A 55,053-nucleotide genomic window follows, 5' to 3' on the forward strand; every position below is an offset into this window, starting at 1 on the left:
TTAATCTCTGATTCAGTCTTTATCAAGCGTAACTTTTCAATTGTGTCAGAAACAGGGACAAGTTCAGCGTTAACAGCTTTTTCATAGGCTTTATAGGAAGAAAAAGTTACATGATTCTCTTCAAAGCCTAGCTTTTTGATCCCAAGCTGTTCGGCCTGTTTAGCAACTTCTTCTGGAATTGCACCTGTATGTTTTACAATTTCATATCCTTCACACTGTTTAGCTGCCTGTTCGGTGTAGCGGAAATCGGTTATGAAGAGTGCATTATCCGCACTGATTAATACCACGCCGGCTGAACCGGTAAAACCAGTCATATAACGGCGATTGTAACTGCTGGTAATCAGCATTCCATCTATCCCAGATTCTGTAAAGCGCTCGCGTAATTTTTGTATTTTCCCCATCTTATCCTCTCCCCTTTTGAAAATCCAATAATGCATGAAAAGCAAGTTCATATCCTTTAAAACCCAGACCAACTATTTGCCCTATTGCAGCAGGTGCAATGACAGAAGTATGCCTAAATTCTTCTCTGGCATGAACATTTGAAATATGTACTTCGATCAAAGGTACCTGGATTCCTGCAACAGCATCTCTGATCGCATAACTATAATGGGTAAATGCCCCGGGATTGAAAATAATACCCTGTGTGCCATCTTCATTGGCGAGGTGAAGCTTGTCAATGAGTTCCCCTTCATGATTTGACTGAAAGCAGGTCACTTCTGTCTCAAATGAAGCACCCAATGCTTTCATATTTTGCTCCAGCTGATCAAGCGTCTCTTTTCCATAAACACCTGGTTCCCTTTTGCCGAGCAGATTTAAATTCGGCCCATTTAAAAGGAGTATTTTCCCCATGTTCAACCCCCTTTAACATAGTTGCTGACGGGCCTCTCTTTCTATTCAAGTCATTCTCCTGACAATATCGAAAAAGAATGCCCACTTAAGAACATTCTATCATAAAGCAAAATTTCATACAGTTCTGATGTATAGCGCTTTTCGCATAATTTTTCATTAGTTTTCTGCAATCATGTACAAAGATTTAACATTCGTGATTATTCTTTGTTCCTCAAGTTAAATCCGGATCTGTGCGGGCCTTTTTTTCATCTTCAGTCTTGCCTCTGATTTCTTGAGCTTCATATGAAATGGAATACCCTACGAAAACGCCAAATAATATATAGAAACAGATCGATGTAATAATTGTATTCCGCTCAAGATCCCAAAACGGGCTGATTCCAGGGAAGATTGGGTTGAGTATAAAAAATACGAGTAAAAAAAGGGCAACCCCATAGCCAGCCCCCACGAAAATACTTTGAAATTTCCGCAGCGCTGCATAATAAATTAAGGCCGCTACAATTGATATTGCCCCAATAAGGAGAATTGAGATCAGAGTTCCCAGCCAGCCCTCTTTCCAGGCCCCAATCGTCCAAGGTTCGAGAATGACATTAGGGCGAATTTCGGTAAAATTAAACACGTAAGCCAGATAGGCCAGGCCGCTCCAAAGAATGCCTCCAACCAATCCGGTAATAACCACCATTGCCATAAAAGACATTGGTTTTTCCCTTTGATCCTGTTCCAAGCGCTCCTTTTCTTCTGCCACTTTGCGCCACCTCCTTTTCCTATTATGTCCCCACGCATTTATTCCATTGCATCAGATTTAAAATAAATGCAGATTGGATTGACCCTCCTGCAAAGTTCGTTCATATTTTTTATATAATTTCCTATTGTATAGAGGTTTTATGAGATTTTAGGTCGAATAAAATAATTAATGATGCAGTCCTTTGATTTTGTGCTTATTTGAGGTAATCTGTGTTCCGGGACTTGTTTGCATAGCATAAATTTAAGTATAGGCAGCATGCAGGATACTTTATGGTAAAACATGCAGCTATTCCTGATACTTATTAAAAGTTATATTCTGCTGTTTAAATTGTAAAGAAATAGGAAAAGAAAAATATGAAGACAACTTTCATTAATTATTTCGATAAACTTTAGCTTATATAGTTTAAAAGCTTATAAAATTGCTCATCATGCTTTTAGGGAGGTGGCTTTCTTGAAAAAACCATTTACATTTTATATTGTCTCCGGGCTCATTTTGCTAGCTGTTATCGGAGTTGCCGTCAGCCTGATTTCAAATCCTGCCGGTTTTTTGCAGAGAATAGCTGTCATTGTCATCATTGGTGCTGTCGTATACTTTCTTTTTCAGCGCTTTAACAGATTTAATCCCTCAAAGCGGGAACAGCGGGCTTTTATAAAGGCAGCCAAAAAATCAAAAAGGCGCTTTAACAATAAAGAAACGGGCTCAGCCAATGGAAGAAAGGCTTCTGTAGGTTCCCTTACTTCAATTAAAAAGGCTAAGAAAAAATCTTCTCCTCACTTGACAGTCATAGAAGGCAAAAAAGGCAAAAAGAAAAATCGAGCCTCCCTTTAATTCGGGCTCGATTTTTTATTTATATATGAAAGAAAAGTCGAATTCCGCGGGAACCTTCAAGAATCGCGTTCCTGGCTTTTTTCATTAATAGCTCCATGATGAAAAAAATTGCTCCGCACATTGCCTGCCGTGCTCCAGAAGATCTTTTTTCTTCTGCTCGTTTATATTAAATTCCGCAGTCAGCACGCCATCCGTTGGAATGAAAATAATGTTCTGTGCATGTTTTCTTGAGATGTATCTGGCATCATGCGCATCCTTCATCGTTTCAAAAAGCGCAGCATACATTTGGATGGCGTTGTCAATTTTATTCGGCGGCCGTTCGCTTAAATTATGGCTTAACTTTATCCCGAGGACAGGCCTTATCTTTTTCACGTTTTCCTTATCAAAGAGCCACATGGGAAAATTGCTTAGAACCCCTCCATCCACAATGACACTGAAACTGCTGGATGTGTTGAGCTTAACCGGCTCAAAAAAATACGGGAGACTGCAGCTCATCCTTATCGCCTTTGCTACCGAAAACGAAGCGGGGTCAACCCCATAATTTACAAGATCATCAGGCAGTACGACCAGTCTTCCGTTTGTCAGGTCAGACGCTATGACTCTCAGCGATTGCGGAGGAAGATCTGAAAAGGTTCTAATCCCCCTGTCAGCCAGCTTTTGAGCAATCCAGGTTTCCAGTTCGGATCCTTTATATAATCCCAGCCGCCAATAAAGGTTAAGCCATTTTCCGACTGCGAAGGGAATAAAGGTTTTTCTTTCATCAAGAAGCTTTTTTACATCAAACTCATCGACGAGCCGATATATTTCATCACTTGTATAATTGGCAGCTATTAAAGCAGCAACGATGGAACCTGCACTTGTTCCCGCAACCCGCTTAAATCGAAAACCTCTTTTGTGAACTTCTTCATATGCACCGATTAACGCAAATCCCTTGATGCCTCCTCCTGAAAAAACCCCATCTATATACATGTAAGCCACTCCTGTCGATGTACTTGCCCATAGAGGAACTCTTACTTATACATCTTTAATCAGGAGCTTTTTAAAATAGTACGGCTGACAAGCAAAAACTCAGATTTAGGTGAAATATTGCACTTCTGCTTCTGGAAAATAAGAGTGAATATACCCCCTAATTGTATTTTCAAGATCCTTTGCTTCATCAGTCGGATAAACATACTTGCCTATTCCATATCTTCCCCACTTATATTTACGTTTTTCTTCATCCATTTCCAGCTTTGTTTTCGGGTAGCGTTTTTCAATTACCTTTTTGGCTGGTTTTGTAAATCTGTGCTGGATTAACTCGAAAGTTAATCCTTCCAGATTGATGCCTTCGAGCGATTTGCTTAACCTTTGAAAAAGTTCATGATAGCCTTCACGCCAATCATCATGCATGTAAATAGGCGCTACGATAAAGCCAAGCGGGTAGCCGGCATTAGCTACTTTGCGGGCAGCTTCAAGCCGATCATCGAAAGAGGAAGTGCCCGGTTCAAAGTTTTTTATTACAAACCGCGAATTAACACTAAATCGAAATCGGGTTTTCCCATTATGTTTAGCATCAAGCAGATGGTCGACATGATGATACTTAGTGACAAACCGGAGCTGGCCATACTCCGTCTGGCCAATAAATTCAATTGTTTTTTTCAGGGAATGGGTCAAATGATCAATCCCTACGATATCGGATGTACATGCAGCCTCAAATCGCGTAAGCTCCGGCTTTCTCTCCTCCATATATTTAGAGGCCTGCTCAAAGATTTCTTCAAGGTTTACATACGTGCGAATATATGGCTTGCTGCCAAGTGTGGTTTGCAGATAGCAATAATGGCAGTGGCCCATGCAGCCTGTAGCCAGCGGAATGGCATATTCTGCCGAAGGCTTGGATTTATCAAATTTCAGAGTCCGCCTGATGCCTACCACCAAAGTGGATTTCGCATTGCGGTACTTCTGCAATTCGTTATCCCCGGGAATATTTCTCACCTGGTTATGTGATGTTGTTTCCCTAATTTCTAAATTCATTTTTTCAAATTTTTCCTTTAGCTCTCTTCCTACTGGATATTCTAGAGCCTGAGGTTCTATATAAACTAGCTGAGGGATAAATGGCTTCATTAGGCATACCTCACTTTATCAATTTGTCCTGCCAGCGAAAATTGTCTGCAGAACCCTATGACTGTAGTATGAACCAAATGATCCAACAGCAAAAAAAGAAGATGGAACAATTATTTCCATCTTCTTGGTTTCTTTAAGTTATTTTTATAAACCGCATTTCAACTGAGCATTACAGTTTGTGCAAGTATTGCAGCCGCCGATTTCTTTGACTTTTCCTTTACGGCATACTGGGCATGTGTTGCCGACTTCCGAACCGATTGTTACATCGGTTGAACGCAGGTCGCTGATTGTATCAACCAGAACTACATGCTGCTTTGATTTTTCTTTTTTGACTGTATCTGTATCTTCAAAGCTATTCTCTTCAGCCTTCAGCGTCAATACTTGAGAATCGCGTGATCCGTCTACATAGACTGTGCCACCCTTTGCACCGCCGCGGTATAAGCGTTCATAAACTTGCTCAACCTGTTCAACACTGTAGCCCTTCGGTGCGTTTACTGTTTTACTGATCGAGCTGTCGATCCAGCGCTGTATCACACACTGAACATCTGCGTGGGCTTCAGGAGCCAGATCCATCGCAGCCACAAACCATTCAGGCAGGTTATTAGGATCTGCATCCGGATTGCGATCTAAATATTCCTGAACAATATCTGCCTTCACTTCAATGAACTTGCCTAAGCGGCCGCTTCTAAAGTATGAGAAGGAGAAATATGGTTCAAGACCTGTAGATACTCCAACCATGGTACCTGTGGATCCAGTAGGAGCAACAGTCAGCAGATGTGAATTACGAATTCCGCTTTGTAAAATGGATTCACGGATATCCTCAGGCATTTTCTGCATGAAGCCTGTTTCTGTAAAAGCTTTGCGCAGGCGATTTGTTTCTTCTTGATTTTCACCTGTTAAAAATGGGAAGCTCCCTTTTTCCTCCGCAAGCTCTACAGAAGCTTTGTAAGCAGTTGCTGCAATGGTTTCGAAGACTTTGTCAATCAGCACATTGCCTTCTTCAGAACCATATTCTGTTTCACAATAGATCAGCAGATCATGAAGTCCCATAACGCCTAGACCAACACGGCGCTCTCCTAATGCCTGCTTTTTGTTTTCTTCAAGGAAGTATGGTGTAGCATCTATTACATTGTCCTGCATACGTACTCCTACCTCAACAGTACGCTTCAGCTTTTCAAAGTTAACGGTCTTATTTTCCTTATCTGCCATTTCTGCAAGGTTCACTGCTGCAAGGTTGCAGACAGAATATGGCGCGAGAGGCTGTTCGCCACACGGATTTGTTGCTACAACCTTTTGTCCGTAAGCCTGTGCATTGGTCATGTCGTTGGCATTATCAATAAAGAAAATACCTGGCTCTGCTGAGTATGTTGCACAGATATTAATCAGGTTCCAAAGTTCTTTCGCTTTGATTTTGCGGTGAACTCGGACTTTATAGCCAAGTTTTTCCCACTCTCTGACGTCACCGACTTTATGCCATTCTTCGTTGTAGGTTTTCATGGTATCAGCATCATATGATTCAACATCCGGGAACCGAAGCTCATAGTCTGCATCATTTTCAACTGCATCCATAAATTCTTTTGTCAGGCAGACTGAAATGTTTGCCCCGGTCAGAAATTCAGAATTATGAACACTGTAAGTACCGCCAGTCTCCAATTTTTCTTCGGCATCCTTTATGATTTTATCGCTGAATCCGCCATAGCCGGGAATGCTCTTGTAATTAATAATACCCTGGTACATGGCAATTTCCTGTTCAGTAAATGGAGTGAATTTTAATTTTTCTTTTGCATATTTTTTTATTGTTTCATCATTTGTATTTTCAAGAAGGAATCGTAAAATTCTTGGGTTTTGCATTTTCGAGATGATGAATTCGATGATGTCCGGATGCCAGTCGGCCAGCATAATCATCTGAGCACCTCTGCGGGAACCTCCCTGCTCCACAAGGTGTGTAAGCTTCGCAATATCATCAAGCCAGGATACTGAACCCGATGACTTGCCGTTTACTCCTTTAGCCAGAGTGTTGCGCGGCCTTAGGGTTGAACCGTTTGTCCCAACTCCTCCGCCTCGGCTCATGATTTCCATTACCTGCTTGCGGTGTTCGGAAATTCCTTCACGGGAGTCCTGTACGAATGGCATTACGTAGCAGTTGAAGTACGTAACATCTGTGTCGGCACCCGCTCCATACAATACGCGGCCAGCCGGAATGAAATTCAAGTTTTTCAATTCCTGATAGAATTTTTCAAACCATTCTTTTCTCTTTTCTTCGGTCTTCTCAACAGATGCCAGGCCTGTTGCGTTACGCTTGGCGATTTGCTCATAGTAGATTTCAAGGGGTTTCTCGATTACATCAAGAGGCTTTGTAATAATGCCTGTTCTCGATTCTTCCGGATCATCCAGCACTCCTCTGTAATCTTCCTCTACTAATACCTTGGCTGTCTTGTTTTCCCAGTCAATATCCTGGATGAACCCTAAGCCGCGTGCCGGAAATTTTGGATCTTCCTTGATTGTGAGGACGACGAAGTCACCGTTTGTGAGTGTCACTTTCTCGGTGTCTTTGAAGGTGTAACGATCTAGCATAACTAAGCGGGAAACACCTTTGTGGGTCATTTTCATATCTGGGGTTACAGGGTGAACCTGAGGAAAAAGACGGATATCCTTGTTTAAACGATCAATGTTCAATTTCATTTTTTGTCCTAGAGCAACAGACATTGTTACAACTCCTTCTAAATTCAATTATCAATTAATGTGTAAGCATTCTGGCAGATAGGGTAAATCTATCTGTTTTAAAAGAGTACCCTAAAGTTACCATACCTCAAACCCCAAAATCAATATATAGTGTCCTAAATATTTTCGACACCACTACATATTGTGTTAAATTCAGCTAAAAGTAATTTTGTCAAACTTAAAATATACCAAAATTTAAAGAAAAACAGAGTTAATAGCCGATTTCCGACAAATAACGATAAATTTTAACATATTTTGAAGCTTGCACTTTTACAGGGTAACAATTGGAAAATTATTCATTAAAAAAAGAGAAAAAGCGACTTTGCCGCTTTTATCTCTTATAGTTCCAGTCATCACTTTCATATCGCTCTTTTGCGATTTTTTGTACATATGCCATTTCTTCATCTGTAAGCCTGTAAGGTTCAAGTTCAATATTCAAGCCTTCTTCAAATCCCTTTTTGAAAGCTGTTTTTGCTTGATCCAGAGTAATTTTTTCAGCTGTCAGCTCATTTATGGCAACAGCTTTATTCTTAAAGGCTTTTTGCATTCTCTCTTTGACTCTGTCATTCGGATACTTGAACAAGCTGAACAGCTTGTCTTCATCCAAATCAAGCAAAATGGAACCATGCTGAAGGATTACCCCTTTTTGCCTTGTTTGTGCGCTCCCCGCCACTTTACGGCCTTCTACAACAAGTTCATACCAGCTGGGGGCATCAAAACAAACAGCAGATCTTGGATTTTTCAGAGAGTCCCTTTCATCAGCTGTCTTCGGCACTGCAAAATAAGCTTCCATCCCAAGTCCGTGAAAACCTTTTAAAATCCCTTCAGAAATAACTCTGTATGCCTCAGTTACTGTATTCGGCATATCGGGGTGGGATTCAGGTACAATCACACTGTAAGTGAGTTCATGTTCATGAAGCACGCCTCTTCCGCCTGTAGGCCTGCGGACAAATCCCAATCCATGCTGCTTCACAGCTTCCATATCTATTTCTTTTTCAACCTTTTGGAAATAACCGATTGAAAGAGTTGCCGGATTCCAGCCGTAAAAACGGATTACAGGAGGCATTTTGCCTTCACTGTTCCAGTCAAGCAATGCTTCATCCAAAGCCATATTAAAAGAAGGTGATCCCTCTTTCGAATCGATAAACCGCCAAACTTCCTTAGTCATATGTAGCCCTCATTTTCAGATTCTTTAACTAGTCATTTGCGGTTAATAGTCTACCAAAATTCCAGTGAAATTTAAAGCAAGTTGAATTTCCATAACAAATTTAACAGATTTCCTTTACTCCTATTAGGAAAGGCTTATATAATATTAGTTGGCTTACCTATGTGTGAAAGGAGAAAGACATATTGGAAACACTTTATTTCATTCTTATCATTTTGGGTGCAATCATTACCTATTCCGTGATAACCTGGTTTTATCAGCGCCGAATTGTTAAAACGCTTTCGGAAGACCAGTTCAGAGAAGGCTACAGAAAAGCCCAATTAATTGATGTACGTGAACCAAATGAATTTGAAAACGGCCATATTTTAGGTGCCCGCAATATACCGCTTTCACAAATGAAAATGCGCATGAAGGAATTGCGTCCGGACAAGCCAGTCTACTTATATTGCCAAAGCGGCATGAGAAGTGCGAGAGCTGCCCAGTTTTTGCATCGTAAAGGATACAAAGACCTTTCACACCTGCAGGGCGGATTTAAAAAATGGACAGGAAAAGTGAAAGCGAAAAAATAATAGCATTATTTGAAAAGACCCCGTTATCTTAACGGGGTCTCTTGATTGGAAAAACCCCTCTGCAGGTTCAATCATAATTCATTCCGAAAAACCGCTGTTTTTTCCTCATTTAGCTTGATTCTTTTCCCCGGAATCGCTGCATTACTCACGAATTTCCTTATTCCTTCACAGAGTTCAGATAATAGTCAATATACCGAAAAAAAGAGTGCCCTCTTAAGGACACCCATTTTCGTTTTATTGTTTTTGATAGCGAAGAACCGGCTTTCTTGCAGCCATTGTTTCATCCAGACGGCCAATTACTGTTGTGTGAGGTGCTTCCTGAACAATCTCAGGGTTTTCCTCAGCTTCTTTAGCTATTTGAATCATGGCGTCGACAAAAGCGTCCAGCGTTTCTTTTGATTCTGTTTCTGTCGGCTCAATCATTATGCACTCTTCCACGTTAAGCGGGAAGTAGATGGTTGGGGGATGGTAGCCAAAGTCAAGAAGGCGCTTGGCAATATCCAATGTACGCACGCCAAGTTTCTTTTGGCGCTTTCCGCTTAAAACGAATTCATGCTTGCAATGTCTGTCAAATGGCAGGTCAAAGAATGGCGCAAGCCTTCTCATCATATAGTTTGCGTTTAATACCGCATTTTCCGTAACTGCCTTCAGTCCATCTGGCCCCATAGTACGGATATAAGTATAAGCCCGGACATTGATTCCGAAGTTTCCGTAATATGGCTTTACTCGGCCGATTGATTGCGGACGGTCATAATCAAATTCATATTGGTCACCGTTCTTAACCAAAACAGGCTTCGGAAGGTAAGGAATCAGATCCTCTTTTACGCCTACTGGCCCTGATCCCGGTCCGCCGCCGCCATGCGGTCCTGTAAAGGTTTTATGCAGGTTAAGGTGAACAACGTCAAACCCCATATCTCCCGGACGTGCTTTTGAAAGTACAGCATTCAGGTTAGCTCCATCATAGTACAGCTTCCCGCCGGCGCCGTGAACAATCTCAGCCATTTCAAGAATGTTTTCTTCAAACAAACCTAAAGTATTCGGGTTAGTCAGCATAAGGGCAGCAGTGTCCTCGCCAACCACTCGTCTTAAATCCTCTAAATCCACCAGCCCATTTTCATTAGATTTAACAGTTACTGTTTCAAAGCCTGCGACTGTCGCGGATGCAGGATTTGTTCCGTGGGCAGAGTCAGGAACGACTACTTTTGTACGCTTTGTATCGCCATTCGCCTCATGATAAGCACGGATCATCATTAATCCAGTCCATTCTCCATGTGCTCCTGCAGCTGGCTGAAGCGTAACCTCATCCATTCCCGTAATTTCAATCAGATGCTCCTGCAGATCATACATCAGTTCCAGAGCCCCTTGAACAGAGCTTTCATCCTGCAGCGGGTGCAAGTGGGCAAAACCATTGAAGCGCGCTACATTCTCATTGATTTTAGGGTTGTATTTCATTGTGCAGGAACCCAGTGGATAAAACCCTGAATCAACGCCATGATTGCGTTTGGAAAGTGCAGTATAATGACGCATGATATCAAGTTCAGACACTTCCGGCAGCTCAGGCTCTTCCTCTCGCAGGTAGCCTTCGGGAAGAAGTTCGCCCAGGTCAATTTCTGGAATATCCATTTCAGGCAGGCTATAGCCGATACGGCCTTCTGTGCTTAATTCAAAGATGAGTGGCTGATCTTCCTTATGCATGGTAATCCCCCATTTCTTTAACGAATGCATCGATTTCATCCTTCGTTCTCAATTCCGTTACAGCAACAAGCATATGATTTTTCAGGTCAGAATAATCTCTGCCCAAATCGTAGCCGCCAATAATGCCCTTTTCCAGAAGCTTTTGATTTACTTCTTTAACAGGCTTATTCAACTTGATGACAAATTCATTAAATGAAGAGCCCTCAAATGGAACTTCAAAGCCGGCAGCCTTAAATTGCTGTTTTGCATAATGGGCCTTTTGCATGTTGGCAGCAGCCATTTCCTTTACGCCCTTCTTGCCAAGAGCTGTCATCGCTACAGATGCGGCAAGTGCGTTTAGAGCCTGATTGGAACAAATATTTGAGGTTGCCTTATCGCGTCGGATATGCTGTTCACGTGCCTGAAGAGTAAGCACGAATCCGCGGCGCCCCTGATCGTCTAGCGTTTGTCCGACAAGACGTCCCGGCACTTTCCTCATTAGCTTGGATGTTACGGCAAAATATCCGCAATGGGGGCCTCCGAAAGCTGTAGGAATTCCGAAAACCTGGGCATCTCCTGCTACAATGTCTGCTCCGAATTTACCCGGAGGTGTCAGTGCGCCAAGTGCAAGCGGGTTGCTTGAAACAACAAACATGGATTTATGGGCATGGATAATCTCCTCAAGCTCTTTTAAAGGCTCGACTCTGCCAAAAAAGTTAGGATACTGTACAATGACAGCTGCGATATCATCGCCTATCATTCCATTTAGAGCTTCAAGATCTGTGATGCCGTCTTTATGAGGGATTTCAATCACTTCAATATATTGGCCCTTTGCGTATGTCTTGACTACTTCTTTAGATTCAGGGTGAACCGCGCTGGAGATAAGAACTTTCTTGCGGCGTGTGCTGCCTGCGCTAAGCATGGCTGCTTCAGCAAGGGCTGTTCCGCCATCATACATAGATGAGTTGGCAACATCCATTCCTGTTAACTCACAGATCATTGTCTGGAATTCAAATATTGCCTGAAGCTCTCCCTGGGAGATTTCCGGCTGGTAAGGAGTATAGGCCGTATAAAACTCTGAACGTGATAGCACATGATCAACAATGATTGGCATGTAATGATCATAAACACCTGCACCAAGGAAAGATGTATTTGTACGAAGATCAGCATTTTTCTGAGCCATTTTAGTAAGCTCTTTCAGTAAGGCTGTCTCTGATTTTGCCGGCTTGATTTTATATTCACCCTTAAACCTTACACTTTCGGGAATATCACTGAATAGTTCTTCCACAGAACTGACGCCGATTTTTTCAAGCATTGCTTTCTGGTCAGACTCTGTCATCGGTAAATAGCGATGTTTCATCATTTTCTCCCCCCGGTTAGTTCTTTTCTCTTTTATAAAAAGGTGTTGCTGCAATCTTAGCCTTCAGTCGTTTGCCGCGGATTTCCACTTCCAATTCCGTTCCCGGCTCCGCATGCTCTTTCTTGATAAGAACAAGGCCAATATTCTTTTTTAATGTCGGAGATTGAGTGCCTGTTGTCACTTCCCCGATCAGTTCTTCCCCTTTATATACAGGATAGCCATGGCGCGGAATGCCGCGGTCAATCATTTCAATTCCAGCCAGCTTGCGCGGAACCCCATTTTCTTTTTGATTCTTAAGCACTTCTTTGCCGATAAAATCAGCTTCTTTATTGACTTTTACAGCAAAGCCGATTCCTGCCTCAAGCGGTGTGATTTCAGGTGAGAGCTCCTGGCCATAGAGTGCCAGATTGGCTTCAAAGCGAAGAGTATCCCTTGCGCCAAGCCCGCATGGGAGAACGCCTTCTTCTTTGCCTGCTTCAAGGATTTCATTCCATAACGCGACTGCATCCTTGGCGTCACAATAAACTTCAAATCCGTCTTCTCCTGTATATCCTGTTCTGGAGACTAGCGCTTTCTTTCCATTCAGATCTACATCCTGCTGGAATTTGAAAAATCCGATATCCGACAGGTTCGTGCCAGCAAGCTTTTGGAGCACTTTTTCTGCAAGCGGTCCCTGAATCGCAAGCTGTGCCATATCTTCAGAAAGGTTTTTCAATTCCACATTCCCTTCAGCATGGTCCTGTAGCCAGTTAAAGTCCTTTTCAATATTGGAAGCATTTACAACCAGCAAATAGTGGTCATCCTCTATTTTATAGACAAGTAAATCATCAACAGTTCCGCCATTCTCATAACACATGGCTGTATATTGAGCACCTGAGTTCTTTAATTTGGAAATATCGTTCGTCATCATTTTTTGAAGGTATTTAAGGCTATCCGTCCCCTTTACTTCGATTTCACCCATATGGGATACATCAAAAAGTCCGGCTTTTGTACGGACTGCTTCATGTTCTTCTTTAATGCTTGAAAATTGAACAGGAAGGTCCCAGCCCCCAAAGTCAATGGTTTTTCCTCCGTAATCTTTGTACACCTCGGATAAAGGCGTGCGTTTTAACTGTGACATTTACTCGTCCCCCTTAAATCTTTTGAAGTTTGTTTAGGAACATAAAAAAGGACAGAGTATCCCCTCAAATATGAGAAGATCTCTGTCCTTGCACCTGAAAGTTTACCGAAATCGGCTTTCCCCTTGGGTGGCTTATTAAAAAGCACTCTCCAGAGCTGCGTCAAACAAGAGTTCTTTTGCCTGAGAGATTCACAGATTTTGCTTGCTCCTTCGGCGCTACAAATGTAGTCTCTCCCCTTGTTGTCATTCGCATTTATAAAATTTTCCAAGTTGGTCATACTTATACCAAACAGAAAAAATAAAGAATCCATTATTTCGGTTAACTAAATGTAATGTGTTAACTTTCAAAACTTTCAAAGCTATTAACATCGTACCACCTTAACGAGGTTTGGGCAATATCTTTATATAGATAAAAGGAGCTGTTTTTATGACAGTGCAAATTGGCTTTGATTCTGCCTGGCAGGATGAATTCTTAAAAAGAATTGATGACGACGGCCCATGGGGAAATTGGGAGCTTTATAAACTGGCTGTTGAGGTTGAAAACCACACGACTATTCCTGATTTTGAAGGCCTGCAGGCTCCAAAGCATCTGCCGAACCTTACTCCCCTTCCCCATCAGCTGGAAGTAGCCAAGCAGGTAGTTGAAAGCATGAACGGCAAAGCGATTCTTGCTGATGAGGTCGGTCTCGGTAAAACGATTGAAGCTGGTCTGATATTAAAGGAATATATGATCAGGGGACTCGTAAAAAAAGTCCTTATACTCGTTCCTGCTTCCCTCGTTTCACAATGGGCCATGGAGCTCAACAGCAAATTTTTCATTCCGGCTGCGGCACAGCGGAAAAGCTATGTATGGGAACAATGCGACGTAGTGGTATCATCCATTGATACAGCCAAACGCAATCCCCATCGGGACATTATCTACAGCCTTGATTATGATCTGATCATTATAGACGAAGCTCACAAGCTTAAAAATAATAAAACCAAAAACTATGAGTTTGTGCAAAACCTGAAAAAGAAATTTTGCCTTCTTTTAACAGCAACACCCATTCAGAATCGCATCAGTGAGATATTCAACCTTGTGTCTTTGCTCAAACCGGGCCATCTTGGCAATGAATCAGCTTTTTATGAGAATTATAAAAAGGACTCGCGTTCTTTAAACGATGATGCACATCTAAAAGAACTCGTAAATAAAGTAATGATCCGCAACCGCAGGGCAGATACTGGAATTGAATGGACCAAAAGACATGTGGAAACAATACCGATTGAATTTTCGCAGGCTGAGCGCGAGCTTTATGATGCTGTAACAGAGCTGCGGGGTGAAGGTGACTGGGTCAGTTCGAGCCAATTTTCAGTGATGACCCTGCAAAGAGAGGCGTGCAGCAGCAGAGAAGCTGTCTATTTCACCCTTCAGAATATGCTAAAAAGGCAGGAACAGCCCTCAATAGCTTTTCAGGAAAAAATACAGTACCTTATTAAAAAAGTAGAAGCTGTCCAGCAAAATTCCAAAGCTCAAAAAGCTCTGGAATTAATACAAACCATCAATGACAAGGTCATAATCTTTACTGAATACAGAGCAACACAAATGTATCTTCAGTGGTTTTTAAAACAATACGGGATTACATCTGTGCCGTTCAGGGGAGGATTTAAAAGAGGCAAAAAGGACTGGATGAGGGAGCTTTTCCAAAAGAATGCTCAAGTCCTGATAGCAACAGAAGCAGGAGGAGAAGGGATAAACCTGCAATTCTGCAATCATATCATTAATTTTGATCTCCCCTGGAATCCAATGCGTCTCGAACAAAGGATAGGACGTATCCATCGTCTCGGCCAGGAAAAGGATGTCATGATTTATAATTTTGCCACGAAAGATACAGTCGAAGAACATGTAATGAAGCTTTTATATGAGAAAATACATCTTTTTGAAAAAGTCATAGGTGATTTGGATGATATTTTATCAAAACTTGAATTTGGAAGTATTGACGATCACCTTGTAGACATTTTCGGAAGATCAGCCTCAGAAGGTGAAATGAGAATCAAAATGGAGAACCTGACGAGCATGATTCAATTTGCTGAAGATATGAAAGAAGGTGGACTGAATGCAGCAACAGGAAATTCATAAATTCCTTGAAAGGTATTTTCACGCAAATGGATGCGAAATAATTGATAAAGGCCCGGGTTATATGACCGTACAGCTGACGATTGACTTGGATAAGGAATTAATGAATCGCCCCTTTTACTGGCATTATCTCGAAAAAACAGGCGGGGTTCCTAACCCAATGCAGCTTACACTTATTACAAACCAGCAGCTCGCCCCTGCGCATATTAAGGGGGAAGTCATTCATTTTGGGTCCCCAAGACTTCACCAGATTTTTCATTCTGCCCGAAACCTGGCAGGCTATATACGATTATATGAAAACCACCGGCAGGCACCAGGCATGCAGGTTCCCTTAAGGCCATGGCTGGGAATGAATGTCCGCGTATCTTATCAATGCGACCGAAAAAGAGATGTCTTTAAATCCATCGGCCTCCAATTAATAAATGGACAAATGGTCGAAAGCTTTCATGACAGATTGCTTGACATGAGCCTTACACCAAAGATTCCCGACTACTCTTTCACTCTGTCTCCGCTCATTATGCCGGGGAGCGGTGTGTTCAGGGTAGCTAATTTCATAAAGTCCGAAATTGAACAAGAAGAACATTTATGGGCCGAAGAAGCCCGTAAGCGCTGGCAAAAAGATCTCAGCCTTCTTGAACATTTTTATGAAGATGCAGAAGAAAAGGGGGAAAGCTATGAAAACGAGAAAGCAGCCCTTCAAGAGCAATATGAGCCAAAGATTAATATCTCTATAATAAATGGAGGCCTCTTTTATCTGACAGACAGCGCAGTATGAAATCACACAAAAAACCGGCAGACATTGCCGGTTTTTTGCATGAAATCTATTTATGTTTTTTTCTTTTCATGCCCAAATAGAAAAGATATGAAAACATGCCAAACCACCTGAATAAAAACGGCTCTTTCATGTCCTTTTTCTCTATTTTATGCCGTTTTCGCTCATCTTTGGGCTGATCTATATATTTTACTACTGTCTGTGTAAGATACTTTACATAATCGTTGGATTTCATTTGTCATACCTGCCTTTTTCTGCACATATTGCAATTAAAGCTTGCATTTTATCATTTACAAGTATGTCCAACTAGTTTTCACCCTAAACAATCTGTTATTTCCTGAATTATTTCTGCTTTATCTTTATTAGTGGTATCAATGACTACATGAGCGGTTTCTTTATATAGTGGCATCCTTTTTTCATAAAGTTCCTGAATCAGCCTTTTTTTATCGCCTTTCAGCAGGGGTCTGGAATGATCGTTTTCAATCCGCTTAAATATTTCTTCCGGCGATGCATAAAGGAAGAAAACGATTCCTTTTTCATTCAGCTTTTTTCTGTTTTCAGGTTTAACTACAATTCCCCCGCCAGTAGTAACAATTCCCGCTCTATTATCAAATTCATCTAATATAAGAGTTTCAAGGTTTCTGAAGTATTCCTCTCCATGCTCTTCAAAAATATCATTAATATTTTTCTTCTCCCGCATAACTATTTCTTCATCTGTATCGATTACTTCTTGGTTTAAGCAGGATGCAAGCTCTTTTCCAATTGTTGTTTTGCCGGCACCCATGAATCCGATTAAGTAAATTGGCTTCATCTTTATCCCCACTTAGTTTTTTTCAATCCATTTTATCATTTTTTGCAGATCCGTGTCATAGTAAGCATATCCGAAAATTTCCTTATCAGACCCAATTTTCGTTTTGAAGGTAATTTGAATTAAGCTTGTTGCCACTGGTGAGACTTCATATGAAACAGATCCATTTTTAAACGAAAAAATCCCTGACTCATCCGGGTCTATATTTTCGCTTAGCATTTTTTCAGTTTTTTTTAAGGAACACAGTAAGTAATACTCCTGCATCATGACGGTTTCCGCCTGATTCACTATCCTTTTCTCAGAAATAAAATGATCTAATTGAATCGTAAGGAGAAAGAGTGCAGCCAGAATGATTGTTAAAGTAAGTGGATAAGAAAATCCATCCTGATTACGGTACATCAATATCCTCCATATTCATAAGGTAATATAGACGGGCCGAATGCTCCTGATCAAAACTATCCGATACATTTATTTCAACTCCGCTTTTAATGGAACTGAATGTTATTCTATCAAGTTTCTGCAGGACAATTTCATGGCCTTTCATATCCACTCTCCTCCTCAAATTAGAACCATATTTTTCATAAATCACATTTTTCCCGTCTATCGTTAATACAATGGAAACTGGTGATATTTCTGCAGCATCAGCAAGCCTGATCTCTTTTTTCAGCTGATTGATAAATACATACCACTCAAGCCTTTGCGTCCTGGCTTCCATTTTCCAGTCCTGAAAGAGGAAATGAATGCTGACAGGCAAAAAGGAAGAGATCATTAAAAATATTGCAAACGCAAACAGCATTTCCAGCATGGTAAATCCTTTATTGTTGGAATACTTCACACTTTTCTTCCGGTCTATCCCGTACGTTTTCATATCTTATGCAAACCTCCATAAATCCTTGGTTTTCGATAGGGAATATTTCATAGACGGTTTGATTTTCTATTATAGTCTTCCCCTCAGGATAATGCCCTTCCGAGGCGGCCTGCTGAAGACTCTCATAAAGCAGCTGTGTGCTTTTGTAATCCTGTTTTACCTCTTCAGAGTGCTCAATAGCCTTAATAACAAGAGGAAACATTATGCCCGCTGCAAGCAGAATCCCTGATAAAGACAGAAGGAGCTCAGCCAAAAAGAATCCTTCATTCCTTCTCCACATAAAATCTCCCTCTTCCAATTAAAAAGGTAATTTTGTATTGGTCATTTCCTGCTTTGACATAGAAAGTACCGAATTTATTTGTAATACCTCCAGGTCCATATTGAAAAAACAATGGCATGGTACCCTCCTTAATCTCAATTATTCCAGGATATTCTCTGCTGATGATAGGATCAGCTGCAAACTTTGCCTGGGCGTAATACCTTTTCTTCTCGGGAACAATTTGAATAGCTACATCTGTCTGATGGGTGATGGCATAGCTCTGGGCATAAAGCAGGTCAGACTTTAATTGGGAAAAGAACATTCTCTTTTCAAGATTGAGGAATTGCGGTTTAAGAAGAATAGCTGTAATCGTGGCAATCATAAGGAAAATACTGAAAACGAAAAGAGTTTCTATTAATGTAAAGCCTTCTTTGTTCTTTATCATGACCCTGAAGATTCAACCTTCCCTTCTGCAGAAATCTTAATGGCATCTCCATTTGGACAAGTCGTGGTTTCAGCATTGAGGTATTCGGAATCCACTAAATCCTGTATACCTGAAGGAAGCTCTTTATTGTCAATTTCATATGCCTGAACCTGGGCCTGCACCATTTTAACAAACGCATCGCATCCCTTGCTGTTTATTTTTGAATTGTGTTTCGTTACATTCGGAATGGTGATGATTAAGAGCACGGAAATCACCAATAAAACAATCATCATTTCAATGAGCGTGAACCCTTTGTCATTATTTACTGTGCGCCATTTCATTAAAATCCCTCCAATAGATGAAACATAGGCAGCAGAACCGCCAAATACATTGAGACTATTAAAAAACCGATAAACATATATAAAATAGGCTGAATCACTTTAAGAAGTTTTTCTGTCTTTTCCTCCAGTTTATTTAAACAATGCCTGCTGAAAAAAGATAATTCCTGGTCCAGCCTCCCATTTTTTTGACCATGTCTGATAATATTGGCCAGTTCCCTTTCAAAAAAAGGATAACTAATTAGTATATCCTCAAGTTTATTCCCCTCACGGAGTTTGATTTTCACGGCTTCACCGAGGGCACTGTAAAAAGGCTGCTTATCATTTTTCTCAAAAAGACTAAGCGCCTCATATATGGATAGGCCGCCATTTAAGAGGTGACTGAGCTGTACAGCAAAGAAATGGGTATAGTAAAGGCGAAGAAAATGGCCTCCCGCAGGAATTTTTACCATGACCTTCTTTTGCTGGATAGGGGAAAGCTTTCTGAATCTAAAAAAATAGTATATAAGCAAAGTGACTAAACCGAAGAGTACAGTCAGAATGAATAATGGGAGAAGGTCCCCAAACAAATAAACGGCTTTCGTGAAGAAATTAGGCTTAAGATGCATGGAAACGAATAAGGAGGAGAAACGGGGAAGCAGGACTTTATCAACGAAGACAAATAGGAATGCGGTAATGAACATCAGAAAAATAGGATAGGCCATCAGTTTTTGCAATTTTTCAATGTCCTTTCCTTTTCTCAGCACCATTTCACTTCCTTCAAGAAATGCTGAAGCAAGGCCGCCATGCTGTTCAGCAAAAAATACATAGCCGATCAGATTATTATTAAAGTTCATGTTTGCAAGGATTTGATAAAATGGAAATCCTTCTTTCAATTGAGAGAGGCACTGGCTGATTTCATGTTTTCGTTTTGGCGGCAGCTGATGCATCAGTGATTCCAGTGCCTCAGATAAGGGGTACCCTCTGGACAGCAGTTCACCAGTATTTTTCAGAAACAAGCCCTGTTCTTGAATGGTCCATTTATATTTCTGCATTGTCTTGCACCCACCTGCTGTACTCAGTGTCCTTTATATATCCCAGAGCAATCCCTTTAGTTATTACCTCTTTAAGCGTGCGATACTTAACAAGACTTCCTTCACCTCTCGCCTTCTTGATGGAGGCATTAAGCGCTCTTCCTGCAAGAAGTTCAAACACACTTGCCCTTTTCCACCTGCCGTATCCATAGCAGAATGGAGAACATTCCCCTTCACAATAAGGGCAATTCAATTCGACAAGGCGCTGAGCCGTGACAGCTACTAGTGTCTGCTCAATTTCCATCATATTCACCCCAAACTCAGCTAAACGATATACAGCCCCCTGAGCATCCCGAGTATGCATCGTGCTTAAGACAAGGTGACCTGTAAGCGCTGCTCTAACAGCAATCTTCGCAGTTTCCGCATCCCTGATTTCACCCACCATAATGATATCGGGGTCATGGCGAAGGATTGCTTTCAAGCCTGCGGAATAAGATACGCCTGCTTTTTCATTAACTTGAACTTGAAGGACCAAGTCATTTTCTTTTTCAATCGGATCTTCCAGGGTGATCACATTGCGATGGAACATATGAGAGGTTTCATTCAGCAGAGAATACAATGTGGTGGTTTTTCCGCTTCCAGTTGATAAAGTTACATAAATACACCTAAACTTTAATTTATTAATAAATTGGAATACGCATTCCATTTTTTATAAAAAATTGCTAAACTATTAAATGTAAAAAAAAGAAGGGGGAAATAAGTATGAAAAATTTGTTTATATTTGGTGTTGTCGCTTTAATTATTGGATTGCTAACGGCTTGTGGAGGAGTTGAACAAGTAGAAAAGAAAGAACCGGTTAAAGAAGAAACAAAAAAAGAAGATCAGAATCCTGTTCCTAATAAGGAAGAAAATGAGGATGTACAAAAAACCGAAGCAGGAACTTTTACAGCAGTTCATACTTTTGAAAAAGAAACGAAAATAGATACTGAATCACCATTTGAGCTAACAATAAAAAAAGTTAAAGCTTTTAGTGGTGAACTATCTGAAACAGGTAAAGAGCTTATCCCAGAAGCTAACGGTGACATGGTTATTATTACTATGTCTGTAGAAAATACTAGCGATGAAACATTGTCGTTTTATCCAGATCAATCGACTATTACCACAAGTACAGGAGAACAATTAGAATCAGAAGTGTTCTTTTCAGATGATGTAGGCGGGGATTTCATCGGGCAAGTAAAAAAAGAAGGAACAGTTAGATTTTTACTAAAAAGTACAAAAGCAGAAGATATCGAATGGGTCCGTATTTTAATTGATGCACCACATAATGAGAATCTTGATAATATTGGCAAGTCAGTAGATCATACATTTACATTTTGATATAAAGTAAAAACAGCCCCTCTCAAATTTATGAGAAGGGCGTTTTAAATTTATTCCTGAACAATGTAAGTTTGATATCCTTTTTTCTTCAATTCAGCAGCAAGATTATCGGCATTACCCTTATCTGAGAATGCACCAACTTGGACTTTATATAATTTTTCACTATTTGATGAGGTTGGTTTTGATTCAGGTTTCTTCTTTAGGCCGAGGAATTCGGCGACCCCTTCGACATGGCCTGCAGCAATTAGAATTAATTTAGATCTGCTTTTTAAAATGGCAGCATCTGTTTTATTATCAATAAACCCATTTTCAGTTAGCATTGCTGCCATTTTTGATTCTCTTAGAACATGGAAATTAGCCCGCTTCTTCCCTCGGTCTTTGGTGAATACCTTTTTACCGATGATCTTTGAATGAACTGCGTTTTGGAAAGCTTGTGTCTTCGCTCCTGCGCCAGGGTAGATATATGATTCAAACCCGATTCCCCCGCCTGCGTTTATATGAATGGAAAGGTAAAGATCCGCACCCCAGACATTCGCTTCATTTGTGCGCTGCTCTAAAGAGAAATTCTTATCTCCCAATCTGGAAAATTTAATTTCCACATTTTCATATTCGCCTAACATATCTTTAATATATTTACCTATTTCCAAAACTACATTACATTCTTTCAGTCCGTTCCCGACTGCCCCCGGGTCCATTCCTTTTAAGTCACCTTCATGTCCAAGATCAATATATACTTTCTTTTTAGCCATTGTTTTCTTCTCCCTTCATAAGAAGAGCCACCCGGAAGGGCAGCTTATTTCTTCTTTTTAAACCAACCGGTGTATGTGTTCTTCCACACTGCATATAGATTTACAGTTAGGGCGATGGCTGCTGAAACCAACACAACAAAAGCGTTTATACTTTCTTCATTAAACCATTCAAATGCGATTCCCACTGTGGACAAGAAAAAAAGAAGGGCCGTAAGGAACCCTCCTAAAAGTGTTGCGATATCTTTATTCATTTTTAGCTTCCTCCTTTGAATACTGTAAACACAATCGCTATACTGCCGCCAATGACTCCTGTGCAGACTGCTGTGATTAAAGCTGCTGTAATCGTCCTCTTAATCCATGTAGTATTTTCATTAATGCTATCCAAAGTTTTATTAATTGCTTTAATTTGTTCATCATGTCGATCAGTTTTTCTTTCCAATTTATCAATCCTGGAATCCATGGACTTGATTTCACCTTTAATTTCTGTAATTTCATTTCCATAAACAATAGGCGCTGTCGTCTCCTGTGTCACTCACAATCCCCCTTTTTGACAAAATAAAAAAGCCCTATTTGGCTTCTGTTTCACAATGTCTGATTTAATTTATCTTCCAATTCTTTTACTTTCGCTTCAAGTTCAATAACTCTATCTTTAAGATTATCTGTTTCTTCAACCGGTTCAGGCTTTCGAATTATCGGGGTAAGCTTCATTATTTCCGCTCTCCTCTATGATTAATTCCTCAATAAAAACAAAATCACCTTTATACGTTCCATCTTTAGCAGTTTCAACTGTCATTAACCTGTGGAATATTTCGCCTTCTCCTTCAAAAACTGCAGGAGTTCTTCCATCATCATAAGTGACAATTAATCTATAATCATAAGAATTGTTTATTTTTACAATATATAAATCATGAATGACGTTTATTTCTTGATCAAAAATCAAATCAAATTCAACTGCTTCGATATCTTTTGAATCTAATTTGCCATGACCAATACTTATTGTTGTCTCTGTTTCGGTTAATTCAAATCCAGTCATGAAACGTCTATTATTGATTGTTTTTATTTCAATCATATAAACACCTCTTATCTGATAGTTTCATATAAGATTAACAATCTTATAGTTATGGTTAAAGAAGAACCTAAAGTGCCCGGTATATATCGCATCCACACTCTAAATCCTGTGGAAGACTGATTATATACAGCTACATTGAAATTAACCGCATTAGAATTATACGGAACTGCTATTACATGGAATATATTTTCTGCTCCGCTAAAATTATAATCATTAAAAGTTTGACTTTGACCAGCATCCATTGTAATTGTGAATTGGTCTATATAACCGATAATTGAAGAATGCTGCACACCATGTATATTTTGGATATTTTGAGATACTAGATTCATTGAAGGCCAAAAATAATTATTATTTCCTGCTCTCATTCGTGTTTGTGGAAGGTATGCTAAATCTGTATAAATGCCTGCATATGTCCCTGAAGAATCAGTGTCTAATTTCATCATCTGCTTTGAAGAACCATCACCAGTTCCGCGATATTGCCACACTTCAAATCCGAAACGTTCGTCAGTTCCACCTGGAGGATTATTATCCCTTCCTGTATCGATTATTACTCCGCTCCATCTTGTTGGAGGAGTTGCAGTATCTGTAAAATTTCTTAAATGAATTTTGGGGATCCTTCCTGCAGCTGTACCTCCAGACCTTGTGCTCCTTAAAATTAATTCTCCATTATCAAGCTCCTCTGTAGAACCATCAATTTCTCCTATACGTGTGTTTCTATCAAAATATGCTACACGTTTTGAAGTTTGACCAGTTGTACCGAATCCAAGTGCTAAGAAGTTTTTATAAGAGTTTAATGCAAACCCTGGATCATTAGATGGAACTGTAACTTCATCACGAATCGAACCAACTAAAGAACCGTCTATTTCGCTATAAACTTGAAATCCAAATTCATTTACAGAAGCGATTTTATTATTTGATCTGTATGCATCCAATGTTCCATCTTTTATTTGAACAATATTCCCGTTTCCGTCATCTGAAACAATTTCAATACCTGTTAATATACCGGTTGTGATATTCGTTGCATTAATATCTATTACATTCACTTTTCCTGCATCTAATGTACCGGTTGTGATTTTATCAGCACTAACACCTTGCGCAATTAATTGATTAGTAATTGTTAATGGTTGAATATCATTATTACCATTGATTTTTACTGTCTGTGTATTAGCTTCTGAACTAAATGCACTTGTATGTCCGTGCGTATTAACACCACGTACTCTGTAATACCACTGCTGGTCAGTTTCAATACTGTGGACGAATCCAGAGGTTTTACCTCTAAATAATAAATTAGATGAGTCTGGTATAAAATTAGGAGTCTGAGAACCATACAATTCATAATCAGATACAAACATGTCATATTGGAAAGACCATCTTATTAATACGGTCTCGAATAATCCAAATGCTTCTAATGTTGGTACATCTGGAAGAATATCCGGTAAATTATCTCCATTGATCTCAGGGTTTTCAGCTTTATCCCAAATACCCTCTTTATCATTTATTTTTGATACGACATCCCCTAATAATCTGTCTGAATCATATAAATCAATGAAATCACCAAATTGTATTTTCCCAACATCATCAGGATTAGCAACATCGTATTCATAAACAATTACCCTTGCTTCCACTTCAATCGGCTTTGAAAAATTACGGTCAATAACAAAATTAGTGTCTCCTAACCTTGATTTCTCGAATTCATAGCCTTCCACACTATCAAGAAGGAAACCATCTAATGAATAATTTACAATCTGTTTTTTAGCTTGCTGCAAAGCTAACCAAGTATTCATCAATAATGTTTCTGGGTCGTCATCTTCCCCGCTTTCATAAATTCCGAATCTATGTCTGAATCCTCCGCCTGATTGTCCGTATCCGTATTTTTCTAATGCTTCAGGATCTCCAACCCATTCTTGCCCAGCTGGTTTATCCACTGGATCTCCATTTGCTTTACTCCAGACAACATCCCTAAAAGTTGTTTTCCTGGTAAATCCTCCGTCTTCTGTTTCAATGCTCTTTCCACGTCCATATAGAGCTGTCTTTGGATAAGATTGAACGGTTCGTTGTAACGACAATATATCTTTATCTATTTCCCACCGTTTCCCTGTATCAGATCCACGCCTGGTTAAAATATCAATATATCTTCCAGTAATTTTATTACCATCAATCTCTATTCTGTCTACAAACTCACCGCCATAAGTGTTTAGAATTTCTTCTAATGCATCTTTGACAGTGATGTAATAAAAATTGACTGTATTTAATCCTAATGAAGCAACTGTTCCGACACTCCATCGTGTATTCTCTAAAGCGCTTGTCAAAGCTTCCTGAGCACTCTTTCCGATAATCCGCTTGTCTTCTATCGCTTCATCATAAAGTTCCATCATAGCAGGTTCACAGACAGCAGTAATCGTTGCTTTCCCATCCGATTCATCGCTAAATGTTTCTCTTATAAAAAAAAGACGAAAATTGGCGTCTTTGTCCATAAAGGCAGCAGAATTTTCGTCCGTTACATATTTGGCATCCACATGATTGGCAGGCACTGTGAACTCTAAAGCAGATCCCTTATTCAATTCTTCTTTAAACATTGCATTCCAGAATGGGCAAGGTGTATTCTCAACTGATCCATTCGTTTCATTCGATAAGATAGCAAGCATATTATCATAATGGTCAAAGATATATAAATCTGCCATTAGTACCACCTCGGTCTATAGCTATAATTAACAGTTGCAACACCATCTGGTAAGACATGAATATAATTCTTTCCAGGCGTTAATTTAAACCAGGTAGAGTCAAAAGTTAAAATGTTCATATTCACTATCCCATTTAACGTTATTTTTCTTTTTGACATATCAATTTCTACTTTATCTCCAGGAGTGAAATCATATATTAATCTCACAAATCCGAATGTACCACCATGCATTATTTGAAATTCTGAAGCATTTGCAGTGAATTCGACATTAAATATTGGTAATGAAGGACCATTTCCGTCTATTTCAATGGAATTTAAATCAATTTCGACTTCTAAATCCACATAATCCGTTTCGATTGTGGAAGGTGAAATTCCGTTTGACGGTTCGGCATATGCAATAAGATAAAAGAATCCATCTGAATTTACATATAAACTTACATTTTGAGAAGTGTGTGTTAGTTTCGATATGGTATCTGTTGTTTGACTGAATACTGTGGTGTTCCAAGCGTTCGCATCACTTCTCCAAGCAGAAATAGTTGACCTGTTTTCCCCCGCCTTCAATTCGACTTCCAACTCTACATAATCGGTGTTGATCGTGCTTGCCGTTGTGCCGTCTGAAGCTTCTGCATGGGCTAGGAAGTGAATGAACCCGTCAGAATCGATATTATTCACGCTGTCAGTCCTTGTTAATTTTGTTACTGTTCCGTTTGTGTGAGAAGTTGTTCCGGCCCATGATGTAATTGCCCAAACTTTAAGAGTTGCTTTATTACCTGCAGGGCCAGAACCGTAACCATGCCAATTTACAGTTAAAGGGTTCAGATTGCTTTTCAACCACTGCGCCTTATCCGCTGTTGTTGCGCCTGGAACCGTTACAACGTATTTACGCTGTACGTATTCGATTAGGTTGAAGGAGAAAACTCTTTGAGCAATTTGCCCTGAAGAAACAGCCGAATCAGGTGTGAACACACCATCTAAAACAGATATGGTTTCATACGCTGAAGTTCCTGATTCTGTAGAAAAGTCTGTATTCGGATTCCCCAAAGTAGTTAAAGCCCCACGCCATCCAGAAAAATGAGGATTCTCAACCGTACTCCCCGAAACCTTCCCCACAAAGTTCGCTATGCCAATCGGATCAGCCTGCTTGTTCGTCCCTTTCCCCCACCAATTAGCCGTTATTTGGCTTATATTCGTTTTCAGCCATTGCACCTGTGCAGCAAGGTTTGCACCTGGTACGGTGAAGCCGAATTTGCGCTTGATTAGGGCGATTAGGTTGAAGGAGAAAACGAGATTTCCTTGCGACCCATAGTTAGTGCGAGTAGCAGGTAGAGTAGAACCGTCTAAGTACATTATCCGCGAGTAATTAGAGTCGGTTATTTCAAAAGAAGCTTCAGAAGGGGTTGGTATACCAACAAAACTAAGTCCAGCAGTCTTGCTTATGTGCGGATTTTCTTTGGTACTCCCCGCAATCTTCCCTTTAAAATCATCAGTTCCTGATTCAGTGTTAGGAGTTAAAACATCCGTTTCATAATCATCATATTTATATGGCTGCCGGATTAAAGGAATCGTACCATTTGTAATAAAGAAGTATTCATCCTCTTGTTTGCTCGTATCTAAATAAGCATAATATGTTTTACCTGGTTCATCAGAAAATGTAACGGGTACTACTTCTCCGCCCATAATAATTGAATTTAATTCATCAAATTTAGTTCTGATTTCTTCTAAATTATCTGTATTAAACACATAATCAATTTCTAATGGCTTATCTATTAAACGTCTTCGGACATAATAATCTCCGTCCCTTCCTGCTACAGAAACAACTGAGTCCTCCACACTAGCAAGTCCTCTACCCCTTACCTTCAATACTTCTATGGGAAGTTTAATTCCGTTATAAGTCATTGTAAAACTCATAGTAACCCCCCATTTAATTGCCTAATAGCCCGATTCCTTCTATCTACTTGAAGTCCTGTAACATCATTTGTGATCGATTCAGCAATTACTCTACCGTTTAAAATGGATTGGACAACAATATTCTCGGGCATCCCTTTCATTACCGCTGTCATAACGGAAGCCATGTTATCTTTATTAAATCCTAATTGTTGTTGTTTATTTAAATCAGCGTTTAATGTCATAGTTGCTGCGTTTGCTAACCTCTTGCTTGCGTTTCCAACTGCATTTTCCATATCACCTATACCATTTGCAAGTCCTTGGCCAACATATTCACCAATTTTAGTTGTTATTCTAGATGGGCTATGTGTATCAAAAGCATTCTGCAATGTTCTAATAACATAACTGGCAATTGATTTTGCCTTGTTATAAATCTTATAAGCTGTATCTGTAATACCATTTACTAATCCCGAGATTAAATCTTTACCAATTCGATATGCTTCTTTAGGAATTTTGGCAATTTTTTTGAAGATAGGCTGTACAATCCTTGATTCAATGGATGTTTGGAGGCTTTGAGCAACGGAAACAATACCCTTAAGTAGCGCTAGTATTAATTCAGCTCCAGCTTCTAATATTTCATACCTATGATCCCAAATCATTCGTCCCATTTTTGCAACTAATTCAACAATCTTGTCTAAAACTAATGGCAAATTCGCCTGTAATCCTTTGATTAAACTTAACAGTAATTCTTTACCGTTTCTCAGCATATTAGGAAGATTATCAACAAATATATCTAATAATTGGATTAGTAGTTTAGAAATCAATGATAAAATATCAGGAATCAATTCAATAAATGCTTTTTGGACAACATTTAATATTTCCAATCCCTTTTGATAGAACTGAGGAAGGTTTTGAACGATGAATTCTATCATTTTCGTCAACATATCCCGGACAAATTGTATGATCTTCTGTGTGCTTTCACCTGATTTACCTTCTAAATCAGTTAAACTTTTAATAACTCCTGCGTTTTTATTTACCCAATCAACTAAAGCAGTTAATAGAGTAGTTAAAAATGTCATTAAGGGGGTTAGTGTAATAGATAGTTCTGCTAATGCATCCTTTAATGCTAAATTCGCCTCATGATTAGCAACTAATTCTGGATTTAACTTTTTATATTCTTCATATGCAGAAGCTAATCCTAATGAAGACAACTGCTCTAAGACATAGTTAGTTTCATCTCCGTTCTTTTTAGCTTTCGCTAATCCAGCATTAAAGGTTTCTAAACTTACTTCTGATCGTTCTAATAGTTCAGCAAACGATCCTGCAGCTTCTCCAGTTGCGAATGTTTCCTGGATACCGTCAGCTATACCTTCCGTGTTAAGAGTGTCAGAGAAACGGATAGCAGCGCCATTAACCAAGTCGATAGCATCAGCTAATTGATTTTCATCAAAACCTGTTTGAATTAAGTTAGATACCGTTTCTACTGCTGCTTCTGTATCTCCAGATACTGCAGCTATTTCTAACATACCTTCTTTAATAGGTTTATAGTTGAAACCGACGTTATTAGCGTTTGCTTTCAATCTTGCTAATGACCTATTGTAATCTTCTGTCCCCTCCACAAGACCAGCAATCCCTGCTACTCCTGCAGCTGATATGCCAGCAGCTGCTTTACTTGCAGTTCCGATTCCTCTTGCTAATCCACCAACTGCTTTTGTTGCTCCACGAGCAGCTGATTCTATTTTCTCCATTCCTCTTGCGATTCGACCAGGTTCATCTCCAGCTCCAAGACTATCTAATTCATTTTGAAAATGTTCGAGCCTTCCTTCCGTTGCGATAATTTCACGCTGAAATGCTCTGAATTGATCTGCACCAATTTCTCCATTTTCAAATTGACGTTGTACTTCTTCCTCGGCTTCTTTAAGTTGTTCTAATTTTTTAGTTGTATTTTCAATCTGTTCGCCTAATAATTGTTGTTTTTGAGCAATTAATTCAGCATTGCCGGGATTGAATTTAAGCAATCTATTAACATCTTGCAACTCTTTGTGTAAATCCCTGCTTCGTGAATTAACATCACTAAGCGCCTGATCTAATCCAGTTGCATCACCGTCAATTTCAATCGTTATACCTCTAATTCTGCTACTAGCCATGGTCTCACCTACCTTTTCAGACTAGAATCTATCGAAATCTGCCTGTGTAGCTTTCCTGCCTTTTCTGCTCTTCTCCTTGGGGTTGTGGAAGCCAACATATTCATCAATGAAATCAAATACCATTTGCACTGACATCTCATCAAGTTCTTGAAGTGATAGTCCAACGTGTTTGGCTATAAAATAAAAAAAGTCAGTGGTCAATTCACGACCAGCTGACTTCGTTTCATCTATTTTTTTTTTGAATTGCCGAGTGTGTGTAACAATAAATCCATCAATTCATTCAGGATATCAAATATAGGGAACTCATCAAAAGAATCAAGCCAAGTAATTGGATCAGAAATGGATTTATCTGCATTTTTAGCAAATACCCAAATAATATTATAAAACATATCAAAGTCAATCTGAGTCAATACATCCAAATCAAGATTATTCTTGTCTTCCACACTTGAGATAGTCGTTATGACTTTATTTAATTTCAAAACATCAGTGAAAAATTCACTTCCGAATTGCATTTTATATCTAATAGGTGTTGCAGCAGTTGATTTGAATACAACATCCTTGCCGTCAATGGTTATGGTTTTAATCATTAGCCTTCTACTCCAGCTGTCTCAGTTAATGTAGGTTCATATACTGCATCATACCAAGCATCATAAATAGCTGCAGGAGTATCAGGAGTAGTTTTTGTTTTAACTGCATAATCAGTTGATCTTGCAGAAGATACAAAAGTTAATTCATTTGGTGTTGGTTCAACTGTGTCTGTTGTTGTGGAAGAAGTCACAGTAGGTCTGTTTGCTGTACAATTATATAGTACATAGCGTGTAGCTTTCACATCACCACCGAATTCAAATAAGAAAGCGAATGGAGCTCCTTTTGCAGTTGCTACTTCGGTAGAAACCATATCAGTAGCATCTTTAATTTCTCCTAGAACATCAATTGCAAACGATTCAGGGATATTTGCAATGGATAATGTAGCATCATAACCCTGATTGTTTTGTCCGGAGAAATAAAGATTGTCATCAGCATAAAATTCGATCAAGTCACCACGAATTTCTAAGCTTAACTCTACTAAACCTGGCATTGGAATTGGAGTCCCATATATAATATTTCCTTCTGTGTCAGTTGTAAATGTTGCATAGTGAGCGTTTTTAATACCAAAGATAACTTTGTTTTCAGCCATTATATGTTCACCCCGATTTTTTTGTTGTTATATTCTTCTGTTACGATAATGTCAAAATCATAGATTTGTAAGAATAATTTTTCAGCTTGAATCCATGATTCATCTTTTTGATATGCAATTCCATTAGCAGTCAATAAATCTTCAACTTTCTTTTCTGCTAATTCATCTTTGATACTGGTGTACAACTCAACATTAATGCTGTCTATTCGTTTATAAACTTTTTCATCAGCAAAAAAATTATTGCTACCTGTGACAAGATACGCAATAAATGGAGGTTGTGGAGGGACGTCATCTGTTTCATTAAAATGTGAATATGCTACTGGAAAACCTGTCTGATCTAAAATCGCTTTTAATTCTTCTAAAGTCATCCTCTTATAGCCCTTTCTACTTCCGATATAAACTCGCTAATTACTTCTTGTTCTACTGGAGCAATATGAGGAATAGGTTCAGTCCTTCCGCCATTCACAGTTAGATGTCCTTTTTCAAGCAAATGAGTAAGTCTGTAATGCTTCTTATTGTGGATGACATACTTATAACCAGTTCTACTTCTTACTTTCTTTACTCCCCAACTATTAGCGTACCTTCCAGTTCTTCTAGGACTTGTTTGTTTAAGCTTAGATGCGCCCCTTTTAGATACATCATCTTTAGCTGCATCTAATTTCTGATTAATTTCAGCAGAATATTGACTAAGAATTAGCTGCATTTGTCTAGCAATATCATTATTAGCCATTGCCAATCATCCTCTGACAAGTTAATTCGATTTCTTCCGAATTCACTTTATATGTTTTGATCACATCATATCTTTTTCCCTCAAACTCTACTTTTTGTTGTTCATCATATTCGAATTTATGAATCAAAAAGATCCTTGTGGGTTTCATTCCATTATTGGCAGCATTATAAAATTCAGCCCTTGATACAGATTTAGAATCACATAAAATAGTGGTCTTTTTCTCTGAAGGAATTTGATTACCGATATTATCAGAACCATATACCTGTTCAATTAAAGTTAATTCATCGTCATACGTTGCCATCTTCAGCACCGCCATTATGAATAATCAAATTATGCAATCTAAATTGCAAATGCCTTGGTAAGGCTCCCTCACTATCTCTGCTCATATATCTCCAGGTTGAATAATCCACACAAAACATTAAATGATTGGCATTATCTTGATTTAAAACAATGCCTTTTTCATCAGTCAATTCGGTTATTATCCCATTAATAATGGCAGTCAGATATTGATCCCTGACTGCCGAAGTGATCCCTAATCGGGCTTTAACCAATGATAAGATTAAATCTGTATCCATTTTTAACACCCTTTATGTTGCTATGATTCCAGCCGTTCTAAGATTAGCAAGAAGTGTATTAAAGTCAGCGACCAATCCAGCTACATCTGTCGCTGTGCTGTCAACCTGTGCAACTGCTTGTGTAGCAGTTAATTTACCAGCTAAATCAGAAGTAAGATTAACGATTTTAGACTGTACAATGCCACTAGGGATGCGACCTACATCAAAAGAACCTGTAGAAATATTACTGGCATCTTGTCCTGTTAGCGCATCGGCAGCAAGTTTAGCCTTTGTAATAGAACCATCAGCAACCGTTGCATTAGCTGCTGCATTATCTACATATTTTTTATTGGCTACCGCATCATCAGTAGCAGGAACATACCCAGTTTCCAAAAGCACTTGACCATCTGTCTCTATTGTCATTCTTATTGTTGGCGCAATATCATTTGTTGAGTTTCTAGTCCCAAAAATGAGCCTACCCATATCAGACCCTGAACCTGATGTTTCTTGGTAGCCCATGACCCCTGCTGCATGGCTTGAATCTTCAGAATGACGATATCCGAAACCAATTAAACGATAAGAATTTGTATTGTATTCCGTTCCTCCAAGATGAAGATAAACACTATCAAGATCAAATGTTGTAGGTGCATTATTATGACCTGTACCTGTTGGAAATTTAGTCAAAATAACTTTACTGCGATTGTTTGGATCAGCGAAGACAAGAGGACCTGTCATTGTATCTCCAGCTTTATTAACTTTAGGATTAGCAAGTTTAACATCTGTTACTGCGCCATCCACAATATCTGCAGTTGTAACGCTGTCAGCCGGGATTATAACACTTCCGCTTATGGTTCCTGCCTCCCATATTACGGTTGCTACTTCTCCGCTCGCGACTGCATTTGTTACATACCCAACACCCTCTGAACCGTCTACCACAGCAACAAGTTTACCGTCTACGCCGACATTTACATTAGAACCAGCATTAATATCTTCTCCGGCTTCCACATTCCAAACAGGTTCGTTTTTTATAGTAACCAATACTTCTGAACCAGCTGTAATATCTCCATTTGATCTGAACACAGGAGTGTCCCCTGGCTGCGCAAGATTCAATTGAATTTCGGTTGCTGTACTTGTCTTTTTTAACAACCTATTTGCTGGAATATCTTCCATCACTTTTGCTTTAAATTGCACCATTAACTTTCCCTCCTTGATTGATTTTTTCAGGGGAAATCATCGTATGATTAAATTCTAAAAATACTTTTATATCGTTCTATCAACCAGTAACTGCTGGTGGTGTTACGTTAATAACAACGAATTTGTTATCATAAATAGGCTTACCATCATAACGAGCAGTACCTTTGAAAACTGTTTGATCTTGGATGAAACGGACATCAGTTGAAACCGCTAATTGAACTCCTCTGCGTTCTCCAAGTAAGTATTTTTTGAAGTCTCCAAGAACGATTGTGTTATCAGGAGTATATTGATTAAATACAATTCTAGTTCCATCTGGTAAACGAGGATTAGAAGTTCCGGCAATAACATATTGTCCTTGGTCATTAGCTAGGAATGTTTGTGGCGCAATTACACTGTAATAGAATGAACGTTTCATTACTGCAATAACTTCTCCGATTGGTGGACCATCTTCTCCGGAATCAATAAGGGCCATTTTGCTCATGATATCTTTTAATGTTCCATCTGATGTCACAATTTGATCTGGAGCATTTGCAGTCAATTCTGTAATAATTCCCATTGGTTGCTTCTGAGCAGCTCCCTCGCCATTAAGAATTGCATCATCAATAGCTTTAGCGATTGCCATAGCTAGTCGAGTTTCAAGGAAGTTAGCAAGGTTAATCATGCTATCTTCAAGTGTGGCATTACATACAGGGATAAATCCACCAACTTTGAAACAATCTAATTCAGTCTGAGAGAATGCAGTAGCTAATTCTTCCACAGGATCACAACATTCAACCCAGATTGCTTCAGGGATAGCACCATCCATGATGATACGAGCTGTACCATTCAATTGTTCAACCATTACTTCACGGTAAAGAGTTCCATAATCACCCAGACGGTTCTGAATCATATTTACAACTTGCTCTGGGATTAAAACATCTGTACCGGACAATGCTCTCTTATCTTTTGCAGCAGAAGCAACGGTAGTGTAAAAATTTCGTACTTCTTCAATATCTAATCGTGCTAGCATTTGTGAACGTGTTTCAAATTTGTTAACCTTCATTCTTTCTTCCCCCTCAATTGGCGTGTTAGAATTATTTGGTTTTTGTATAGAACGTGATTCATTATTTGGTTTAGGAGTTTCATTCAATTTTGATAATTCTTCTTCCAAACTACGAATTTCTTCTTCTAATGATAGTTTCTTTTCAGATACGCCATCGAATTCAGCTTCTAATTTATCAATTTCGTCTTCTACAATCTGTGTTTCTTCTTCATTGGAAGCTTCTTCTAATGCCGCTGCTAATTCAGCTGATCTTTTTTCATATTCTTCATTGTTTTTTAGCATTTCAGCCAATGAAGCTTTGCGCTGCTCAATTTTTTTATTCAGTAACAACTGTTTTAAAGCCATTTTTTAATCGCTCCCTTAATTTCTTTTTTCTTAATTCTAATTGTCTTCTCTTATGCTGTTCTAAGTCGTTCTTCCTAGCTTGAACGGATGTATCACCATATGCCGGGAATGTAACGACAGAAACCTCGAATAGTTCAACATCCTTCAATGTCCATTTGATAGTACCGTCATCATTGAATTCGGTTTCTTCTTCACGGATGTTAAAACCGAATGAACATTGGTCTACATCACCACGCTGGACACGCTCATAAAGATTAACAGCATCAGTATCTTTAGGATTCACATTGATTGTCCCCCACAGCCCTCTACTATCAGTTCTGAGACTCAATGTTCCTGCTTTAGACCTTCCCAATACTAATCTATGGTCATGGTCTATTAACGCTCTGACATCGTTGCTTAGCGTATTGTCAAACGCTCCTGAATCAATTTCCTCGAATGCTCCTCTAAATAATTCAGTAGGAGAATTAAACACTGCAAAATATCCTTCAATGACCATATCATCATTTTCAGCACGTGTTTTTAATTCGCTATTCATAATAGTAGATTTGCGAGTTTCCATCTTCATATATCACCACCTTTCAATCCATAAAAAATAGAAGCTCAATTTAGGCTTCTAAGGTTTTTTATTCTGCATCGACTTCGACATTACCAATTAATTTCTTTTGGTCACCTAATCTGTCAGCTGGCAAATAATTCTCGAGAATAAGCATTTCTTCCATATCATCATCAGGGCTTAAACCCATCCAATTTCTCCATTCATTACGTCTCAAAGACATTCTATCAACCATAATCGCTCCTACGTCCGCCAATTCTTTTAAATCATAGGCATATAAACTCCTTGAATTTAATTTAAAGTACATATCTGGAGCTAATATTAATCCTTTTGTTAATACTTGCTGAATAATTTGTGCCAAAGGGAGGATAGTAGAATTAATAAAATTGTTATATTCATCCTTGCTATAGCTTCCGACTCCAAGAAAAAAAGCAGGAACACCGAATATGCCTGCTACTGTCTTTTTATCCAGCTCTACTGCTTCGTTTAAGGCTAAGTCTTTTAAAGATAATGGTTTTACTTGTTGCACTTCTAAAAGGTCAGCAGGGATTATCCAAGGCTGTCCAGCTTCACTTGTTTCTAGGTACTTATTAAATACAGCGTTCCTTCCTTCTTCACTAGATAACTCTGCTGTATTAGCATCAACCTTAACAATTAATGAGGGCATATATTTATTAGACATAAACCCTTTTTTGGTATAACCGGCTTGCTTTAGGTTGTCCACAACATCTTTTAGGACTACTTTGTATCCTCTACCCAAATATGGTTTCTCAGGGTCAGGGTCAATTGCAAAATGCAATACTTCATTGTAGTTATATTCCTGTCCTCTAATCCAAACTTGATAAGTTTCGAAATCTAAATTCAAATCTGTAAAACTAAACATAGATGGAGGTATAGGAATCAGATTGTCAATTAATCCATTTCTTATTTTCGGAAGAACAACTGCATTTCCGTCACCTTCAAGCAACATGGTATGTACTATATTGTACATCCAGTTCTTTCTAGTCATAAGATTGTATGGATTAACGTCAATTTTTCTAGATAATGCATTATCAATCTTTACATTTCCATTAGGTGTATTCAGCATAAGGTGTATACTCATTGATGAAACAAGATCCGCTATTTTATCAACGCATATCCTCACTTCTGGATTGTCTATTAACCTAGTATAACCAACTACACATAAATCATTGAATGCAGTATCCGTTAATAAATAACCAATCTGAGGTGTTGGGGATGTGGAAGACCGATTATTATTATTCTTCCTTCTCTTTTTTTTCATTCTCTCACCACCTTTCTAAATACCGATTGATTAATTATTACCTAGCCATCCTTTTGCTGTACCGCTATTCTCCATGTTCTCAATTTTTCTAATCGCTCCGAATACAGTAGCATCAAACAAATCTATCCGCTGATTAACCATAACTTTTTCATATTGGATCATATCGTCTGTTTTCTCCATTGCATGTACATTTTGGACGCAATATTCAAATGCGTCTGAGTGCAAGTAATAAAACTGTCCATCTTTTACTTTTTTCTCAATTCTTCTGAATCCTTTTGACTTCTTATGGAAATATTGTGGTTGGTCAATCATCTTGAATCCTTCTTTTCGCATCATCAAGTAAAATTCATCAGCGAATTTCCTATCAAATCCAATTTGTTTAATCTTGAAGCCCATTTGTTTCATTTTCTTGAACCAATCAACAACATCTTTGTATTCCACTGTAGGTGTGTTTGATAATGTTAACCATCCATCATCTTTCCAACCAAATAAAGGTATGTTATCTTCCTCGGCTTTGGAAGCAGCAGCAGTGATAGGGAAGAATGCATGAGTTATCGAAATATCAACCCCGTTATATTCACCATACAAAGAAGTTGCTGTTAAATCATGCATTTTTGATAGGTCAGCTCCGCCGTACCATTCAATATTCATCTTGGACAGTTCTTCCAATGTCCACTTATACTTTCCGTCACTAGCTTTGAATTCTTCAATGTCAAAGTATGCTCTAGTTGCAGAAGTATAGATATTCAACGATTTAGCAAAGAAGTCCTTACGCTGCTGAGGGTCATTCTGTGCCTGCTTAGCATCATTCAATATGTCCTGTGGTCGGATAGACACTCCGTAATTTGGATTAGCTTTTTCATGCTGTACAGGATCTAGGAAATCAACATTACCTTTTTCATCCTGGTCAGCTTTTGCAATGAAGATAAAGTATTGGTCATCTACAATCGACTTGTCTAAAACCTTCTTGCAATACTGTAATCTGTTATAACAAAAGCTATTCATATTATCACCGGCAGTAGTAATCCCAATCATCAGCTTGTTTGTATAAGCTTTCATCGACTCTTTAATGATGTTGTACTGTTTTGGTGTACGATACGCATGCATTTCATCAGCTATGCCGATATTACAATTCAAAGAATCCTGCTTATCTGGGTTTGCTGCTAATGCTTGGATGAACAGACTTCCATCAGAAAAATTACCAGTAATGGAGTGTTCCATATTATTATCAATAATTCGGAAATTATCTTTCTCACCCATTTCATGAATGTTGTATTTGATGAAATTAAAACTTTCCATAGATTGTTTAAGTGCAGCCGATACAACATATACTTTAGAACCAGATTTTCTTTCCAGGATTCCCAAAGCCCAAGCTAGTCCTGCTGCAAAGCTTGTTTTTACATTCTTCCTCGGCAGGAAAATGAAAACTTCCTTTGTCACACGAACTTTAGTACCTTTGTAGAAGAAGCAGAGGATACCGTAAACCATAAACTTCTGAAATGGTTCCAATAAAAAAGGCTCCCCACGTAATGGAGTGCCATCTAATCTCTCACCTTGCATATTTACAAATGTCTTCTCAATAATGTTAATAACAAAATCAGCGTCATCAGTACGAAAATCAAAGTTATCCCTTGCTAAAAACTCCTTAAATCTATGTGCAGCTTGAATTATTTCTTTCCCAGCTATCTTTTTACCACTAATAACTGATTCTACATAATCCATTACTACTTCATAATTCGATAATTCATTCATTATTTACCACCCATAACCATTTGCAGCTTTGTAAGTGGCTTTTTCACCTCTTTGTCCTCCACAACCTCTTTTCGTTTAGGAATCACCACATCTTTAACAGGCTTGTAAGACTTCGGATTCAGCAGCAAGTTAGTCGCATATGCATTAATATCTTTCCGTAACTTCTCCATTAATCTGTAATTCTTCTCGTCTATCACTTGATACCCATTCTCTGCTAATTCCTTCTCGAAAACTCTATATTGATGCAGCATTCCTGCGTAAATATCAATGAGTGAGTCAAATTCTTCCCGATACGTTCCCAGGTGTTGCATGTTCTTTATGACGTCCCTTTTTATCGTTTTAACGCTCATCTCTATCACCTACCAATTATCTGACATTTTATTTCTTCCCGGAGAGGGAGAATGTTTCCCCCTCTCGTTCCCCGCTAAAGTCAAAAAAAATTAAAAAGGGTGGGGGGGTTCTTGAGTCTGAAATTTTTTATTTTAAACCAGAAAAATAATTTTTTTATCTATAATTTCGACTGCTGCAGTAAATTAATTTTAAAAATATTTTTTTTATTTTTTTAAATCAATACGAGTGTCACCAACCTGGCAACGTTTAGCTGCTAGCATTCACATCCAGCATCCTTGCTGCGCAACTCTGCTCTTGTCATCCACAACATTCCGTCTAGTGTCAGCTCATTTGTTGTACGATCATGCATACCATTGTGACATTCAGTGCATAGGCTGACTAAATTCCAGGACAGCAGCTTGTACGATTCATATCGTTCAAGAGGAAAGCAATGGTGTACGGTTGTAGCTTCTTTAGTCTTTCCATACCTTGCACATTCCTGGCACATGTAGTTGTCACGTCTTAGAATCTTTTTACGCTTGTTCTTCCACCGTGTAGTTTTATAGAAATTCATTATTAAAATCACCTAGTATATGTTTGTGCAACATTTTCTCATGCTGCTCTTCCAGTTCCTTTAATGCAGCTGTAGCATCCTTTGCTTCACGGGTTACGGCCTTTAAACCTTCGAGAGCATCAGAGCAATCGATATCAATTACTAATGAACCAACGCTTCTTGAAGGTTTTGTATCTCCAATCCTTGGACTATTACACTTTTCAGGTATACTAGTTCCGTTTGACTCACGCGTATCTGCCATGTCACAACATCTCCTTTTATCCAAAATAAAAAGCACTCAATAAATGAGTGCCCTGCCTTTAATCGTCTTTCTCCATCAAGTGTCTGCAATACGCACAATAGTGGTCATCTAGTGCTAAAAACATTTCAGACCAAGGTATTTCTTCTGCACACCTATCACAGTATTCTACATAATTACCTTTGCTCAACCCGAAATCAATAAATGTTTTTATTTGTGCTTCAGTTAAACTGTCTGCACCTTTTGAAACTATCTGCTTAGCGATCCCGACGACTGCTGGCCCTTCAATAAGATCCCCTTGAAGTAATTCAGATACATATACTTCAAAATCTGTATCATGTTCATATTTAGTAAACATTCTACCTTTCAAGACACTTTTATCCACTTAAATCCCTCCTGCATTATAAATTATACAAAAGGGTATAAATTCCTGCTATTTCCTCCTAATTGCGCCACCCACACGCTTGTTAGTATCACGTCTAGTTCCCATGAGTTCTTCTAAGTCTCTGCGACTCAACACCTCATCAGGCTTTCGTATTGGCTCATTTTCAGGCTTTACTTCATTACCTATAGTCAAGGTACCAGAGAACCTTCTAATCTCGTTAAAACACCTAATTTCTTTAGCGTTTAAATGATCAGCGAACTTCATAATTGTTCACTTATCCCTCTGTTATGCTAATAGCTTAATTGAATTTGCAATCGTTACTTTAACTCCGGGAGGAAATAACCAAGCAAAGTATGATTGCTGCCAAAAAAAACAACAAAACAGTACTTCATGATTCCCCGATACGGTACCGCAGATAAACGCGTTCAGGCTCCAGATGTTCCTCCCTAAGGCTACATCCTTCAACACCTATAACTTAATATCGAGTACACCTTGATAAGGGAAAGATGCGTCTCCCAGGAATCACTTCCTGAGATTAATGGTATAAAAATGACCAGAAAAAAAAGGCAGGAACTTTGTCCGCCTTTTTCTCTTATAAATGTTCAGTTTTTGTCCGTTTTTTGTTCGGTTTTTATATAATTCCTAGAGAAGAAGCAATCATGAATATTGCCGTTTTCTTTTTCTCATAATATGCAGTCTTCTGTAATCCGAGGTCTAAATAGATATTAAGGTCATTTTGTCTTTCAGTACTCAAATATTTCATTTCAATGATTTGTCTCTCCTGTTGATCAAGGCTATTATTAAGAGCTCTTTCCATCTGGATAACCTTGAGCTCATTTTCTAAATCATTTTGTAATAGCTTTGGGAATATGTTACCTTGAATGCCCTTTTCATTCAATTCCAATTTATTCTGCTGCTGGATTTTTAAGGCTTTATATTTCTTTAATTCCTTCACAACAATTGACCGAACTTCTTTTTCGTTGATATCCGGAAAGAAAGATAACTGAGCACTCATCCATTCTCCCCCTATGGTATAATTGTATTAACCAAATACACACACACCATTGCCGGGAGAAATCCTGGCTTTTTTTATTTGCTTTTATTGCGGAACATGTTCGTATTGCGTTTTTAATCTTTTAACGTCTTGTTTGCGAAATTTGTAACTTTTCCTAAAACATCACTACCTGACCATCCATCAAATTCACAATAAGCAATCCTATTTAATGCTTTTTCGTATCGTTCAGCCTTTTCGGATTGTTCGATAAGCCATTGAACATGTTCTCTGTCCATATAAATTGAACCATTCATGTTATAAACTTGGTCTGTGAATATCTTTTTTATATTTTCTAACTGACTCATTTTCATCTTCCTTTCTTATTGCGCAATATAGTTCTACTGCGCCTTAACCCTCTCTTCATTCAACCGTTCAATTCTCCTTTTTACTGATTTAATCGACCGACCTAATTTAATAGCAGCTTGATACCTTAATAGCTCACCATTCATCACCTGTTCAATGACTTTCATTTCTTCATCCGTCCAGGGCTGATAAATTCGTTTCGGGCCTTTTTTGTTAAATCGGTCAGCTTCATATTTGACCACCGATATATTCTCACCGCAACTCGGACAGAAATATTTCCTTGGTCTCCCATTTTGCTTTTTTCCGAAAGTCTGGAATACAAATATGCAATCCTCACACAACCAGTTCTTTATTTGTCTTCTGTCTATCATGTTATTAACACCTTATATTTTGTGTTTATTTAATCTTCGATTATATATCTCAGCCATCTTTTCATAATAAGGTTCAAGTTTCTTTTCAAGTGTTTCAATGCTTGTTTCATCAATAAACACTTTTAATTGCTCATTTTCTTTTTTCAGCTTTTCAATTTCCTGCTGCTGTTCCTATATAAAAGACTGAACCATTAAGATATCTTGCTTGGATAATCCTTGTTCGTAACATTCATCAAGAAGAGCTTTTATTTCTTTTGACTTTTTCAAATTAACTCCTCCTGTTGTTCGCTTCTGTAAGAGCATTAAAAGTTTGTCTTTTAATATCTTCAAGAACTGTAAAGGCTTCATGAGGTGACAATCCATTATCCTCCACCATTCCTAGCAAGCCGGTAATAATCAACTTATGATTTAAATTATCTACATCTAAGGTTAAGCGTTTATCCAAATTAACTCCTCCTACCTTGTGTTAATCAAAAAGCTTAATAGTATTACGGAAAATATCTGCCAAATCATTGGAATACTTAAATCGTTTTTGATTAATTTCAATGGACTTCCCTATGTCTCCATCTTCATGACGCATCGTGGCAGCTTTCCAATCGCAAATCATTTCTACAATGTCCATTAAGCTCATTTGACTAATATCAGATTCTTCTTGAAATTGACTATATCCGCATGTGTAGCAGCTATGGCAAGGATTAGGATTTTTCACATATTCTCTGAAGCAACCGTTACAAATATATTTCTTATAGTGTTCTGGATGATGACTGTTGTTTTCATAGTGATGCTTCAAAGCTACTTGCATTTCTTTCAAGTAGGTTTTATATTCGTCCGAACCATAAGTACTATTCTTTAGCTTTGGTGTGTACTCAGTGAATATTTCTATCTCTGGACTTTCTAATTTTGACTGATCATGAACCAAAGCCCTTTGAAGTAACTCATTTGCGAACATAATCATAAATTCTCTCACTTGAGAAATATGTTCTTTTGTATCCCGTATACAATCCTCTTGGGAATATGACATCTTCATTTCCTCCTATTCAACTGATCTATCATTTTGTTTCACTAAATTATCGAAATTACAGCTTTAATTAAAATGTTTAATACATCTTCAATATCATTTATATCTTCAATTCTTTCCCCGTTTACCAATACATTCCCGTTCTCTAATGCTTCAATGACAGTATCATCTACTGTAATCTGATTTTCTTCCATCTTCATCCCTCCTGTGTCGCTAAATGTTCGTACTGCGACATTAACTCCAAACCTTCTGAAACTGAAAATACTTGTTAGGCGTACCTATATAAACACCGCCGTTATTACGTTCAAAATAGAAATACGGCTGTCTTATAAACCAATGAAAGTAGCACCATTGCTTATGCGGTCTTATGCTAAATCTGTGGTTTTTCACTATCTTTCCTTTGTGCCAAAACATCACTTTTGAATGTTGTTTAAAGAAATAAATCTTTTTAGACAACTTATAAACTGTGTGTTCTTTATGATTGTAAATATCCATTTCCTCACCCTTTCAATATGTCGCTTTTTATGTCTAATGTTCACTAACCAATTTTCTTTTCATCAACTTTTAATTTATTGATCCCAATTTCTATTAAGTGTTCTTTTTCCCAGCAGAAAGGGCAAGTGGCATCATTTTGAATTTCTATATTGTTCTCAATTGCAAATAAAGCAGAGCAATCACAGCAGTTATAAACCTGGACTTCAATAGTTAACGGTTCAATGTAATTACGCACACGCGGCCATTGGTCAGGCTCTTTTTGCCTGTACAATCTAACGCTATGGCCTACAGCTGCAGCATTACTTCCAATAGTTTCAGCGATTTCTTTATAAGAATTTCCCTGCATAAACATTTCATGAATTAATTGCTTTTTTTTCCTTCTGACACCTTGATTTTGCACGTTGCTGCCCTCCTCTATTTATCTTGTAAAACCCCAGCCTTAACGAATAGGTTTCTCCAAGCCCTGGATAATCGTTCTTTGCGACGGCGGGCAAGAGATTTGCCCAACCGTCTTTTCTGTTTAGTTTTATTGGCCATTATTCAACCTGACCCTCTGGGACATTCACCGTTCCATTGCCGTCCACAGAATACTCAATTCCTTCATGGTCATCTTCAATACTCATTTGTCCTTCTGGTACACTATCACTTTGTGGACGACTCTCCATAACTTCTTTAGGAGTTTGACAAGCGAACGTTAAATCAATTAAGAAATACTGACCGTACTTGTTATATTTTTCAGTTATTTTGTGCATTTGAAGATTGTTATTTTCTTTAGCAACTGAAACAATTTCCTCTGCTTCTTCACGTGTATCTGCGTAATGTTGTTCCTTTTGATTAAGTTGTACTTTAGACATTATTAATCTCCCTTTCTTCTTCAATTTGTTCTGCAATGGCTACTGCGACAGCTGCAACTTGAATTAACTCTTTATAAAGATCATTAGCATCTGAACCTTTTCCCCAGCCTTGACCTGTTTGCATAGCCTGGGCGACTTCCCCGACTTCCTCAACAAGGATCTTTAGCCAATCACCATACGAATGTCTTTGCCTTCCCCATTTCGCATTTTGGCGAAAACGTTCTTTTTCAACTGCAAGCAATGCATTATTTTTTAAATGATCATCAAGTTTTCTCAACTTCTACCACCTCAAAATATTCTCTGCCGAAATGATTCACGATCTTTTCCATCAGTTTCGGTCCAATGCCTGGTACTTCTTGCAACCCTTCGAACTTAGAAGCAAAGATTAAGCAGGCATTATCCTGTCCCATTTCTACTCCTTTTTTAAAACCTTTGTTGTAAGCCTCTTGCCTGGCCTTTTCTAATACCGGATTAGGTTTCTTTGCCATTAGTACCACCCATTTTCAGCATTATTAAGTTATCTTTCTAGAAAACTTAGAATGTAAAACAAAGTCACAGCCACAAGAGCATTTAAACTTGTATTTATTCTTCATGGATGCTCGTTTAGATGAGTAAACAATGTATTTACATCTTGGACAGAAGGCCGAATACATTATTGTTCACACCCTAAGTTTATTTAATTGGTTTTTATAGTAATCTCGCTGGGACTGAGTACGTTTTAAAGCTTCTTCTAATGCCAGATTTTCTTTGGCCATTTCCATATAGTTTTTATAGCGCGACTTTTGCTTGATTTCTTTATTTATCTCCCTTTGGCTTTCAAGCTCTGTTACCAGCCAATTGATACTTCTCAAAGGTAACCGTCCGCGCTTAATATCAGCTTTAATTTCTGATAATTTATCCACAACTTATCCCCACTTTCAGGTTAGGTTCAGAAAGCACCTGTCCTAAGATAATGTTTCGCCTGGTAATAAAAATGGTGATAGATCCAATTGCCAGAGTATTTTTGGTCTAAATACACGATTTCGAAATTGTATTTGGCTTTAAAGGTATTCAGCCTGCCGAGCAATGCCAATGGATTGTATTTGGAACGATACTCACCCTTAAGCATTTTTTCGTATCCGTGTAGATCTTCCACAATTAGAGTGAAGGGAATGTCCTTTGAACGAATCAATTCATTTTCAAAAGCTGTTTGGGTATCCTTCTGGAGATTCCCTGTGATTTCATCCATGTGGGCTTTACGCTCTACCCGGCTTTTTAAAAATATGTCACGGGTTATTCCCAGTTCTTCATTCTTCGGAATCATGCAGCCATAATCACCGGTATCTAATTTTTGAATTTTTATCGGTATATCCTTCTGGCGCAAATAATCAAGAATATGGCCGTTTACATTCTCCCGGGTGTCTACAACAATCGTGAGAGTTTTAAGGATTTTGTTTAATTCTGTGTCTGAGTAATGATAGGAGATCATTTAGCTGCCTCCAGTAATTCTGGGTTTTCGTATATGTTGCCGATAATCTCGAACTGCTCTAAATATGTCGGCAAATCAAAGATGTACTTTTCTTGGTGGACTTTTCGTTTATTTCCCTCTTTATCAAACTCGAATTTCTTGTGCCATTTACTGCAGAAACCACCATTATGGAATATTACCTCGGTAATTTGTTCGACGATTTTATAACCTCTTAATCCGATTATTTCCCGTTGTAAAATATCCCCTTCATAGATCTCCTTGCCGTTTTTATCTTTTAAACCGGTGTATTGACCAACTGAGTCCCATTCAACAGGAACCGTTCCTTGATAATCAGCTTCAATGTAAGCCAACTTATCATCGTTACTTGAAATAAGACTTCCAAAAAACCATTTAATATCACCGTAATCTTCAAGGGGTTTACCACGAAACTTAATTTCTCTCATGCCCCTGCTCCCTTCTTGGCATATGTAACAGCATTGATGTATAGTTCTTTTGCCAATTTATTAGATTCATCATTTTCAAATTGTCGGTAATCCTCATAGATGTCTTTCCAGCCGTTATTAGCGAGTACTTCTGTCCAATCGATAAGCAATAATGCAGATTCTGTATCTTCACACATCCATTTATTTAGCTTTTCATTCTGTTCCCAGTTGCATAAATAATGCAGTGCTTTACGAATTGTGACTTGTTCTGCACCTGCACCTTTCCAGGACTTAAACCAATCGTCAATTGATTGGAAATTCTGTTCAGCAGCTTGCATAACTTCAGCTGGGATTAAATTTTGATTCTTTATCGCAACCCGATCATCAGTATCAAGATAGATATTTGCACCTGATTTCCAAATTTGACTGAGTATCATTAATACTTGCATGGAAGTAACTTCACTCCCCATCTGCCGTTTTCATACACATAATTTTTCATCCTTCGGTGTTTTTTGCCGCAATTATATTTGTTTAGTCGTATACCGAATTTTTGTTTTGAAAAGGTTTCTAGCTGATGAAATTTACAAAATTTCTTGTATCTTTCATACAAATCTTCATTTGTTTCAAAACTCTTAATATCGCGTTCGATATTTTCTTGAATGAATTTTTCTATCAAAATCTCACCTACTTTTTAGTTATCGAGATTTGAGAAAGTTGTTATAAAGTAACGAAAAACGACCTTTTAACAACTAAAAGTTACTTTAATAACTTGCCTTCATACCTAGAGCCACAAGGGCTGAGCTTAATTTGGGTTATTTTCGTTATCAGCATTTTTAGTTTCGGCTCTATATATACTTATATATTTTTTATTTTTTTAAAATTATAGAAAACCAAATAACTAAAATAACTAAATAACAATAAAAGTTAACTCAAACCCTTGATACGGCTGGATTTCTTGAAAGTTATTAAAAGTTATTTAAGCCCCAAAAACGTTATTGAACTACTTTAAAAAAGCCGTTTTCCTCGTTTTCGGTAACCCCTTTAGTAACTGGCTGGCGCTCTTTTAAGGTAATTCCTGTCAAAAACGTTTTATTTCCAGCGCCTTTCATTTTTCCGAAGCCTTTCGTTTCTAACATTCGGTAAAATGACCTGTTCCCTAAAGTGCGTTCTCCAGACTTGAAGCACCAATTGTCGTAAACCGTATATAATTCTTTGGCCTCGATTTTAATTGCTTCGTTTTTCGGCTCGTCGATGTAGCAAACTTCACCTAAGAATGGAGCCAAGATGTCCATTTCCTCTTTATAATTGCCAGTTGCATCCACCACTACTTTAGGTTCTTTCAAGCCTGACTGTTGCCACTTTAAGCAGCCCTCGATTGCCCAATTGAGTATGCCCGGCATTTCAAAAGACAATTTCTCTTCGAGTTTCTTATCACGTTCATGAGGTTTAAGGCTTAATGTAAATGGAATAATCTTTACGCGTCTCCAGATACCATCATCCACCCCACCGATGATTGGCTTATGGTTTGTCGTGAAAAATACTTTAAATTCTGGAATAAACTCGAAATATTCTTGTCGTAAGAATCGCGCTAGAATCGGCTCACCACCGGTAATTGTCTTAACTAATGATTCCTGTAATTTTTCACCTTCTTCTGACTCCACTGCCGAAACAAACCTTGCATTTACCAACCGAGCAATATCATTGTTGGCGCCAGTATCTTTTTTCTTAATGAACGTATCTGATTTTGTTTGTGAACCGTAATCGCCCATTAATTTTTTGATAGTATTTACAAAAGTGGACTTTCCGTTGGATCCACCGCCGACTAAGAAATACATCGATTGCTCTGAAATATCTCCTGTGAGGGAGTAACCAACAAGTCGCTGCATGTAATCGATTAAATCTTTATCACCCTTGAAAATCTGCTCCAAAAAAATTGACCACGTTGGATATTCTGCTTTCTCATCAAATTCAACATTGGTGATTTTTGTTATTCCGAGTTCCCGATCATGCGGCTGCAGTTTACCTGTTTTTAAATCAACAATTCCGTTTTCAACATTGAGTAAATATTTATGCCGGTCAAAGTCTTCACGTTCTCCTGGAACCAATGGCATAAGGTCCTTAATGCTGTTCATCCGGATATTTCTTCTTTCGCACATTCGCGCCCATTTCGTTTCAGCTTCATCCTCTGATTTATATAAACCACGTAATACTTTAGCTGTAATCCGTTCAATTTCTTTTTTTGTATCAACTTTCCACCGTTTGCCGTCCCATATCAGCCAGCCCATATCCGATACATATTTGATTACATGGCCATATTCATGAGCGATTCTTTCAGCATTTCCAAGCTCAGTTAATCGGAATTTCTTCTTCGTCTTTCCATCCACAACTGCAGCTGCATCTCCAACATGGAAGTCAAAAGAGAATCCTTCAAATTGCTCTTTATTATCTAATATCGTTGTAGAAGTGGAAGAAATGGCAGTTGCTATTGTTCTTTCTCCGTATGTTTCATTGGTATCTCTGAAGTGGATTACGTCCCATTTATCACGCATAAGCCCAGATTCCCGAAACATGGTATCCATTCGAGTGGAGGATTTACCTGTCCAGAATGCCAAGTGGTTACACAAGGCCAGGTCACTTGCCGAGTGATCATTTTTAATTAAGCTGCCGTTAAACAATGAGCGAATTTCATCACCGTTCTTACTGCGAAACATTCTTTCCCAAAGAGCATCATTTGAAATTTTAATTTCGTCTTTTTCAAAGTCTACTAAGTTCACGCGGCCTTGAATATCGCTGTCATCAAAATATTGTTCAAACACTTCTGCCAGTTCGTCGGTCCGATCATAGACATCATTAGAATTTTCTCGATTGCCGGTAAAGCTGAAGTAACGGCCATAAGAATAAATCTCTAATCCATGTTTTGTATTTTTTCGGCCAGTCCCTAAAACAGATTGTGGAAGGCCACCTTTGATAATGATGTGAAGGCCGGTTCCAGAAGGAGAAAACTCTGTATAGCTGTCTAATGTATCAATAATCTCGTTTGCAAATGAATTAACCTTTCCATCCACAACACACTTATCAATATCAATTCCGATGTAGTTATCCTGTCTGCTAAATACGAAACCTATGCCGTCATAGTCACCTTCTAAATAGAATTTGACTGCAGTTGCAAATGTTGACCAGGTACGCCTATTGTTTGCCTGGGCCATTTCACCATTTACCTGATATGGAACCTTTGTCGGTTTTCCACCTCGTTCCTCTTTTCGCCATAAAATCCATTGAGGAAGGGCTTTTAATTCGGCAGGGATTTCGTTGAAGTTGTATGGATTTTCTTTCATTTCTCCCTCCAATGAAGCTTATTTACCTAATTTGGGTATAAAAAAGAGAAGCTGGGCAAAACCAACTTCTCTATTTAGTTATTTTAGAACGGAATTTCATCATCTGAGATTGTTATTGATGGTCCTACCTGTTCAGGTGGGTTAACTTTAGATTCATCAAAGAATCTTGCTTTTGGGTATTTTTTTGTTGAGTCATTTTTATCTACTTGATGCTTAACTGTAATTACTAAGTTTTTATTAAAAAGCTGTTTTGCCATATCGTCAGCATCCTTAAATTCCACTCCATTAGGAAACCCACAGGCCTTTATCAGACTATTGATGCGCTTAATATTGTTTTCTTTATACTCAGGATTATCATTGTGGAAGTAGAGTGTATTGTACAAAATTTTTGCGCCTTGATGATCTTGTGGAACATCTGAACGAATTTCAAAATCTAAATTCAATGTTGGATGACCTTGGAAATCTTGTGCATTAGCATTAATAACGATTGCTTCATACTTTCCTTCAGCTACTAATTCAAATCCTGTGCTTACATTTTCTTGATCAAATTTAAAGAAACTCATTATTTATTTCCCCCTGTTTTCTACTTTGCGGATGACACTAATAATTCTTCTTGAATGCAGCCTTTACGTTGATCCAAATGGTTCTTGGCAAAAATGCTTTGGTTACCTTCTAGTAGAAAGCCTCTTGTACCATCTGCTTTTCTTACCAATCGAGCTACAACATGCACAATTCCCATGACATGATTGACGATTTTATCTCGAATATCCGGAATGAATTGGTTATATTGCTGGCCATCGTCATGGATGATACTGCGTGTAGTTTCCCAAGCAGTATAGAGAACGTTGGCATCCAGTCCATTGAAAGTTTCAACAACCTTAAGTAAGTGATTGTCGTACAAGGCATAATCTTTTAATTCCGGCATTCCACTCTTTGTTTTTTCGCCTCTGTGCATCAGCCAAAGTTTCTGGTAGTGGGTGAGGTTATCTACGAAGATATTGTCATAGTTTCCGAGATTCGCTTTCGCATAAGCATAGAAATCTAAAATACTTTGGTGGGGATCAGCCACGTTAATCTTGGCGACATCGACATTTGCATATCCTTCTAACACCTGGCTGGTTCCATCAATATCAAGTACCAATGTTTTACCTGGTAATAAACCGGCCACTGTGGTTTTTCCATCACCAGGCTTTGAATAGATGATGATTTTTGCTTTCTTACTTTTTTTAATCTCAGACCCATTTGTGATTTCCACTTTTACACCTCCTTGCTATTCTGATAATCACAGTAAGCTTGGCATTCTTCCTTAGTTTTGAAGAAAGTACTATATGCTCCTAAGTCGTCAAACTTCATTTTTGGAGAATAAATGTCATCCACAAAAATGGAGCTATCTGATGTAAATCCATCTTCATCATCACGATATTGTCTATACCATGCTGTCAAACCGTTTTTTTCTCTGTTTAATCTGAATTCATAAAGCATAAATTCATGAGGATAATAAACTCTTTTACCTTCACTACATAAGCAATCTTCTTTTGCCTTTTTACCAAGTGGAGTAATGTATTCAATTCTTCTGTATTCATCGCACTTATTGCATTTTGGCGGTCGTTTCATTTTTGAGTAAGCTTTATAAAGGATGACTTTATGATCTTTCATTAGATCGACCAGACGCTCTCTACGTACATTCCTTTTAAGTGTTTGATATTCACTTTCTAATTGCTGTTTCTTATTCTCGTAATCACGTACAATCGAATCGAAGCTTAACTTAACACCTTGAAGTTTTTCATTTTCATCTCTAAGTCGTTTCATTTCTGAAAGAAAATCCTCTTTAACAGATTTCATTAGACTTTCTTTAAACTGATCAACCTGGATATCAAACTCGCTAGGTTCTTGATAAAAATCCTCATAGTAGCCCAAACTTTACACCTCCAAGCTAAAGGAAATGGACTCTGGCTTAACTGTCATCCCTGGCACCAGCTGTCCGTTTTCATCCACAACTGTCTTTTCACCCGCAATTTCAACAATCTTTACTGCCTTTTTAAGATCAGACCATTTTAGGCTTGTTTTAATATAATCATCCATGCCATTTTCAATAACATGCTGCAGGATAGCTTCTTCATTTTCCTTCTCTGGAGCTTCCTTAGATTTTCTAGATTTGGACTTTCCGTAAGGAGTGCTGATGGTTTTAGCCTTAGGATCCTCTTCCAACTGTTTGGCATGATATGCAGCAACCATAGTTTCAAAGAATGATAGGCTGTTAGAAATTGTGGATAGCTCACTGCGCTCCCATTCAGAGATACGTTCACGTTCTGCATCAGCCAGCTGCTTAATTTCCTTTTCCTGAGCTTTTAAAGCTGAAACTTTACGGAAAGCCCAGTTCAAGCTGTTCTTATCCGTGATTTCAAACTTTGTTTCCTCTGGAGATAGGGACGTTACCTCTTCAACTTCCATAAGTTCAATTTTTTGTAGCTGGTTCATTATTTTTTTCCTCCTTCATAACTTGGTCTAAGTATTCATAGGTATCTAATAATTCATCAAAAAAGTTACTTCCGCTTAATATTTTTTGGTACTGTTCAAGAAAACTATAGAACGGCTCCAACTTTGAGTTCTGTGGACTGAACACCGTCCGATCTTTCGATTCAAAATAAGGCATTTTCTATCCTCCAGTTGATTTTTTAAAAAACATCACATAAACTGAAGATGCTTAGTTATACATTTTCTGAGACCTACTGTTGCAGCAGTTGGTCTTTTTTAATGCAAGATTTTCTTTGTAAAATTGGAGCACCAATCTATCTTCACACCCTGTTCCTGAAGCTTTTTGATTAGAGCATTAAGTTTTTCTTTTTTACTCACGTCTCATCACCTCCTATAATAGGATTTTCAATCATATCTTCCACAGTGACGATTTCACGTAAGCTAGTAGAATGTTTCACATTAGATAGTTTTAAATGCTCATCACCGTCAGCAACATATTTTAATAATTCTTTACTGACTCCCAACGAGTGCACCTCTCTTAATCCTTTTAATTAAATTTTCATGCTTTCAAAAATTTCATCCAACTTCCGACACACGTCATGTTGCCAATCATGATCGTTTGACAAGTGAGCAACAAACGATTCATTTTGTAATCTTGCTATCTGTAAGCATCGAAACATATTAGCATCCAGACACTGTTGGAGTTCCATTTCCTCTTGAGAATTTAATTCTCTTGTCCTTTGCTTCTGTCGTAACTCTGCGAGGCGTTTATGAACGGACCAGATGATAACCATCCCCTTCCTTATCTAAGTTTCACTTTTCCTTTTGATGCAGCATACAGAACCATTAAACGATGTTCTAATGACATGGAAAGCCATTGTTTTGATGTTGTTTTCATTCCGTTTCCTCCTTTCTCTTGAGTCCAACAAATTTTCAAAAATTTTATGCTGTTTTGATTTCCTCCAATTTCTTCTTTCTTTCAGCTTCAATAATTCGAGGGATTGAAGTCCTCATGAAGAACTTTGCCATTTCTTTCATTGTGTTTTCGCTGATCTGTGGAGGTTTGATTTCAATTTTCATTTTTACCACCTCAATCAAAACGCATTTGACTATTACAACTATCTATTTCCATCTGCATGCTTGTAGCAGGCCTCCACAACTTAATGAATCGAATCGCTTCTTCATGTTTTGATTTTGGAATATCTCCATAACGAGGAACTTTAAAATACTTCTTGAATTCATTCCAGAACGTTGAAAATACTTTGCGACTAATTTGTTGGTAAGCAAGAGAATCACTTCCACCTAACGCTTGTATGATAGAGCTCTTTGCTTCTTGCTGGATTTCTTGTTGTTGAAGTGAATCCACCCTCATGTTGCCTTTTAGGTAGTCCACATCAGATTTAATGTTTTTAATTTCACGTTCATGTTCAAGTGCCGCTTGAAGAGCTAACTCTAATGATTGTGGAGGTGAAGGTAATTGGTCTTTAATGTTGTAATATTCATCGACCAACATTTCATAGGCATCCCAAGCTTCATCAGTATTCAATGATTTTGCATGGAGCCAGGCTCCTTTTTCTGTCCATAGATATAGTTTGCTTACTCTTTCGACTGATACGGAATTTGCGTATTGCTTACCGAAATCTTTTAAATCCTGACCTTCTAATAAGAAAAAATGTTTTCCCTCTTTATAGCGATGCTTATTAGAATTGAAGTTTTCAGAAATTCGTCTATTATCCGTTCCATACGAAACCGCTAATTGTGCTGTTGTTAAAATTCTTGTTCCGTTATGTTCCATGATTTTTGGTGTGTTCATAAAGTTCTCCTCTCTAGATATTTAAAATTTTTCTAATGTGTTTAACGTGTTCCTGAGCTTTCGGTCCATCTTTACGACCATTGATAATGTCAGATAAGTAAGCATTTGAAATCCCAAGAATTTCAGCTAACTCTTTTTGTCTCATCTTTTTCTTGTAAAGTTCAGAGCGAACTCGGATACTTAAATCTTCTGGCATAATTAATCCTCATTTCTAAATATTTGATTTCTTAATCTTAAAATTTTTAAGCTAATTGTTTTTATACAATTCCTCTCATTTTGTATAATCTCCATGGGAGGAGGTGATTAATATGAAACTAATTTCATTGTCTGAAAAGCTATTGAAATACATGGTTACCGAATATAAGAAAACTGGCAAAGAGGTATTCACATTCGAAAAAATACAAAATGAGTTGCCAGAAATCGAAGAGCATTTTCTTAACAAATCTTTATTTAAACTTAAATCCGATGGTCTTATCAAAATTTTCGAAGCCGATAACATCGCCTATACTTCCACTTTGCTACCGCAAGCGATAATTCATGTGGAAGAAAATACTTTGTTAAAAAAGGGATATACAGCTATTAAAGAAATCAAGTCCTTGCTGGTTTAATCAACTACAATCCAATCGTTAGCCACAATGTCTGACGCACTGGGCTGCCACCCTCTGCGTTGGGCATTTGGTTTTGTTTTGCTTACTTTCGGTCCATCAATAACTACCAATATACATCTGTCACTTGAATCAGTTGGTTTAATTTTTATACATTCCCATCCACCATCTGTATCTCTCTGAATATGCTTACCTTGCTCTTTTGCTTTCTTCGCAGCTTCTTGAATATTCATCTCTTTCACCTCCTCCCCATTAACGAATTAGCTAAATAGTTAGCTAAAAGTATTGACAAAAATTAAAACTAGTTTTAATATATACCCATAGCTAAATAAGACTTTAAAAGCCTGTAAATAATACACTTATCCGTTCCCCAACGTCTAAAATTGTATTTGTATAGGTCTTCTTTTTTGTAATATTTTGGCTAACTAAATAGCTTACCTAAAGTTTATTAAAACTACTTTTAAAAGTCAACAAAAAATTTAAATTAGTTTTAAAAACAGGTGGGCGAACGAAAGGAAACGTTGATATGACTGCTTTTGATCGCTTAAAAAAACTTTGTGACAGTCAAGGAATATCTGTAAATAAATTGGAGGAAAAAATCGGATTAAGCAAAAATACCCTTTATTCTTGGAAGAAAAACACACCAAAAGGAAGCAACCTTATCAAAGTAAGTGATTACTTCGATGTATCAACAGATTATCTTCTTGGTCGTACTGATAAAAAGAGGATTGATGAAATAAAGAATGATCCTTATAAAGTAATCGCTGCCCATATAGATGATGATGTAACTGACAAAGAATTAGAAGATATTAAGAATTTTATCGAATTTGTAAAAAGTAAACGTAAATAGTCTCTTTCTCGGGGGTCACCTATGAACAAATTAGAAAAATTAATGGATAAATATAATCACTTAAATTTTACTTTTACTAATGATATGCCTAATAAATTGAGAGGGCTATGTATTGGTAATGACATTTACATTAATAATCAAACAAATAAAACAATCTCAGAAAAGATAGTAACTATAAGTGAAGAAATTGCTCATTTTGAAACGA

Annotated in this window: 75 protein-coding genes, 1 pseudogene and 1 riboswitch (2 of these 77 cut by a window edge); of the genes and pseudogenes, 8 read left to right on the plus strand and 68 right to left on the minus strand. The window is 38.1% G+C overall.

Features of this window, described 5'->3' with window-relative positions; translation table 11 throughout:
- The 3 genes from DFO72_RS02050 to DFO72_RS02060 form a co-directional block, all read right to left on the minus strand.
- Positions 1-401 carry the 5' end (the start) of a M24 family metallopeptidase gene (locus DFO72_RS02050; RefSeq protein ID WP_113884387.1) on the minus strand. 661 nt of this gene lie to the left of the window's left edge, so 401 of the gene's 1,062 nt are visible here — the first part of the coding sequence; the start codon lies at positions 399-401; its stop codon lies off the left edge, out of view.
- 1 nt (position 402) lies between these two features.
- The gene (aroQ, locus tag DFO72_RS02055; RefSeq protein ID WP_113884386.1) at positions 403-849 is read right to left on the minus strand and encodes a type II 3-dehydroquinate dehydratase; all 447 of its coding nucleotides are present in this window, start codon (positions 847-849) and stop codon (positions 403-405) included.
- A gap of 211 nt (positions 850-1,060) precedes the next feature.
- On the minus strand, positions 1,061-1,591 hold the full coding sequence (locus DFO72_RS02060) for a YqhR family membrane protein (RefSeq protein ID WP_113884385.1): 531 nt from the start codon (positions 1,589-1,591) through the stop codon (positions 1,061-1,063).
- Positions 1,592-2,032: 441 nt separating this feature from the next.
- Here DFO72_RS02060 and DFO72_RS02065 point away from each other — a divergent pair, with 441 nt between their 5' ends.
- Positions 2,033-2,419 (plus strand): SA1362 family protein, encoded by a 387-nt coding sequence (locus DFO72_RS02065; protein WP_372675453.1) that lies wholly within the window; start codon positions 2,033-2,035, stop codon positions 2,417-2,419.
- An 84-nt stretch (positions 2,420-2,503) separates the two neighbouring features.
- Here the strand turns inward: DFO72_RS02065 and DFO72_RS02070 are convergent, their stop codons facing one another.
- From DFO72_RS02070 to DFO72_RS02085, 4 genes are all read right to left on the minus strand, one after another.
- Positions 2,504-3,388, minus strand: coding sequence for a patatin-like phospholipase family protein (locus DFO72_RS02070; RefSeq protein WP_113884384.1), 885 nt, complete (start codon positions 3,386-3,388; stop codon positions 2,504-2,506).
- 105 nt (positions 3,389-3,493) lie between these two features.
- A complete protein-coding gene (gene splB / locus DFO72_RS02075) occupies positions 3,494-4,519 on the minus strand; it encodes a spore photoproduct lyase (protein ID WP_113884383.1) in 1,026 nt (341 codons plus the stop codon).
- Positions 4,520-4,663: 144 nt separating this feature from the next.
- A complete protein-coding gene (locus tag DFO72_RS02080; RefSeq protein ID WP_113884382.1) occupies positions 4,664-7,225 on the minus strand; it encodes a vitamin B12-dependent ribonucleotide reductase in 2,562 nt (853 codons plus the stop codon).
- A gap of 346 nt (positions 7,226-7,571) precedes the next feature.
- On the minus strand, positions 7,572-8,408 hold the full coding sequence (locus DFO72_RS02085) for a lipoate--protein ligase family protein (protein WP_113884381.1): 837 nt from the start codon (positions 8,406-8,408) through the stop codon (positions 7,572-7,574).
- Positions 8,409-8,590: 182 nt separating this feature from the next.
- Between DFO72_RS02085 and DFO72_RS02090 the strand changes: the two genes are divergently transcribed.
- Entirely contained in the window at positions 8,591-8,974 is a 384-nt protein-coding gene (locus DFO72_RS02090; RefSeq protein WP_113884380.1) for a rhodanese-like domain-containing protein, read from the plus strand.
- A 234-nt stretch (positions 8,975-9,208) separates the two neighbouring features.
- Here DFO72_RS02090 and gcvPB read toward each other — a convergent pair whose 3' ends face one another.
- The 3 genes from gcvPB to gcvT are packed head-to-tail and all read right to left on the minus strand — an operon-like array spanning position 9,209 to position 13,128.
- A complete protein-coding gene (gene gcvPB, locus DFO72_RS02095; RefSeq protein ID WP_113884379.1) occupies positions 9,209-10,669 on the minus strand; it encodes an aminomethyl-transferring glycine dehydrogenase subunit GcvPB in 1,461 nt (486 codons plus the stop codon).
- Entirely contained in the window at positions 10,662-12,008 is a 1,347-nt protein-coding gene (gene gcvPA / locus DFO72_RS02100) for an aminomethyl-transferring glycine dehydrogenase subunit GcvPA (protein ID WP_113884378.1), read from the minus strand. Before gcvPA ends, gcvPB begins: the two co-directional genes overlap by 8 nt.
- A gap of 16 nt (positions 12,009-12,024) precedes the next feature.
- The gene (gcvT, locus tag DFO72_RS02105) at positions 12,025-13,128 is read right to left on the minus strand and encodes a glycine cleavage system aminomethyltransferase GcvT (protein WP_113884377.1); all 1,104 of its coding nucleotides are present in this window, start codon (positions 13,126-13,128) and stop codon (positions 12,025-12,027) included.
- Positions 13,129-13,286: 158 nt separating this feature from the next.
- Positions 13,287-13,375, minus strand: a riboswitch (glycine riboswitch).
- Positions 13,376-13,555: 180 nt separating this feature from the next.
- Between gcvT and DFO72_RS02110 the strand changes: the two genes are divergently transcribed.
- Positions 13,556-15,244, plus strand: a complete 1,689-nt coding sequence (locus DFO72_RS02110) for a DEAD/DEAH box helicase (RefSeq protein WP_113884376.1) — start codon at positions 13,556-13,558, stop codon at positions 15,242-15,244.
- The gene (locus tag DFO72_RS02115; RefSeq protein ID WP_113884375.1) at positions 15,222-16,016 is read left to right on the plus strand and encodes a YqhG family protein; all 795 of its coding nucleotides are present in this window, start codon (positions 15,222-15,224) and stop codon (positions 16,014-16,016) included. The genes DFO72_RS02110 and DFO72_RS02115 overlap by 23 nt, the downstream gene beginning before the upstream one ends.
- 46 nt (positions 16,017-16,062) lie before the next feature.
- On the opposite strand, the gene DFO72_RS02120 is transcribed toward DFO72_RS02115, so the two are convergent.
- The 9 genes from DFO72_RS02120 to DFO72_RS02160 form a co-directional block, all read right to left on the minus strand.
- Positions 16,063-16,248: a YqzE family protein gene (locus tag DFO72_RS02120; protein ID WP_113884374.1), complete on the minus strand. Its 186-nt coding sequence runs from the start codon at positions 16,246-16,248 to the stop codon at positions 16,063-16,065.
- A 78-nt stretch (positions 16,249-16,326) separates the two neighbouring features.
- The gene (locus DFO72_RS02125; protein ID WP_113884373.1) at positions 16,327-16,824 is read right to left on the minus strand and encodes a shikimate kinase; all 498 of its coding nucleotides are present in this window, start codon (positions 16,822-16,824) and stop codon (positions 16,327-16,329) included.
- Positions 16,825-16,836: 12 nt separating this feature from the next.
- Positions 16,837-17,220, minus strand: coding sequence for a competence type IV pilus minor pilin ComGG (gene comGG, locus DFO72_RS02130; RefSeq protein ID WP_113884372.1), 384 nt, complete (start codon positions 17,218-17,220; stop codon positions 16,837-16,839).
- Positions 17,210-17,689: a competence type IV pilus minor pilin ComGF gene (gene comGF / locus DFO72_RS02135; RefSeq protein WP_243856040.1), complete on the minus strand. Its 480-nt coding sequence runs from the start codon at positions 17,687-17,689 to the stop codon at positions 17,210-17,212. The genes comGG and comGF overlap by 11 nt, the downstream gene beginning before the upstream one ends.
- Positions 17,637-17,969 carry a phosphatase gene (locus DFO72_RS02140; protein ID WP_113884371.1) on the minus strand — a complete coding sequence of 111 codons (333 nt, stop codon included), beginning with the start codon at positions 17,967-17,969 and terminating at the stop codon, positions 17,637-17,639. Before DFO72_RS02140 ends, comGF begins: the two co-directional genes overlap by 53 nt.
- Complete coding sequence (gene comGD / locus DFO72_RS02145) at positions 17,953-18,393, minus strand: competence type IV pilus minor pilin ComGD (RefSeq protein WP_113884370.1); 441 nt, start codon at positions 18,391-18,393, stop codon at positions 17,953-17,955. The genes DFO72_RS02140 and comGD overlap by 17 nt, the downstream gene beginning before the upstream one ends.
- Positions 18,390-18,713, minus strand: coding sequence for a competence type IV pilus major pilin ComGC (gene comGC / locus DFO72_RS02150; protein WP_113884369.1), 324 nt, complete (start codon positions 18,711-18,713; stop codon positions 18,390-18,392). The genes comGD and comGC overlap by 4 nt, the downstream gene beginning before the upstream one ends.
- Positions 18,713-19,744, minus strand: coding sequence for a competence type IV pilus assembly protein ComGB (comGB, locus tag DFO72_RS02155; protein WP_113884368.1), 1,032 nt, complete (start codon positions 19,742-19,744; stop codon positions 18,713-18,715). The genes comGC and comGB overlap by 1 nt, the downstream gene beginning before the upstream one ends.
- The gene (locus DFO72_RS02160) at positions 19,731-20,429 is read right to left on the minus strand and encodes an ATPase, T2SS/T4P/T4SS family (RefSeq protein WP_258549832.1); all 699 of its coding nucleotides are present in this window, start codon (positions 20,427-20,429) and stop codon (positions 19,731-19,733) included. Before DFO72_RS02160 ends, comGB begins: the two co-directional genes overlap by 14 nt.
- Before the next feature lie 56 nt (positions 20,430-20,485).
- Between DFO72_RS02160 and DFO72_RS02165 the strand changes: the two genes are divergently transcribed.
- Positions 20,486-21,100 (plus strand): hypothetical protein, encoded by a 615-nt coding sequence (locus DFO72_RS02165; protein ID WP_113884367.1) that lies wholly within the window; start codon positions 20,486-20,488, stop codon positions 21,098-21,100.
- A 50-nt stretch (positions 21,101-21,150) separates the two neighbouring features.
- Here DFO72_RS02165 and DFO72_RS02170 read toward each other — a convergent pair whose 3' ends face one another.
- The 48 genes and pseudogenes from DFO72_RS02170 to DFO72_RS02390 form a co-directional block, all read right to left on the minus strand.
- Positions 21,151-21,849: an N-acetylmuramoyl-L-alanine amidase gene (locus DFO72_RS02170; RefSeq protein ID WP_113884366.1), complete on the minus strand. Its 699-nt coding sequence runs from the start codon at positions 21,847-21,849 to the stop codon at positions 21,151-21,153.
- A 44-nt stretch (positions 21,850-21,893) separates the two neighbouring features.
- A complete protein-coding gene (locus tag DFO72_RS02175; RefSeq protein ID WP_113884365.1) occupies positions 21,894-22,100 on the minus strand; it encodes a PTS mannose transporter subunit IID in 207 nt (68 codons plus the stop codon).
- A gap of 2 nt (positions 22,101-22,102) precedes the next feature.
- Positions 22,103-22,381 (minus strand): hemolysin XhlA family protein, encoded by a 279-nt coding sequence (locus DFO72_RS02180; protein ID WP_113884364.1) that lies wholly within the window; start codon positions 22,379-22,381, stop codon positions 22,103-22,105.
- A gap of 50 nt (positions 22,382-22,431) precedes the next feature.
- A complete protein-coding gene (locus DFO72_RS30335) occupies positions 22,432-22,557 on the minus strand; it encodes a hypothetical protein (protein WP_258549831.1) in 126 nt (41 codons plus the stop codon).
- Positions 22,526-22,918 (minus strand): hypothetical protein, encoded by a 393-nt coding sequence (locus DFO72_RS02185; protein WP_113884363.1) that lies wholly within the window; start codon positions 22,916-22,918, stop codon positions 22,526-22,528. Before DFO72_RS02185 ends, DFO72_RS30335 begins: the two co-directional genes overlap by 32 nt.
- Positions 22,919-22,929: 11 nt before the next feature.
- Positions 22,930-25,599, minus strand: a complete 2,670-nt coding sequence (locus DFO72_RS02190) for a phage tail spike protein (protein WP_113884362.1) — start codon at positions 25,597-25,599, stop codon at positions 22,930-22,932.
- Positions 25,599-27,506 carry a distal tail protein Dit gene (locus DFO72_RS02195; protein WP_113884361.1) on the minus strand — a complete coding sequence of 636 codons (1,908 nt, stop codon included), beginning with the start codon at positions 27,504-27,506 and terminating at the stop codon, positions 25,599-25,601. The genes DFO72_RS02190 and DFO72_RS02195 overlap by 1 nt, the downstream gene beginning before the upstream one ends.
- Positions 27,507-29,295: 1,789 nt before the next feature.
- Positions 29,296-29,629 (minus strand): annotated as a pseudogene (locus tag DFO72_RS30545) (hypothetical protein); the annotation flags it as partial.
- Positions 29,630-29,650: 21 nt separating this feature from the next.
- Entirely contained in the window at positions 29,651-29,830 is a 180-nt protein-coding gene (locus DFO72_RS02205) for a hypothetical protein (RefSeq protein ID WP_113884359.1), read from the minus strand.
- A gap of 26 nt (positions 29,831-29,856) precedes the next feature.
- Positions 29,857-30,216 (minus strand): hypothetical protein, encoded by a 360-nt coding sequence (locus DFO72_RS02210; protein ID WP_113884358.1) that lies wholly within the window; start codon positions 30,214-30,216, stop codon positions 29,857-29,859.
- Positions 30,216-30,806 carry a major tail protein gene (locus DFO72_RS02215; RefSeq protein ID WP_113884357.1) on the minus strand — a complete coding sequence of 197 codons (591 nt, stop codon included), beginning with the start codon at positions 30,804-30,806 and terminating at the stop codon, positions 30,216-30,218. The genes DFO72_RS02210 and DFO72_RS02215 overlap by 1 nt, the downstream gene beginning before the upstream one ends.
- On the minus strand, positions 30,806-31,174 hold the full coding sequence (locus DFO72_RS02220) for a hypothetical protein (RefSeq protein ID WP_113884356.1): 369 nt from the start codon (positions 31,172-31,174) through the stop codon (positions 30,806-30,808). Before DFO72_RS02220 ends, DFO72_RS02215 begins: the two co-directional genes overlap by 1 nt.
- Positions 31,171-31,536: an HK97 gp10 family phage protein gene (locus DFO72_RS02225; RefSeq protein ID WP_113884355.1), complete on the minus strand. Its 366-nt coding sequence runs from the start codon at positions 31,534-31,536 to the stop codon at positions 31,171-31,173. The genes DFO72_RS02220 and DFO72_RS02225 overlap by 4 nt, the downstream gene beginning before the upstream one ends.
- Entirely contained in the window at positions 31,529-31,837 is a 309-nt protein-coding gene (locus tag DFO72_RS02230; RefSeq protein ID WP_113884354.1) for a phage head closure protein, read from the minus strand. The genes DFO72_RS02225 and DFO72_RS02230 overlap by 8 nt, the downstream gene beginning before the upstream one ends.
- Positions 31,824-32,111, minus strand: coding sequence for a hypothetical protein (locus tag DFO72_RS02235; protein ID WP_113884353.1), 288 nt, complete (start codon positions 32,109-32,111; stop codon positions 31,824-31,826). The genes DFO72_RS02230 and DFO72_RS02235 overlap by 14 nt, the downstream gene beginning before the upstream one ends.
- Positions 32,112-32,123: 12 nt before the next feature.
- On the minus strand, positions 32,124-33,284 hold the full coding sequence (locus DFO72_RS02240; protein ID WP_113884352.1) for a head fiber protein: 1,161 nt from the start codon (positions 33,282-33,284) through the stop codon (positions 32,124-32,126).
- Between the two features lie 79 nt (positions 33,285-33,363).
- Positions 33,364-34,671, minus strand: a complete 1,308-nt coding sequence (locus DFO72_RS02245; RefSeq protein WP_113884351.1) for a phage major capsid protein — start codon at positions 34,669-34,671, stop codon at positions 33,364-33,366.
- A complete protein-coding gene (locus DFO72_RS02250; protein WP_113884350.1) occupies positions 34,643-35,236 on the minus strand; it encodes an HK97 family phage prohead protease in 594 nt (197 codons plus the stop codon). The genes DFO72_RS02245 and DFO72_RS02250 overlap by 29 nt, the downstream gene beginning before the upstream one ends.
- A gap of 58 nt (positions 35,237-35,294) precedes the next feature.
- Positions 35,295-36,506 (minus strand): phage portal protein, encoded by a 1,212-nt coding sequence (locus DFO72_RS02255; RefSeq protein WP_113884349.1) that lies wholly within the window; start codon positions 36,504-36,506, stop codon positions 35,295-35,297.
- Between the two features lie 30 nt (positions 36,507-36,536).
- On the minus strand, positions 36,537-38,258 hold the full coding sequence (locus tag DFO72_RS02260) for a terminase large subunit (RefSeq protein ID WP_113884348.1): 1,722 nt from the start codon (positions 38,256-38,258) through the stop codon (positions 36,537-36,539).
- Positions 38,258-38,608 carry a P27 family phage terminase small subunit gene (locus DFO72_RS02265; RefSeq protein WP_113884347.1) on the minus strand — a complete coding sequence of 117 codons (351 nt, stop codon included), beginning with the start codon at positions 38,606-38,608 and terminating at the stop codon, positions 38,258-38,260. The genes DFO72_RS02260 and DFO72_RS02265 overlap by 1 nt, the downstream gene beginning before the upstream one ends.
- A 254-nt stretch (positions 38,609-38,862) precedes the next feature.
- Positions 38,863-39,162: an HNH endonuclease gene (locus DFO72_RS02270; RefSeq protein ID WP_113884346.1), complete on the minus strand. Its 300-nt coding sequence runs from the start codon at positions 39,160-39,162 to the stop codon at positions 38,863-38,865.
- Positions 39,149-39,403, minus strand: a complete 255-nt coding sequence (locus tag DFO72_RS02275) for a hypothetical protein (RefSeq protein WP_243856041.1) — start codon at positions 39,401-39,403, stop codon at positions 39,149-39,151. Before DFO72_RS02275 ends, DFO72_RS02270 begins: the two co-directional genes overlap by 14 nt.
- A 58-nt stretch (positions 39,404-39,461) precedes the next feature.
- The gene (locus DFO72_RS02280) at positions 39,462-39,785 is read right to left on the minus strand and encodes a hypothetical protein (protein ID WP_113884345.1); all 324 of its coding nucleotides are present in this window, start codon (positions 39,783-39,785) and stop codon (positions 39,462-39,464) included.
- Positions 39,786-40,416: 631 nt separating this feature from the next.
- Entirely contained in the window at positions 40,417-40,800 is a 384-nt protein-coding gene (locus DFO72_RS02290; protein WP_113884343.1) for an ArpU family phage packaging/lysis transcriptional regulator, read from the minus strand.
- Between the two features lie 113 nt (positions 40,801-40,913).
- Positions 40,914-41,144 carry a hypothetical protein gene (locus DFO72_RS02295; protein WP_113884342.1) on the minus strand — a complete coding sequence of 77 codons (231 nt, stop codon included), beginning with the start codon at positions 41,142-41,144 and terminating at the stop codon, positions 40,914-40,916.
- A gap of 33 nt (positions 41,145-41,177) precedes the next feature.
- Positions 41,178-41,384 carry a hypothetical protein gene (locus DFO72_RS02300; RefSeq protein ID WP_134177206.1) on the minus strand — a complete coding sequence of 69 codons (207 nt, stop codon included), beginning with the start codon at positions 41,382-41,384 and terminating at the stop codon, positions 41,178-41,180.
- 397 nt (positions 41,385-41,781) lie between these two features.
- Positions 41,782-41,958: a hypothetical protein gene (locus DFO72_RS29240; protein ID WP_166672406.1), complete on the minus strand. Its 177-nt coding sequence runs from the start codon at positions 41,956-41,958 to the stop codon at positions 41,782-41,784.
- Positions 41,959-41,979: 21 nt separating this feature from the next.
- Positions 41,980-42,534, minus strand: a complete 555-nt coding sequence (locus DFO72_RS02305; protein WP_113884340.1) for a DUF5662 family protein — start codon at positions 42,532-42,534, stop codon at positions 41,980-41,982.
- A gap of 41 nt (positions 42,535-42,575) precedes the next feature.
- A complete protein-coding gene (locus DFO72_RS29245; protein ID WP_166672407.1) occupies positions 42,576-42,725 on the minus strand; it encodes a hypothetical protein in 150 nt (49 codons plus the stop codon).
- A gap of 344 nt (positions 42,726-43,069) precedes the next feature.
- Positions 43,070-43,426, minus strand: coding sequence for a hypothetical protein (locus DFO72_RS02315; protein WP_113884338.1), 357 nt, complete (start codon positions 43,424-43,426; stop codon positions 43,070-43,072).
- A 136-nt stretch (positions 43,427-43,562) separates the two neighbouring features.
- On the minus strand, positions 43,563-43,880 hold the full coding sequence (locus tag DFO72_RS02325; protein WP_113884336.1) for an organic solvent tolerance protein OstA: 318 nt from the start codon (positions 43,878-43,880) through the stop codon (positions 43,563-43,565).
- The gene (locus tag DFO72_RS02330; RefSeq protein WP_243856042.1) at positions 43,873-44,157 is read right to left on the minus strand and encodes a MazG nucleotide pyrophosphohydrolase domain-containing protein; all 285 of its coding nucleotides are present in this window, start codon (positions 44,155-44,157) and stop codon (positions 43,873-43,875) included. The genes DFO72_RS02325 and DFO72_RS02330 overlap by 8 nt, the downstream gene beginning before the upstream one ends.
- Complete coding sequence (locus tag DFO72_RS02335) at positions 44,144-44,368, minus strand: hypothetical protein (protein ID WP_113884335.1); 225 nt, start codon at positions 44,366-44,368, stop codon at positions 44,144-44,146. Before DFO72_RS02335 ends, DFO72_RS02330 begins: the two co-directional genes overlap by 14 nt.
- 171 nt (positions 44,369-44,539) lie before the next feature.
- Entirely contained in the window at positions 44,540-44,782 is a 243-nt protein-coding gene (locus DFO72_RS02340) for a hypothetical protein (RefSeq protein WP_113884334.1), read from the minus strand.
- A gap of 26 nt (positions 44,783-44,808) precedes the next feature.
- Entirely contained in the window at positions 44,809-45,348 is a 540-nt protein-coding gene (locus tag DFO72_RS02345; RefSeq protein ID WP_113884333.1) for an ERCC4 domain-containing protein, read from the minus strand.
- Positions 45,345-45,791 carry a YopX family protein gene (locus tag DFO72_RS02350; protein WP_113884332.1) on the minus strand — a complete coding sequence of 149 codons (447 nt, stop codon included), beginning with the start codon at positions 45,789-45,791 and terminating at the stop codon, positions 45,345-45,347. Before DFO72_RS02350 ends, DFO72_RS02345 begins: the two co-directional genes overlap by 4 nt.
- The gene (locus DFO72_RS02355; protein ID WP_113884331.1) at positions 45,788-46,219 is read right to left on the minus strand and encodes a hypothetical protein; all 432 of its coding nucleotides are present in this window, start codon (positions 46,217-46,219) and stop codon (positions 45,788-45,790) included. The genes DFO72_RS02350 and DFO72_RS02355 overlap by 4 nt, the downstream gene beginning before the upstream one ends.
- 543 nt (positions 46,220-46,762) lie before the next feature.
- A complete protein-coding gene (locus DFO72_RS02360) occupies positions 46,763-49,105 on the minus strand; it encodes a phage/plasmid primase, P4 family (RefSeq protein ID WP_113884329.1) in 2,343 nt (780 codons plus the stop codon).
- 83 nt (positions 49,106-49,188) lie between these two features.
- Positions 49,189-49,668 carry a DUF669 domain-containing protein gene (locus DFO72_RS02365; RefSeq protein WP_113884328.1) on the minus strand — a complete coding sequence of 160 codons (480 nt, stop codon included), beginning with the start codon at positions 49,666-49,668 and terminating at the stop codon, positions 49,189-49,191.
- Positions 49,669-49,688: 20 nt separating this feature from the next.
- On the minus strand, positions 49,689-50,360 hold the full coding sequence (locus DFO72_RS02370; RefSeq protein WP_113884327.1) for an AAA family ATPase: 672 nt from the start codon (positions 50,358-50,360) through the stop codon (positions 49,689-49,691).
- 2 nt (positions 50,361-50,362) lie between these two features.
- Positions 50,363-51,022: a hypothetical protein gene (locus DFO72_RS02375; RefSeq protein WP_113884326.1), complete on the minus strand. Its 660-nt coding sequence runs from the start codon at positions 51,020-51,022 to the stop codon at positions 50,363-50,365.
- Between the two features lie 3 nt (positions 51,023-51,025).
- Positions 51,026-51,583, minus strand: a complete 558-nt coding sequence (locus DFO72_RS02380) for a host-nuclease inhibitor Gam family protein (RefSeq protein WP_113884325.1) — start codon at positions 51,581-51,583, stop codon at positions 51,026-51,028.
- A gap of 371 nt (positions 51,584-51,954) precedes the next feature.
- A complete protein-coding gene (locus DFO72_RS29250; RefSeq protein WP_166672408.1) occupies positions 51,955-52,104 on the minus strand; it encodes a hypothetical protein in 150 nt (49 codons plus the stop codon).
- A 27-nt stretch (positions 52,105-52,131) separates the two neighbouring features.
- Positions 52,132-52,374, minus strand: a complete 243-nt coding sequence (locus DFO72_RS30630; RefSeq protein ID WP_113884323.1) for a DUF7667 family protein — start codon at positions 52,372-52,374, stop codon at positions 52,132-52,134.
- Between the two features lie 148 nt (positions 52,375-52,522).
- On the minus strand, positions 52,523-52,660 hold the full coding sequence (locus tag DFO72_RS29255; protein ID WP_166672409.1) for a hypothetical protein: 138 nt from the start codon (positions 52,658-52,660) through the stop codon (positions 52,523-52,525).
- Positions 52,661-52,670: 10 nt separating this feature from the next.
- Complete coding sequence (locus tag DFO72_RS02385) at positions 52,671-53,393, minus strand: ORF6C domain-containing protein (protein WP_134177209.1); 723 nt, start codon at positions 53,391-53,393, stop codon at positions 52,671-52,673.
- A 13-nt stretch (positions 53,394-53,406) separates the two neighbouring features.
- On the minus strand, positions 53,407-53,589 hold the full coding sequence (locus DFO72_RS02390; protein WP_113884322.1) for a helix-turn-helix domain-containing protein: 183 nt from the start codon (positions 53,587-53,589) through the stop codon (positions 53,407-53,409).
- Positions 53,590-53,701: 112 nt separating this feature from the next.
- On the opposite strand from DFO72_RS02390, the gene DFO72_RS02395 reads away from it, so the two are divergent.
- Positions 53,702-54,001: a lactate permease gene (locus DFO72_RS02395; protein WP_113884321.1), complete on the plus strand. Its 300-nt coding sequence runs from the start codon at positions 53,702-53,704 to the stop codon at positions 53,999-54,001.
- Here the strand turns inward: DFO72_RS02395 and DFO72_RS02400 are convergent.
- Positions 53,998-54,231: a Thoeris anti-defense Tad2 family protein gene (locus tag DFO72_RS02400; RefSeq protein ID WP_113884320.1), complete on the minus strand. Its 234-nt coding sequence runs from the start codon at positions 54,229-54,231 to the stop codon at positions 53,998-54,000. The genes DFO72_RS02395 and DFO72_RS02400 overlap by 4 nt on opposite strands.
- A 293-nt stretch (positions 54,232-54,524) precedes the next feature.
- Between DFO72_RS02400 and DFO72_RS02405 the strand changes: the two genes are divergently transcribed.
- Both DFO72_RS02405 and DFO72_RS02410 read left to right on the plus strand, forming a co-directional pair.
- Positions 54,525-54,848: a helix-turn-helix domain-containing protein gene (locus DFO72_RS02405; protein WP_113884319.1), complete on the plus strand. Its 324-nt coding sequence runs from the start codon at positions 54,525-54,527 to the stop codon at positions 54,846-54,848.
- Between the two features lie 21 nt (positions 54,849-54,869).
- Positions 54,870-55,053, plus strand: the 5' end (the start) of a protein-coding gene (locus DFO72_RS02410) for a hypothetical protein (RefSeq protein ID WP_134177211.1). It continues 287 nt past the right edge of the window; only the first 184 of its 471 coding nucleotides appear in the window; its start codon is at positions 54,870-54,872; the stop codon falls past the right edge of the window.

Origin of the sequence: Cytobacillus oceanisediminis, assembly GCF_004366035.1 — a bacterium.
In the GTDB taxonomy this organism is placed as follows: Bacteria; Bacillota; Bacilli; order Bacillales; family Cytobacillaceae; genus Cytobacillus; species Cytobacillus oceanisediminis_C.

Coding starts and splice junctions, on each gene's coding strand:
- DFO72_RS02115 (WP_113884375.1), top strand. CDS start 15,222: ATGCAGCAACAGGAAATTCATAAATTCCTTGAAAGGTATTTTCACGCA.
- DFO72_RS02275 (WP_243856041.1), bottom strand. CDS start 39,403: ATGGCAGATACGCGTGAGTCAAACGGAACTAGTATACCTGAAAAGTGT.
- gcvT (WP_113884377.1), bottom strand. CDS start 13,128: ATGTCACAGTTAAAACGCACGCCTTTATCCGAGGTGTACAAAGATTAC.
- DFO72_RS02225 (WP_113884355.1), bottom strand. CDS start 31,536: ATGGCTAATAATGATATTGCTAGACAAATGCAGCTAATTCTTAGTCAA.
- DFO72_RS02335 (WP_113884335.1), bottom strand. CDS start 44,368: ATGGCAAAGAAACCTAATCCGGTATTAGAAAAGGCCAGGCAAGAGGCT.
- DFO72_RS02120 (WP_113884374.1), bottom strand. CDS start 16,248: ATGAAATCCAACGATTATGTAAAGTATCTTACACAGACAGTAGTAAAA.
- comGD (WP_113884370.1), bottom strand. CDS start 18,393: ATGATAAAGAACAAAGAAGGCTTTACATTAATAGAAACTCTTTTCGTT.
- DFO72_RS02305 (WP_113884340.1), bottom strand. CDS start 42,534: ATGTCATATTCCCAAGAGGATTGTATACGGGATACAAAAGAACATATT.
- DFO72_RS29245 (WP_166672407.1), bottom strand. CDS start 42,725: ATGGAAGAAAATCAGATTACAGTAGATGATACTGTCATTGAAGCATTA.
- gcvPB (WP_113884379.1), bottom strand. CDS start 10,669: ATGCATAAGGAAGATCAGCCACTCATCTTTGAATTAAGCACAGAAGGC.
- DFO72_RS02355 (WP_113884331.1), bottom strand. CDS start 46,219: ATGCAAGTATTAATGATACTCAGTCAAATTTGGAAATCAGGTGCAAAT.
- DFO72_RS02215 (WP_113884357.1), bottom strand. CDS start 30,806: ATGGCTGAAAACAAAGTTATCTTTGGTATTAAAAACGCTCACTATGCA.
- DFO72_RS02220 (WP_113884356.1), bottom strand. CDS start 31,174: ATGACTTTAGAAGAATTAAAAGCGATTTTAGATCAGACAGGTTTTCCA.
- comGC (WP_113884369.1), bottom strand. CDS start 18,713: ATGAAATGGCGCACAGTAAATAATGACAAAGGGTTCACGCTCATTGAA.
- splB (WP_113884383.1), bottom strand. CDS start 4,519: ATGAAGCCATTTATCCCTCAGCTAGTTTATATAGAACCTCAGGCTCTA.
- DFO72_RS02165 (WP_113884367.1), top strand. CDS start 20,486: ATGAAAAATTTGTTTATATTTGGTGTTGTCGCTTTAATTATTGGATTG.
- DFO72_RS02250 (WP_113884350.1), bottom strand. CDS start 35,236: ATGAAGATGGAAACTCGCAAATCTACTATTATGAATAGCGAATTAAAA.
- DFO72_RS02350 (WP_113884332.1), bottom strand. CDS start 45,791: ATGAGAGAAATTAAGTTTCGTGGTAAACCCCTTGAAGATTACGGTGAT.
- DFO72_RS02125 (WP_113884373.1), bottom strand. CDS start 16,824: ATGAAGCCAATTTACTTAATCGGATTCATGGGTGCCGGCAAAACAACA.
- DFO72_RS02235 (WP_113884353.1), bottom strand. CDS start 32,111: ATGGATACAGATTTAATCTTATCATTGGTTAAAGCCCGATTAGGGATC.
- DFO72_RS02190 (WP_113884362.1), bottom strand. CDS start 25,599: ATGGCAGATTTATATATCTTTGACCATTATGATAATATGCTTGCTATC.
- DFO72_RS02210 (WP_113884358.1), bottom strand. CDS start 30,216: ATGATTAAAACCATAACCATTGACGGCAAGGATGTTGTATTCAAATCA.
- DFO72_RS02390 (WP_113884322.1), bottom strand. CDS start 53,589: ATGCCAGAAGATTTAAGTATCCGAGTTCGCTCTGAACTTTACAAGAAA.
- DFO72_RS30630 (WP_113884323.1), bottom strand. CDS start 52,374: ATGGTTATCATCTGGTCCGTTCATAAACGCCTCGCAGAGTTACGACAG.
- DFO72_RS02365 (WP_113884328.1), bottom strand. CDS start 49,668: ATGAGTTTCTTTAAATTTGATCAAGAAAATGTAAGCACAGGATTTGAA.
- DFO72_RS02240 (WP_113884352.1), bottom strand. CDS start 33,284: ATGGTGCAATTTAAAGCAAAAGTGATGGAAGATATTCCAGCAAATAGG.
- DFO72_RS02400 (WP_113884320.1), bottom strand. CDS start 54,231: ATGAATATTCAAGAAGCTGCGAAGAAAGCAAAAGAGCAAGGTAAGCAT.
- DFO72_RS02175 (WP_113884365.1), bottom strand. CDS start 22,100: ATGAATAAAGATATCGCAACACTTTTAGGAGGGTTCCTTACGGCCCTT.
- DFO72_RS02325 (WP_113884336.1), bottom strand. CDS start 43,880: ATGTCTAAAGTACAACTTAATCAAAAGGAACAACATTACGCAGATACA.
- DFO72_RS02185 (WP_113884363.1), bottom strand. CDS start 22,918: ATGATTGAAATAAAAACAATCAATAATAGACGTTTCATGACTGGATTT.
- DFO72_RS02405 (WP_113884319.1), top strand. CDS start 54,525: ATGACTGCTTTTGATCGCTTAAAAAAACTTTGTGACAGTCAAGGAATA.
- DFO72_RS02395 (WP_113884321.1), top strand. CDS start 53,702: ATGAAACTAATTTCATTGTCTGAAAAGCTATTGAAATACATGGTTACC.
- DFO72_RS02255 (WP_113884349.1), bottom strand. CDS start 36,506: ATGAAAAAAAAGAGAAGGAAGAATAATAATAATCGGTCTTCCACATCC.
- DFO72_RS02140 (WP_113884371.1), bottom strand. CDS start 17,969: ATGTGGAGAAGGAATGAAGGATTCTTTTTGGCTGAGCTCCTTCTGTCT.
- DFO72_RS02270 (WP_113884346.1), bottom strand. CDS start 39,162: ATGAATTTCTATAAAACTACACGGTGGAAGAACAAGCGTAAAAAGATT.
- DFO72_RS02265 (WP_113884347.1), bottom strand. CDS start 38,608: ATGAGCGTTAAAACGATAAAAAGGGACGTCATAAAGAACATGCAACAC.
- DFO72_RS02290 (WP_113884343.1), bottom strand. CDS start 40,800: ATGAGTGCTCAGTTATCTTTCTTTCCGGATATCAACGAAAAAGAAGTT.
- DFO72_RS02360 (WP_113884329.1), bottom strand. CDS start 49,105: ATGAAAGAAAATCCATACAACTTCAACGAAATCCCTGCCGAATTAAAA.
- DFO72_RS02170 (WP_113884366.1), bottom strand. CDS start 21,849: ATGGCTAAAAAGAAAGTATATATTGATCTTGGACATGAAGGTGACTTA.
- comGB (WP_113884368.1), bottom strand. CDS start 19,744: ATGCAGAAATATAAATGGACCATTCAAGAACAGGGCTTGTTTCTGAAA.
- DFO72_RS02080 (WP_113884382.1), bottom strand. CDS start 7,225: ATGTCTGTTGCTCTAGGACAAAAAATGAAATTGAACATTGATCGTTTA.
- comGF (WP_243856040.1), bottom strand. CDS start 17,689: ATGAAAACGTACGGGATAGACCGGAAGAAAAGTGTGAAGTATTCCAAC.
- DFO72_RS02160 (WP_258549832.1), bottom strand. CDS start 20,429: ATGGAATGCGTATTCCAATTTATTAATAAATTAAAGTTTAGGTGTATT.
- DFO72_RS02345 (WP_113884333.1), bottom strand. CDS start 45,348: ATGATCTCCTATCATTACTCAGACACAGAATTAAACAAAATCCTTAAA.
- aroQ (WP_113884386.1), bottom strand. CDS start 849: ATGGGGAAAATACTCCTTTTAAATGGGCCGAATTTAAATCTGCTCGGC.
- gcvPA (WP_113884378.1), bottom strand. CDS start 12,008: ATGAAACATCGCTATTTACCGATGACAGAGTCTGACCAGAAAGCAATG.
- DFO72_RS02110 (WP_113884376.1), top strand. CDS start 13,556: ATGACAGTGCAAATTGGCTTTGATTCTGCCTGGCAGGATGAATTCTTA.
- DFO72_RS02195 (WP_113884361.1), bottom strand. CDS start 27,506: ATGAGTTTTACAATGACTTATAACGGAATTAAACTTCCCATAGAAGTA.
- DFO72_RS02085 (WP_113884381.1), bottom strand. CDS start 8,408: ATGACTAAGGAAGTTTGGCGGTTTATCGATTCGAAAGAGGGATCACCT.
- DFO72_RS02380 (WP_113884325.1), bottom strand. CDS start 51,583: ATGAACCAGCTACAAAAAATTGAACTTATGGAAGTTGAAGAGGTAACG.
- DFO72_RS30335 (WP_258549831.1), bottom strand. CDS start 22,557: ATGAAGCTTACCCCGATAATTCGAAAGCCTGAACCGGTTGAAGAAACA.
- DFO72_RS02070 (WP_113884384.1), bottom strand. CDS start 3,388: ATGTATATAGATGGGGTTTTTTCAGGAGGAGGCATCAAGGGATTTGCG.
- DFO72_RS02260 (WP_113884348.1), bottom strand. CDS start 38,258: ATGAATGAATTATCGAATTATGAAGTAGTAATGGATTATGTAGAATCA.
- DFO72_RS29255 (WP_166672409.1), bottom strand. CDS start 52,660: ATGAAAATTGAAATCAAACCTCCACAGATCAGCGAAAACACAATGAAA.
- DFO72_RS02385 (WP_134177209.1), bottom strand. CDS start 53,393: ATGAACACACCAAAAATCATGGAACATAACGGAACAAGAATTTTAACA.
- comGG (WP_113884372.1), bottom strand. CDS start 17,220: ATGTACCGTAATCAGGATGGATTTTCTTATCCACTTACTTTAACAATC.
- DFO72_RS02295 (WP_113884342.1), bottom strand. CDS start 41,144: ATGAGTCAGTTAGAAAATATAAAAAAGATATTCACAGACCAAGTTTAT.
- DFO72_RS02230 (WP_113884354.1), bottom strand. CDS start 31,837: ATGGCAACGTATGACGATGAATTAACTTTAATTGAACAGGTATATGGT.
- DFO72_RS02245 (WP_113884351.1), bottom strand. CDS start 34,671: ATGGCTTTAAAACAGTTGTTACTGAATAAAAAAATTGAGCAGCGCAAA.